Genomic DNA, 42,975 nt, shown 5'->3' with positions numbered 1-42,975 from the left:
AGATGTGTATAAGAGACAGGCCCAGGAACATGGCCTCCAGCAACGACAGACCCAGCGACGTCCAACGCGCGGTGTGCAGGTAGACCCGGCGGTGTGCCAGTTCCTTCATCAGCTGGTTGGTGCGCAGGTCCCCGTGGCCGGCGACACCTGCGCGCCGATGCGCCGGGTCGTTGAGGTCGTCGCTTCCGATCCCCCACACGTCGACCGGCACAGACTGCCCCAGCGCGCCCAGCAGGTCCGCGCCGACGGTGCGCCACCGCCGCAGCGGTTCGTTGATCAGGGCCCCGGCCGCCGCGATGTCCCCGGTGTACAGATGGCCAGGGTCGGCGATCCCATGGTCGATGACCATGGTCGGCGCCCGGCCGTTGTCCCACATCAGCTGGTTGAAGGCGGCGACGTGGATCAACGGGATGTCATCGCGGTCGGCGATCGGGTGCAGGCTCTCCACCACGAACGGCCGCGGCGTGTTGTGCTCGACGTACACGGCAGGAACATCGATCCCGGGCCGGCGGCCCAGCAGCCGCGCAGCCAATTCCAGCTCATGCGGTCGCTGCAGCACCACCAGATCGATCTCTTGGTCACGCAATGCCGTCAGCGGCACCTCTCGCGCCTGCGGCCAGTCGCGACCGCACAATCCGCGCCCGTCCGGATCGCCCGGGGCGTTGACCGGAATCAGGTAGCGGTGCCCGCCGGCGACGAAGGAGTCCATCCACGAGCCGTGCACGTGCCAGACGAGCACCGAACGCCGGTTGATCTGCGGAAATGCCACAATCGGTTGTTACCCCAGACGCCGGCGTCTAAACGTGGAAATGCCGCCCGAAACGTTTTGCTGCAAGGGAATTCGCGGACGGTAGGCAAATGCTTCGTTACCGAACCGTTGCACAGTGACGAGGATCGGCGTAGGTTCGTTAGCAGGTTGAGTTCACAGCCACCCGGAAAGACGCGTCACCCACGCTAGCCGGGGGCTTGCTCCCGGCATCTGGTCCGTGAAGGTGTAACTCGCATCGACGCGATCCACAGTACGAGTTTCGACTGATGGAGTAATTCAATGCCCGCTTTAAAGACCGCCGGATCAGTGTCCCCGGCGAGCCGAATAAATTCTCCCCCCTCCGATACCTGGGCGAGCCGCACCGCCCGTTCGGTCACCCGCTGGGGCCGCTCCGGTGCCGTGATCAGCGTTCGTGGCGAGCTGGACGCCTCCAACGCAGACCAGTTGGCCGACTACGCGCAACGGTGCGCGGGCTACTGCGAGTGGCTGGTGCTCGACCTGAACGAGCTGGAATTCGTTGGCACGGCTGCATTTTCGGCACTCAAGACGATCACCGACCGATGCGCCGAGGCCTTGGTCCACTGCACGACGGTTCCTGGCGTCGCGATGTCGCGGCTGCTGCGAATCTGCGACCCGGATAACGCCGTGCCGACCACCTCGTCTGTGGCCGACGCGCTGGCCGGAGTGGAGGGCTTCCAACGCGTCCACTAACCCTCACTGCCCCCGGCGAGTTGGCGTGCCCGCGCCTCACTCTCCACGGCCGGCCCTGAGCCGGGCAGTCGCCTTCCCGCGACTTCGGGGGTGAAGACCAGCGCGAGTGCTCCGATGGCTCCGGCGGCTACCAGCAGGTAGGCCGGGGCCATCGGATTACCGGTGCGGGCGACCAGTGTCTCGGCTATCAGCGGCGTGGTGCCGCCGAACGCCGAGACCGACAGGTTGAAGCCGATAGCCAGCGCCCCGTAGCGCACCCGGGTGGGAAACAGGGCGGGCAGCGTCCCCGGCAATGTCGCATCGAAGCACAGCAGCATCAGCCCGACCAGTAGAACCCCGGCGAATGCCGTTGGATAGTTGTGGGCGGAGCGGATCAGGCCGAATGCCGGAACCGAAAGAGCCAGCAGCATGGCACATCCCGTCCACAGCACCGGTTTGACCCCGACGCGATCGGACAACCGGGCCACCAAGACCACGGAGGCCATCAGAACCAACAGCGTCAGCACGATCAGCAACAGGCCGGCGGTGTCTGGAATCTTCGCGGTGGTCTGCAGGTAGGTGGGCAGATAGCCGGTGAGCAGGTAGTCGGTGACGTTGTAAGTCAAGACCAGTGCGACACACAGCAGCAGGGGCCGCCACTGCTTGGCGGTGCGCCGCAGCTGCCTCGCGGCGGAGTCGTCGGGCTCATCGCGCCGACCGCCCGCCTGCTGATAAGCCGGTGATTCGTCCAGATGCAACCGGAGGTAGAGAGCGGCCAGCCCGAGCGGAGCGCTGAGCAACAACGGAATTCGCCACCCCCAACTGACCATTGCCTCGTCACTCAGCCGACTCTGCAGTGCGGTGACCAGCAGACCCGCGACGACGTAGCCGGCCTGCGAACTCAGCGGAAGAAATCCGGCCATCATGCCGCGCTTGTTGTCGGGGGACTGTTCGCCGACGTAGACCATCGCGCCGACGTATTCACCGCCGGCGGAGAAGCCCTGCACCATTCGCGTCGCGACGAGCAGGACGGGGGCCGCGACGCCGATAGCGCCATAGCTCGGAAGCAGCCCGGTGGCGGTGGTGCCGAGCGTCATCAGCAGCAGGGTGGTGACCAGCACCCGTTTACGTCCGATCCGATCGCCGAGCGGGCCGAAGACCAATCCGCCGATGGGGCGCACCGCGAACGCTGCGGCCAGGGTGCCGAACGCGCCGATCAGGCCGCCGCCGCCCGGGTAGAACACCCGCGCGATGGTGGTGGCCAGGTAGCCGTAGACACCGAAGTCGTACCACTCCATGAAGTTGCCGATGGCGGTGCCGCGGATCGAGCGCCGGACTTGGTCGGGATCGGCGACCCGGATCTGCTCGCGCCGCCAGCGTCCTCGGCGGTTCCTGCGGCCGGCCAGTGGGCTATCCCGCGCGGCCCTGGAGCAGCTGACGAGCGGCGAAGTCGGCTCCCTGCTGAACCATGGTCGCGTCGTCGCCGGCGTAGCTGTCGTGCGCCGCGAAGTTCATGCCGTCGGAGCACACCGCGTCCTCTACCGCGCAGACCTGCAGGGTCTTTGCCTGATACAGGGGTCCGATCACAATAGTCGGCTCGTTGAGAAAATTCATCGCGCGCTCGTTGGGCATGGCGAACAACACCACCGCGGCGACGTGATCGGCGACGTCCGGATCGAGGGGTTTGGGTACCGTTGCCGGATCTACCCCGTCGGGTACCTGGGCAGAGGTGACGAAACCCATCACCGCGGCGCCTTGGGAGTAGCCACCCAGCACCATCTTTGTGTTGGGGCAATTGGTCGCGCGGGAGACGACGTGCGCCCCCGCGTCCCGTACGCCATCGACTCCGGTGTCCCACTGATCGGTGGCCGGGTAGTTGACCGCGTAGACGGCCGGGCTGTAGCCCAGGCGTGCGTTCAGCGCATTGAGGAACGCCTGCCCCGTCGGTCCTACGCCGGCCGGCTCACCGGTTCCGCGCGCGAAAACCACTTCGGTGTTGGGACAGGGCGCAGCCCGCGCGGCGGGAACAGCGGGGGCGAAAAGCATTGTGGCACCGGCGGCCGACGCAGCGATCGCCAGAGCGCCAAGGAAGGAGGTGGGGTCAAGCTCGGACATGTCGGTGTAGGTGCCCGCCGTGGCGCCGCCTCAAACAGCATGCAGGGAAATTTTTTTCGGTAGCGCTATGACGAACGCTCTGGACAACGTTCCCCCACTTTGTTAAGACAAGTAAGTCAGATATCTGTCTTCAGACTGCAGGGCAGCCATCCGCGGCATCTAGCAATGCCGACGGACGGACCCAAAGCCTCCGGGCCCTGTGTCGATCTCTCCCCTCTCGCACACCCGGCCGACGGGCCTTGGCGCTCTGGTCTGCGCGAAAGGGGAGAACAATGTGGAATGACCTAACGCGCCGGGTCGGCGTGGTCGCAACCGCGGCGGCGTTGCTGCCGGCATTGATCGGCTTAGGCGCATCGGTCCCGCCAGCCGGCGCCGCCGGGCCCGAGTTCCTGTCTGTGCCCTCGCCGAGCATGGGCCACAACATCACGGTGGAATTCCAGGGCGGCGGGGCGCCGGCTGTCTACCTGCTGGACGGGCTGCGGGCCCGTGACGATCGCAGCGGCTGGGACATCGAGACACCGGCGTTCAGTGAGTACGCCGGCTCCGGGATCTCGGTGGTGGCACCGGTCGGCGGACGCTCCAGCTTCTACACCGACTGGTATGGGTCGGCCAACGGGCAGACTTACAAATGGGAGACGTTTCTGACCAGTGAGCTGCCGAATTTCCTTGCCGGGAAGGGCGTGCGATCCACCCGAAACGCCGTGGTGGGCATCTCCATGTCCGGGTCGTCGGCCCTCATCCTGGCGGCCTACCATCCGCAGCAATTCGCTTATGCCGCATCTCTTTCGGCGTTGTTGACACCGTCCAGCGGCAACGGGCCCACGCTGATCGGAATGGCGATGAATGACGAGGGCGGTTTTAACCCCCAGGACATGTGGGGCCCCTCCGGGAGCGCCGGATGGCAGCGCAACGACCCCACGGTCCAAGCCGGGCGCCTGGCCGGCAACGGCACCCGGCTGTGGATCTACAGCGGCAACGGCACCCCGTCGGAGATCGGCGAGGGAAGCCTGCCCGGCCAGGTGATCGAGCAGGTCGTCATGCAGAGCAACGTCGCCTTCCGCGACGCCTACACCGGGGCGGGCGGTCACAATGCGACCTTCAACATCGACGCTGCCGGAGTGCACAGTTGGGGCTACTGGAACGCCCAGCTGGTGGCGATGAAGCCCGATATGCAGGGCACGCTGGGAGCGGGAGGCCGAGTCTGACCGTCTGACAGGCGACCTGGCTCAGGACGGCCCTGCCCGCAACGCCGCCTGCACCGCCGATGCCACGCCGTCGAGCCAGGGTTCGCCGTGGCCGGGAAGTACGGTTTTTGCGCCCGTGTCGGCCAGCGCGGTCAACGAGGCCAGCGCTTCGCTGCTGTCCGCCGTGGCGGCACCCGAGACGATCTGCGGACCCGCCACGCCGGTGTAGGGATCCAGGGTGACCAGCGCGTCCCCGGAGATGAGGGTGCTGCGATCTGCCAGGTGCAATCCGCAGTGCCCCAGCGTATGACCGGGACTGAACACCACCCGCGGCCGGCCGGGTACATCGAGCACGCTGCCCGCGCCATAGCAGGTGGTGTCGGTGATGCCACGCACCAACAGAGCGCCGGAAGCTGCCATCTTCGCCTGGTAGCGAATCGATCTCGGATAGCGCAGCGGATACATCAAGCGGCTGCGTTCGTGAGCATATCGATAGGGATGCGCGGCAAGGTACTGATCCGCAGCGTGCACCCACACCGGCACCTGCCACCGCTGACGCGCCCGTCGGGCCGAGCCGACATGGTCGAAATGCGCGTGGGTCAACACCACGGCTGCCACATCTTCGGCGGAGCGCCCGAGTTGACCCAGGGCCGATTCGATGTGCCTGAAGGTGGCCGGTAAACCGGTGTCGACAACGGTGACACCGCTGTCATCTTCGATCAGATAGACGTTGACCGCCGCATGTGCCAGCCGGTGGACTCCGTCGGCGACGTTGCGCTCAAACACGGCCGGCACGGTGGATCAGTACCAGTAGCGTCTGCCGCCAACCGGGCGCCCGACCGCTCCCAGCAGCCAGAACACCGCTCCGACGACCAGCAGGACGATCCCGATCGCCCACAGGACGTAGACGTTGAAGACCAGCCCCAGGATCAGCAGCAACAACCCGAGGCCGATCACGAGTCATACCCCAGGATCGCGTCACGGGCCCGGTCAATCATCGAGGCAAAGGGCCCCACCAGCGCATTGGCCAGCGCGCTTTCGACCCCCGCGTGCGGCCTGGTCGGCGCGATCGCCTCAGCGAGCTTGACCGCCCGCTGCAGCCGCTGCAGCTCGTCGTCGCTGAGTTCGGCCTGCAACTCGGAGAATTCCTCGTGTTCCTCGTGTTCGGCGTGGTCGATGACGTCGTCGCGCAGTTCCCGCAGCTTCTCGGTGAAGAACTCCGAATCGACGTCGACGTCCTCCAGCTGGGCCAGCATCGTCTTGGCCTGCTTCTCCTCTTCCAGCCGCGCGCTGATCACCTCACGGCCGTGGTCGATTTCGCGGGCGGCCCGGGGATGCACGATCCCCTCTTCGGCTGTTTCATGCACCGCCAACAGCCGGCGCAGCCGGATGAAGGACTCCTCGCGTTCGTCCCCGGCCGCCAACAATGTCTCGTCGAACAGCGTCTTGATGCGCTGGTGCTGCTCGGTGAGGAAATCGACTACGTCACTCCTGCTGTGCAATGTCGTCTGTGCCATGGCTTTGGGCTACCCCGACCAGATGGGGGCAAAACCCGCGCCGGGCCTCATGCCACCACCCGGATGTGTTCCAACGACGAATCGGCGGCGTCGGGCAATGCCATCCCGGCCGTCAGCCCGGACCGCAGATAGTCGATGACCGCGCTGTTGAGGCGCTCGCCGGGCACCACCGCCGGCACACCGGGCGGGTACGGCGTGATCTGTTCGGCCGCGATACGTCCGGCGGCCTGCGACGCGGCGACCATCTCGGTGCGGCCGAAGAACGCGTCGCGGGGTAGCTGCACGGTCTCCAGTTGAATCTCTTGCGGCGAAGGCAGACGGATCGGCGGCGGTGGTTCGAAAGCGGTTGCGGCGCTGCGCCAACCGGTGAGCGCATCAAGCAGCCGGTCGGCGGTTCCGCGGTCATCGGCAAAGGACAGGGTGGCCAGGATGCGCCGGTGATCGGCCAAACCCACATCGAGGCGGCGTTGTTCGCGCAGCCAGTCGCGGGCTTGATAGCCCGACGTCCCGGTCGCCGACACATCCACCAGCACCTGCAGCCGATCCAGATCGTGGGATGCCTCGGCGCCCAACAGGACGTCCTCGAGCACCTCGACATCGGGAATCTCCGCGATATGCCGACGCACGTCACGCGCCCGCTTGCACGCAGCGTCCAGCAGTTCGCGGCCGTGCCGCACCATCTGGCGCCGCCAACCGTCCAGCGCCGCGTAGATCGGCACACTGGGGCTGGTGGTCATCAACAGATCCGCGCATGCCGTCAGTCTTGCCCGATCGATGAGATCACCCTGGAGGTGGTAGACGGAGCCCTGCTCGAATCCGGCGCCCATCTTGTGCACGCTGACCACGCAAACGTCCGCACCGGCGTCCATCGCCCAGGTCGGCAGGTCCTCGTGGAAAGGCAGGTGCGCTCCCCAGGCTTCATCGACGATCAGCGGTTTGCCGCGCTGATGACAGATCTCGGCGATGGCAGCCAGGTCCGCGCAAGTGCCGTACGGCGAGGGACTGACGATCAGCGCGCCCGCGGCATCGGGATTCTCCTCCCAGGCACCGGCGACCCGATCGGGTGACGGCGGGTGGCACAGATGCCGTTCGGCGTCCCAGCGCGGCGTGATCCAGCGGGGCTGGATTCCGGAGAAGATCAGCCCGCCGACAATCGACTTGTGGCTGTCACGAGGAAGCAGCAGACCCCCGGAAGAGCCCCCGGCGACCGCCATCATGGCCGCGCGAACCGACAGTGAACTGCCGCAGGTGGAGAAGAACGCCGTTTCGGCACCGACCGCGTCGGCCATCAACTGCTCGGCGTCAGTCAGAACGTTCCCGTGCGCCTCCCAGTCGTCCAAACCGCCGCGGGCGAGCACGTCGGCGCGGAAGAGATCGCGCCCCAACGTGTCGCGCACGGATTGGTCGGCACCACGGCCCTGGCGGTGTCCCGGCGGGCTGAAGCCGTACCGATCCTTGCGTTGGTAATCGGCCAGGGCTTCCAGCACAGGTGCTCGGCGCTGATCCATCGGCGAGCCGCCTGCCCGTCAGCGCCTAAAGGCGATCACCAGCGCCAACAGATCGATCCCCAAAAGCGCCCACCCGGCCACCGGCACCAGGAACCCGCGCCGGCGGCCCGCCGTGACGAACGAAGCCAGGATGGTCAGTGCGGCGATGGCCGGAGCGCCGTAGTACAGCAGGCCGAAGACCACGCCGCTGGGCCCCAGGTCGGGACAGTCGGCGGTGCTGCAGGCGGCGGTACTCATCACCGCACCCATTGCGACCACCATCACCAACGCGGCTCCCGCGGCGGTCAAGAGCGCCGACACCCAGTTGACCCAGAGCCGCGCACGACGGTTGTCGGTCTTGACCGGCACCGGCATCGGCTCTGCCATCACAGCGTCGCCCCGCGTACCGCGAGCTCCTCCACCAGGGCATCGCAAAAGGCCGGCAGGTCATCGGGTTTACGGCTCGACAACAGGATCGACGGCCCGCAGTCGCAGCGCACCAACTCCTCATCGACCCAATCGCCGCCCGCATTGATGATGTCGGTACGCACACTCGGCCACGAGGTGATGCGCCGGCCGGCAACAACACCGGCTTCCACCAGCGTCCACGGACCGTGGCAGATAACAGCGACCGGTTTACCGGCCTCGAAAAATTCCCGGACGAACGACACCGCGCGTTCATCGGTGCGCAACTGGTCAGGGTTGGCCACCCCGCCCGGCAGGACCAGCGCATCGAAGTCGTCCGCCGAGACATCCTTGACTTGTCGATCGACGCCGAATTTGTCGGCAGGATCCAGATGGTTGAAGGCCTGAACGGGCCCCTCGGCTGTCGACACCAGCATGGGATGTGCACCGGCTTCTGCCGTGGCACGCCACGGTTCAGTCAGCTCTACCTGTTCGACACCCTCGGGCGCCACCAGAAACGCGACCCGTCGTCCTTCCAGCGATCCGGACATGACCTCTCCTTTCCATGCTGCGGACAGCGCGCCCAACACCGACCGGCATACCCGGCCCCCCTGGCCCACAAACGAAGCGGTGTAGGAGTGCGCGTGTGGGGGTACCCGGCGGTCATGAATTGGCGGGCCGAGTTCGGGACGGCAGTGGTCGGCATGCTGGCGTGTGCCGGCTGCGCAGCACCGGGCTCGCAGAGCGCACCGCCAGCCGTTTCAGTGCAGGTGCAGATACCGCTACACGCACCGGTGTGGTCCTATGCGACTGGGGCGCTGCTCGCCCTCACCGACGACGGGCGAGTGGCGGCAGTCGATCACCCCGCCAGCCCCGACACGGTGGCCACCCGGTGGTCGGAGCCACTGGACGCCGGACGGAACATGCAAATCAGTCGCGCCGATGATCGGACCGTGTTCGTGCCGCAGCCGGCGCGCAACCGAGTAGCAGAGGTCGAGTTGACCGGCCTGCGCCAAGTCGGCGAAATCGACGCCGGGCCCGCTCCCGCCTACCTGTCCGAAGATGCCGGGATGCGGGTGCTGCTCGCGTTGTCCGCCGACGGCGCGACGGTGACCCCGGTGGACGAGTTGAGCCTACGGAAGCTGCCGAGCGCGCAGGTGTCGGCGGGCGGTACCGGTGTGATCGACGGCGCCAATCGCGGCCGCGCGATCGAATTCCACGTTTACGGCCCCGACGGCGTCTCCTACTTCAAGGGGCCGTCCTCACCACCGGAGCCGCGCGGCCACTACGACACAACCGTTTTCGCCACCGCGGGTGACGGTACCGCGGCCGGCCGGGTATATCTGACCGACGCCCGGCGCGACACGCTGTACGCCGTCGAGGCCGCACGCGGCGGGGACGGCTTGGAACAGATCGGCCGGACTCCGGTCTCCTCGCCGATCCGCTACCTCGGCTCCGACGACACCCGGGTGTATGCCGCCACCGACACCGGGGTAACGGTCTTCGAGTCGGCAGCCTTCACCGGCTATCCCCACGCCAGCATCCCGGTGCTGCGCGTCATTGACTACCGGGCCGGTCTACCGTCCGGGCCGGCCCGGTCCGCCCCTCTGTCCGGCATGGCGATCGGCCCTGACCGGATATATCTGACCCTGCGGGGCCAGCCGGTCGTGGCAAGCGTCGCCAAACCGCGGCTATGAGCACCATCGACATCGACGATGACGTCGCGGTGCTCACCGAGCAGCTGCGCGCGCTTCAGGATCTGGGGCAGCACAGCGAAATCGAGGACGAACAGGTCTACGACCTGAGCATCCGATGGGGCACCGCGATGGCCGGGCGGCTTCGCCGACTGGTGTATTACCACAGCCGTGGTCTGCTCGACGACGACGCCGAGCGCCGCCTTGCGCTGGTCTGCGAGGAGCTACGCGATGTGGCGGATCTGGTGAAGCGATTCGATCTGGCCCGCCCCGACCTACCCCGCTGAATGACTTTGCGCCCACGGCGCAGGAGTGCGACTTCACCCCGCCGTGGGCGCAGGGCCGACGCCGGGCAGCTAGCCGAGGAATTCCCGGTATCGCAGCCGAATCGCGGCTCGCGGTTGCGGGCAGGAGGGGTTACGGCAGGTCAGCGCAATGAGGTAGGCGTCATGCTCTTCATCGAGGAACAGGAAACCCAGGTACAGCGCGCGCCCCACCGTGAAGTCGGTTCCACCACAGCCCGCACAGTGCCCGCCACGCACCATGACCAGTTCCGATACCCGATCACGGGCGGCCTGGCCCACCTCGATCAGTTCCGGGCGGGCCTCTTCCAGTGCTGTCATGTCAGATCTCCCCGTCCATGCCGTAGTAGACGTTGTCCTCGCGCCAGCCACCGCGTCCCTTCCCGATGTGGGCGTAGTCGTCGACGAACTCGATCTGATTGATCCACTTGACCATTTTGAAGCCGACCTGGGTCTCGGCTCGTAGCCGCAACGGCGCACCGTGCTTGATCGGCAGCGGCTTTCCGTTCATCGTGTACGCCAGCAGCATCTGCGGCTTATGGGCCAGTTGGAGATCGAAGACCTCGTAGAACTGGCCCCCGCCCTCCGCGCTCGGCTCGTCGGTGCTGTTGTCCTGCATGCTCATAAAGCAGATGTAGCGGGCCTGCGGCATCGGCCGCACCAGATCGACCAGGGCGCCCAGCGGAAGACCGGTCCATTCGCCGATGGATGTCCAGCCCTGCACACAATTGTGCAGCACCCGCTGGGTCTGCGGCTCCGCCAGGGCGCGCAGTGCGGTCAGATCCAGTGTCACCGGTCGCTCTACCAATCCCCCGACCCGCAGGCGCCAGTCGACGAAGTTGTGCACCGCCAACACCTTGTAGTGCTCGGAGGTCGGCGGCTTGCCGTTGACCCGGTGCTCCGCGGACATCATTCGCGCCGGGTAGTTCTGCCGGGAGTCCAAGCGGCGCAACAGGCCCTTGCGCGGCACGGCGATCAGGGCCCCGAGCACGCGGCGCACCGACGGCGGGTTGCGCCGACTCCACACCGTCGCCGCGACGTGGATGGCGACGATCGCCGCCACGATGAGCAACGACAGCGCGGTCGCCAGATACACGTTGCGGACCGACCCGAAGATCATCAAGGCGGTCAGTCGGCCCCAGCCCCAGAAGAACAGCATCGACAGGTGGATCGCGATGAACACCATAAACGCCGCCAGGCCGAGGAAATGCAGGCTGCGGGCGGCCTGCCGGCCGCCGAACATCCGCACGTATCGCGGGAACCGTGCCTCGATGGCCGGTGACTGCGCGGCACCGGTGAGTATCTGAAATGGCGCCAGGCCGAAGATCACACCGGCGTAGGTCAGCTTCTGAATGGCGTCCAGCGGTTCGCCCGGCAACAGCGGCGGCAGGTTGAAACTGGCGTAGGTGACGATGTCGTTCCACGCCTCGGAGAAGATCGACCAGGAATACGGCCAGTACCGGTGCCACTGCCCGGTCACGAAAAGCAGGATGTAATAAGACACTCCGACCAGAATCCAGCCGATGACCGCGGCGAAGTGCCAGTGCCGGCCCATCCCCAGCTCTTTGTGGCCGGGCAGTGCGATCAGCGGGTGGTAGTCCTCCTCCTCGTCCAGGGTGTCGTAAAGCCGGTCGGTGGGCATCGTCTTGCGGGTGAACCGGGCCCATTCCGTTCCGGGCGCGCTGTCGGCGTGCCAGTACAGCTTCGGATGGGTGGACAGAATCTCGATGCCGCTACGCAACAGCAGCGTCAGGAATAAGACGTTGAGCCAGTGGTCGATTCGTAACCAGGCCGGGAAGTCGAGCGTCATCAGTCGTACCAGTCTGTGCGCTGCCCGAACGCCACGTTGACCCCGGACAGCACCGTCAGATACAGCCCCAGGAAGCCCCCGGCGCATGCCAACGCGAGGTTTCCTGGGGCCAGGTCCCAGCGCCCTGTCAGCGCCGGCAGGCCCGGCAGGCTCACCAGGCGGCTGATCGGATAGCCGATCACGAATGCGGTGCACAGGGCGCCGCCGGCCCACCATCCCACGGTCGGCACGATGTCGTTGATGTCGATCCAGGTGAGGCCGGTGGTGACGAGGCAGCCGGCGATCAGCGCGACGCAGTAGGCCTGGAAATAGCCGGGAGCACCGATGGCGGTGGCCAACAGGTAGGCGTGTACACTCGCCATGCCCAGCAGCGCGGCGTCAGCGGCCAGCGTGACAGTGCGCGGCAGGTTGAACGCGATGCTTCTCATTGCGGGTCTACCCTGCAAACTTCGATCCGGCCGCCGACTTCCCGGCATTGCAGGGCCGGCTGGCGTCCGGTGGCCGGCCCGCGCAGCAGCGCACCGTCGCAGACGTCGAAGCGTGAGCCATCGCACGCGCCACCCACATGTCCAGGCAGAACGGGCAGGTCAACAGCTCCCCCAGGCTGTGACGCCACCCGCTGGAGTGTCTGGTCTGCTCCATCACCTCGGCGGGGCCGCCGGTGCCGGTGTACTCGGTGAAGGGCGCGCGTAGCGGGCTGGTCACCGCATCCTTAGCCAACGTGCGAGACAGCTTGTGGGTCCCCAGCGTCACCGTCAGCAGGTCGGCGGCCGACCAGCCCGGCGGCAGGCGGCGGCCGGTGGCCGCGGCGGCCACGGTTACCGCCGCGACCAACCCGCCATAGACCAGCAGCACCACCACGTATCCCCCCAGCGGACGCGGGTTGTCGCCGCGGTACGCGTCGGCCTCCCGCTTGGCCGCGTCCGCAAGGGTGCTGCCGGCCCCGGTCGATTGAGTCACCGCTCAGTACTTGTCACAAGTCTTGGCGATGGGCCCGACGAGGTTGACGTACTGCGCCGCCTCCGGCACCGCCTGGGCCTGCTCAAGCATCTGCTCACGCTGCGGCGGCGGTGAGGCGAGGAAGTTCTGCAGAAACGACTGCGCCATCGGTGCCGCATTGAATTGTGCTGCGGCATCAGGTGATTGAGCATTCATTGCCGCTACCACCTGGGAATAGCTGCATGTCGTGTTCACCGCAGGGTTCTGCGACCATTGGCTTGGCTGGCCCGGTTGGCCCGGTTGGACCGGCTGTCCGGGTTGGGCCGGTTGAGTCGGCTGCCCCGGCTGGGCCGGCTGGGTCGGCTGGGTCGGCGCGGCGTTTGCCAGTCCGGTGCCGCTCGCCAACGCCAGCGCCATGCCGCCGGCGGCGGCAAGCCTGGTCAAAGACGTTGTGATCATTGGATTCTCCCCTTCAATCCTGCAATTCATGTTTGCCACATGTTCCGTCGACGACGGCACCGAACTAGGCTTGCCGTTTTCGCCCGGGCTAAACCACGGTTTGCCCCTCGGTTGTATTGGGTATCGAACGAATTGCTGTGATCACTCGGATTCTCACCGTGGCGATGCTGTCTGGCTGGACGCTGTTGTCTTCGCCGGCCGGCGGCGAAGCGGTCGCCGCCGGCTGCCCGGACGTCCAGGTGGTGTTCGCGCGCGGCACCGGCGAACCGCCTGGCGTCGGATGGATAGGCCAGCAGTTCATCGACGCACTGCGGTGGCGCACCTGGGGTCGCCAAGTCGACGTCTACCCGGTCAACTTTCCGGCCGTACCCGATTTCGGCCCGTCCGCCGCCGGAGTCACCGACGCGGCCGGCCACATCCGCGACATGGCAGCGGGTTGTCCGAGTACCCAGCTGGTCCTTGGCGGGTACTCGCGTGGCGCTGCGCTGATCGGGTACGTCACCGAAACGACGGCCGGTGGGCTCGCGGATCCACTGCCGCCCGAGGCGGCTGACCACGTCGCCGCCGTGGCGCTGCTGGGAAGGCCGTCGGAGGCCTTCCTGAACTCCATCGGTGCGCCACCGGTGACGGTGGGGCCGGGCTACGCGGCCAAGACGATCGATCTGTGCGCGCTCGGCGATCCGGTCTGCTCGGCGGGCGGCGATGGCGCGGCCCACGCGGCATACGCGGCTAACGGCATGACAGCGCAAGCGGCCGACTTCGTCGTCGAGCACCTGGTGCAGCCGGGAAGCAATCCAGGTCAGTCGCTTTGACCGTCAAGCCGGGCCGCGCGGCGCGCCGGCCCTGGCGGGCACCGCAACCTGCATGACCATCGGTGACTAGCCGCCCCCGGCAGCGGGTATGCCCCGGCCATGGACGAGGGATCTCCGCTGCTCGAACATTTCCCGCCGCAGGTATTGCGCCAGTATGCGTTGATCGCAGACGGTGAGCGCGGGATCCTGGTCGGGCCACGAGGCGACTTCTGCTGGATGTGCCTGCCCCGATGGGACAGTCCGGCCGTGTTCAGTTCGCTCCTCGGTGGGCCGGGGGTCTATGCCGTCACCCCGGAGTTGCGCTACGTCTGGGGCGGCCGATACGAGGAGCGATCGCTGATCTGGCGTTCTCGCTGGGTCACCACCGATGGGATCGTGGAATGCCGCGAGGCCCTGGCCTTCCCCGGGGACATGCACACGGCCGTGGTGTTACGCCGCATCCAGGCACTCGACCGGCCGATGCGAATGCAGGTCGCGCTCGACGTTCGCGCCGAGTTCGGCGCCACCGCGATGTCGGAACTGTCCTGCGAAGGGGGGCTCTGGACCGGGCGGTCGGGGCCGCACCGTTTCCGGTGGACGGGCGGCGCCGAGGCCCGTCGCGCCGCCGACGGGTCGCTGCGCATGGTGCTCGACGTCGCGCCCGGACGCGATCACGACCTGGTGCTGGAGTTGTCCGATCGCGAACTGCCGGCGCAACCGGTGAGCGCAGACCTGGCCTGGGACGGCACCGAAAACGCCTGGCAACAAGCTGTTCCGGAGATCACCGGCACCCTGGCCGACGTCGATGCGCAACTCTCCTATGCGGTATTGCGGGGCTTGACCAGCACTGGCGGCGGAATGGTCGCGGCCGCCACGATGTCGCTGCCGGAGCGGGCCAGTGAAGGGCGCAACTACGACTATCGCTACTGCTGGATTCGCGACCAGTGTTACACCGGACAGGCGATCGCCGCCGCGGGCCCGCACCCGCTGCTCGACGACGCCGTCCGGTTCGTCACCGAGCGCGTCCTGGACGACGGACCTGACCTGCGACCGGCCTACTGCGTCGACGCCACGATGGCGCCGCCGGAACACGATCTGCCACTGCCCGGCTACCCGGGCGCGGCCGTCAAAACCGGCAATTGGGTCGGCGACCAGTTCCAGCTCGACAACTTCGGCGAGGCACTGCTGCTGCTGGCCGCCGCAGGACGCCTGGACCGGCTCGACAGCACCCATTGGCGTGCGGTGCAGGTCTTGGTGGACGCAATCGAAAAGCGTTGCGCCGAGCCAGACGCCGGAATCTGGGAACTGGACGACCAACGCTGGGCCCACTCCCGGCTGATGTGCGCCGCCGGACTGCGCCGAATAGCCGGCGTGGCGTCATTGGCCGAAGGTGCCCGCTGGCAGCAGCTGGCCGACAAGCTGGTCAGCGATACCAGCACGGACTGCCTACACCGCGACGGCAGGTGGCAACGCGCGCCGCAGGATTCCGGAGTCGACGCGGCCCTGCTGCTTCCGGCCCTACGCGGAGCCGTCCCTGCCGATGATGCCCGCACCCTGGCGACGCTGGCCGCGGTGCGCGACGAGCTCACCCAGGATGGCTTCGTCTACCGCTACCGACCCGACCAGCGCGGCCTCGGGGAGGCCGAAGGGGCGTTCCTGTTGTGCAACTTCGTGATGGCGCTGGCAGATCATCAGCAGGGCAACAACCTTGCCGCACTGCAGTGGTTCGAACGGGGCCGTACCGCGTGCGGCCCGTCCGGACTGCTCGCCGAGGAGTATGACGTCGGGCAACGTCAGTTGCGCGGCAACCTGCCGCAGGCGTTCGCGCACGCCTTGCTGTTCGAGTCCGCGCACGTGTTGGGCAACTCCATCACGACTCATCTCATGGCTTGAGCACGACCTTCACCGCGCCGTCGCGTTTCTCCTGAAACATCTGGTAAGCCTGTGGCGCCTGCTCCAGTGGCAGTTCGTGGGTAGCGAAGGTGTCGACACCCAACGGGTCGTCGTCGGTCAACAGCGGCATCAGCGCGTCCACGCGCGGCTTGACGTTGGCCTGCCCCATCCGCACCGTGATCTGCTTGTCGAACAAGGTGAACATCGGCAACGGGTCGAGTTTGCCGCCATACACACCGACGATCGAGAGGGTGCCGCCGCGGCGCACAATATCGATCGCGGCGTACAGCGCGGCGAGCCGGTCGATACCGGCCTTGTTGATCAACGGTCCGGCCACGGCGTCCGGCAGCAGCGAGCTGAGCTGCTGCACGGCCTTGGCGCCGGCGGAGCCGTGCGCCTCCATACCGACAGCATCGATCACCGCATCGGTGCCGCGGCCGTCCGTGCGGTCACGAATCACTCACCGATATCGGATACCTCACTCAGGTCGACGATTTCGATCCCCCGCCTTGCCAGCCGGCCCAGCCGCTCAGGCACCAGATCCACGCCGATCACCCGGGCCCCCTGATGGGTGGCGATGCGGGCCGCCATGTCGCCGATCGGTCCGAGTCCCAGCACCGTCACCGAGCCGCCGTCGGGTATCGCCGCGTAGTCAACCGCCTGCATCGCGGTCGGCAGCACATCGGACAGATACACGAAACGCGAATCCGGCGGCCCGTCGGGAACTTTGATGTGGGTGTATTGCGCCTGCGGCACGCGCAGGTACTGTGCCTGCGCGCCCGGAACCTGCCCGTAGAGCTTGGAGTAACCGAACAGGGCAGCGCCGGTGTCCTGCTCGCGGACCCGGGTGGTGTCGCATTGGGTCGGCAGACCGCGTTTGCACATGCAGCAATGCCCACAGGCGATCTGAAACGGGATGACCACCCGGTCACCGGGTTTGAGATTGCTGACCTCACCACCGACCTCGGTCACGATGCCGATCGGCTCATGGCCCAGGATGTCGCCGGGATCCATGAACGGACCGAGCACCTCATAGAGATGCAGATCCGACCCGCAGATGTTGGTCGTCGTCACTTCGATGACGGCGTCGGTCGGCTTCTCGATCACCGGGTCGGGGACCGTGTCGACCTGTACTTTGCGCTTGCCCTGCCATGTGACTGCCCGCATCGGGTCGCCTCCGTCGTATCGCGCGAACACCACCGGGCTACCCGCCCGCAGCGCGGCGCAAACACGCGTCGACTGGGTCCGAGTCGCACGTTTAGCCGGGGTGCCCACGGGTACGCAGCCGTCATCGATTCAGCACCGCTCTTAGGGAGCCAACATGTTCGTGCACAACAAGGAGATGCAGTTCGAGGTCCGGGTCGAACGGCCCGATCCACGGTTCGCCAACCTGTTGCAGGAGCAGTTCGGTGGTGAGAACGGTGAGCTCAAGGCGGCGATGCAGTACTTCACCCAGGCGTTCCTGCTGCGTCGCAAAAACCCGAAGATGTATGACCTGTTCATGGATATCGCCACCGAGGAGCTCAGCCACCTTGAGATGGTCGGCTCGCTGATCACCATGCTGCTCGACGGCCTCAACGACGATCTGAAGAACGCCAACGAGCGCTGCGATTGGATGCCCGCGGTGGCCGGCCGCGACGGTCGCGAGCAGATCATCCACCAGGTTGCGCTCAATCCGCTGCACTTCGTGGAGACCGGCGGCGGCCCGCACGTCAGCAATGCAATGGGCACACCCTTCACCGGGGCGTACATCAACGCCAATGGCGACCCGTCGGTGGACCTGCGCAGCAACCTCGGGGCCGAATCACGGGCCAAGGTGGTCTACGAATACCTCAAGCAGTTCACCGATGACCCCGGCGTTCAGGACACTCTGACCTTCCTGATGACCCGTGAGGTCACCCACTTCCAGCAATTCACCGCCGCGCTCAACGAGCTGCCGGTCAACTTCCCGCCCGGCCAGGCGCCCGGCGACGAGCGCTTTCAGAACGTGGCATTCAACATGTCCGAAGGCGAGACCAGCCGGGGACCGTGGAACCAAGGCCAGGGCCCGTGGCCCAATGGCATGGAGTGGGACTACGTCAAGCGCCCGTCCCGGGATTGGCTCGGTGGTTCTGTACGGAAAAACCTTGGGCCGCAGGACAACCCGGAGGGCAGTCCCGCTGTGCACGCCGACAAGCCGTTCGCGCACCAACAGCACACCGCCACCGCGTAGCCCAGCCTGCCGGCGTCGCGGCCGCACATGGGAGCCACATCTATGACACACCGTCCTGACGAACAGCCCAAGAACAAGACGTCCTCGGAGAGCACCGTCGACCGCCTCGAGAAGAAGGTCGCCGAAGAATACGGAACCGAATCCAGGGCACGCGAAACGCCCAAACGTGGCGTCCCGGACGAGCCGCCCGATTAGGCGCCCTCGTCAGCTCTTAGGCGTCAGCTCTTAGGCGCATCGGGCGGATTGTCCGCCGCGCGCCCGCTCAACTGGTCGCGCAGATGGTCGACTATGGCAGCGGCCATTCCCACGGTGTTCTGGGCCAAGCCGCCCGATGGGGCATTGGGATGTGGCCGGGTCGGCGCGATCTTCTTGGCGGTTTGCAGCTGGTCACCCAGTTGCTCAAGATCGTCTGCACTGACCGCCCCTTTGAACCGCGGCCACACCACATTCTCTTCGTAACTGATGTGCTCCCTTGCCACCGTGACGAATTCGCCCAGCGCCCGGTGATACTCGAGTTCACCCGGGTGACCGTCCTCAAGCTCCTGCAGCAGCACCTTGCCCGCTTCCTCTTGAGCGATCGCGTGGTCCGCAAGATCATCGCCATCTTCGAGGGCCGCGCGGACCGCCGGCCAGAACAGCTGTTCCTCGACAGACTCGTGCTGGGACTCGGCGATCACCAAGTTGGTGACCATGGTCGCCAAGCCGCTCTGCTGCGCCCCGTCGCCCTGCGGCGCGCCGTCGAGTACCTGCAACATGCCCAACACGCTCTCGTGGTCGGCGCGAAGAAAGCTCAATGCGTCCACGGGTTTCCTCCCCTCGCTGGCGGGTCCGGATCCGACCCCGCTTGGTCGCATACCCGCCGGGATAGGACCGAAACCCGCGCTCCTTGGCACCCGCACGTTTCACCACCGCCTCGCGGGGTACTGATCGACCATGACCTCGTTGTGGCTCGCCGACCGGATCGAGACCTCACCGGCTTCGGCCGCCGAAGATGTGCCCGGTGTCGCCGACGTGGTGGTGGCGGGCGCCGGCATCACTGGTTTGATGACCGCGGTGCTGCTGGCGCGCGCCGACCGGCACGTGCTGGTGCTGGAGGCCAGGACGGTCGGAGCCTGCGCGACCGGGAACACCACCGCCAAGATCAGCCTGCTGCAGGGCACCCAGCTGTCGACGATCTCGGCGAAGCAGGGCAAAAGCCTGGCCGCTGCCTACCTGGACGGCAACCGCGCCGGCCAGGACTGGCTGCTGTCGTTCTGCGCGGCTGCCGGAGTGCCGATCCAGCGGGAGGACGCCTACAGTTTCGCCCAGTCCGAGCGTGGGGTGGCGGCGGCGCGGGCCGAGTTCGAAGCCTGCCGCGCATTGGGTCTGCCGGCGACGTGGGAGGCGCACGCTGACGTACCGTTCGACTACCACGGCGGTGTCCGGCTGATCGAACAGGCACAGTTCGACCCCATGCCGTTCCTCGACGCGCTGCGCGCCGAGCTGCTCGGCCGCGGTGGCCAACTTCTGGAACACACCCGGGTAAAGCTGGCTTCCAGCAACCGGCACGGAGTTCGACTGGAAGTCGGCGGCCCGCACAGGCAGGCCGAAGTGCAGGCCACTCAACTGGTGCTGGCCACCGGAATCCCGATCCTGGACCGCGGCGGATACTTTGCCCGCGTCAAACCCAGCCGGTCCTACTGCATGGCGTTCGACGTGCCCGGCGAAGTCACCCGGCCCATGATGATCTCCACCGATTCGCCGACGCGGTCGCTGCGCTACGCCCCGGTCAACGGCTCGGAACTGCTCCTGGTCGGCGGGGCGGGCCACACCGTCGGCCGCGAAAAGCACCCGACGGATGCGCTGGCCGAACTCGAGTCGTGGGCGGTCCGGCATTACCCGGGCGCCATCCGCACGCACCTGTGGTCCGCGCAGGACTACGCACCCGTCGATGAGCTGCCCTACGTCGGCCCCATTCTTCCGGAGAACGAAACCATCTACGTGGCAACCGGGTTCAACAAATGGGGCATGACCAACGGGGCGGCCGCCGCGCTGGCGTTGTCGGGCCGACTGCTCGGCAAACGACCGAAGTGGGACCGAGCGTTCGCCAGCTGGAGAACCAGCGAGCTACGCGGCCTGCCGACGGCCCTGGCAGCCAATCTCTCGGTCGGCCTCAATCTGGCGAAGGGCTGGATCACGCCGACGGCCCACATCGGCCAGCAATGCCTGGGCACCGACTCGGGCGTGGTCAGCGGACCCCCGTGGCGACTGCAGGCCAAGTGCCGGGTGGACGGCGTTGAACACCGCCTCTCGCCGGTCTGCCCCCACCTGGGTGGCATCGTCACCTGGAACGACGCCGACCGGGCCTGGGAGTGCCCGCTGCACGGGTCGCGCTTCGCTCCCGACGGGACCCTGCTGGAAGGCCCGGCCACCCGCGGCCTGACCGCCGGCAGCTGAGCAGCCGCCGACGAGCAGGCCTATTGCAGCTGATCGCGCAGCTTAGCCAGCGATTTGGCCAGCAGGCGCGACACGTGCATCTGCGAAATGCCGACCCGCTCGGCGATCTGGGTCTGGGTCATCGATTCGAAGAACCGCAGCACCAGCACCGTGCGTTCGCGCTCCGGCAGGGCATCCAGCAAGGGCCGCAACGCCTCCCGATCCTCGATGCGGTCCATCCGGGCGTCGACGTCGCCGAGGGTGTCGGCGATCGAGCGGACGTCGTCCTCGTCCGAGCTGCCGCCGCCGTCGATCGACAGCGTGTTGTACGAGCTGCCCGCGACCAGTCCTTCGACCACCTCGTCGCGGCTCAACTCAAGCTCGCCCGCCAGCTCGGAGGGGGTCGGCGCCCGCCCCAGGCGTTGCGACAGCTCAGCTGTGGCGACGCCCAACCGAAGATGCAGCTCTTTGAGCCGGCGGGGCACTTTGACCGACCAGCTGTTGTCGCGGAAGTGCCGGCGGACCTCGCCCATGATCGTCGGAACCGCGAACGAGACGAAATCCGAGCCGGTTTCGACGTCGAAGCGCGTCACGGCGTTGACCAGACCCACCCGCGCTACTTGAACCAGGTCGTCCCGCAGCTCTCCGCGCCCCTCGAACCGGCGAGCGATGTGGTCCGCCAGCGGCAGACACCGTTCCACGATCTTGTCTTTGCGGTTCCGGAAGTCGGGCGAGTCGGCATCATATTGGGCGAGCTCGCGAAACATGTCGCCGACGTCGGCGTATTCCGATCCGGACTGTGAGCCGCTGCCGGCGGCACGCGGGCTCACCGCCCGGAGTCCGCCCGGCGGGTTGTCAACGTGACACCGAATACCTCACCCGCACCGTTGGAGTCGTGCCCGTCCCGGAATGCCTCGACGTCATCGACCAGCGAGGTGAGCACGTGCCAGCTGAAGCTTCCCGGGGTCAGTACGCCGGCCCCGTCACCGGCTGCCGACGCCTGGACCGTCACATGGTCGTCGTGTGGGTCGATGACGACAGACAGCATCGCGCCGGGGGCGGCGCTCCGGATCAGCTGGGTGCACAGCTCGTCGATCGCCAGCCGCAGATCAGCGACGGTGTCGACGTCAAGATCCTCGTAGGTGGCGATCGCACCGACCAGCATGCGCACCACCGCCAGACTTTCCAGCCTGGGCTTTACCCGCAGTTCGACGGCCCGCTCACTGCAAGAACGCTGAGCCCGGTCACTGTCAATGTCGGTCATGAGGCCTCCCGGCGAAATCGGACCGAGACTACTGCTGCGTGTCAATCGACTGCTCACCACCCTCGCCTGCAGGCACCCTCGCGTATTCCGCCTTCAGCCGACATCGTCAGCACCCAACGCCGGCTGCCCGGAGATCAGTCATGGGATCTCTGTACCCGATCACCGGGGAACTCAATCATCGATTTCGCACATCGGCCACAGCGCGGCCCGGCCGGAATACCGGCCGGGCCGACTTGACCCCTCGGGTTAACTCGTGGAGGGCTGCTGACGCAGCTCGGCGTGCGCCAAGTGCCACTGATGGTTCACCCTGCCGATCCGGCGATGCTCGAGCAGCAGCCACACCGTGCCCAGGGCGGCGGCGAGCACCGCGATGACCGCGACCTCCACACCCTGCCGGTCGTGTCCGGTCCCGAATGCGGCGAGGCAACCGATACCGGCCACCATGCCCACCACCAGCAGGGAGTAGCCCGGCCAACCCAAGACGTCGATCATGGCGCGGCCCGCGTGGGGCCGCGTCGTCCGGACATGGTCGACGGGGTCATGAAACGTGTCGCCCATTGCAATTCCTCCTCCTGGACAGCAACCCGGAGCCGCCCCAGAAGTCAACCCGTGTGACGTGACCCGTCCGCGACCCGAAACTATCGTATGCCGATACATTGGGCGGGCGTCCGGTTTGCAGGATGTTCACAGTCATACAACAGCGATGCCGATGCCAATGCTCGGATCACTCCACCCCCATGATCGGCACCGCGCTGACCAGCAAGACGACCAGCATCAACGTCAATAGGAACCATCCGGCGCCCTGCCAGCCCCACCAGGTACCCCGCGCGCGCCAAACCCGGTAGGTGCGCACAAACGCACGCAACCCACCGGCGGCCAGGATCACCGGGGCGCCGACGGCGAGAACGGTCCGGTAGGGCCGTCCGCACCCCGCCGTGACCGAGTGCGGTTCGCAGGTGCCCACCCACAGCACCGCTATCACGACAAACGCCAGCGCGGTGGCGGTGATCATTCCGGCGAATCGAGCGGCCGCGCGGACCTCCTGGTCCTCCTGGCCCAGTCGGTCGCCACCGGGCGTGGAGCGCGGCGGTGTGCGCGGTGTCACATCTCCTACCGTCCGCGCTGATCAGCTCTGCGTCAAGGCGATTCATCCGCCTGGGTCCACGTTTGGGCGCACGGTTACCCGGGAAGCCTTGCCGTTGTGGCGGGCCTCTACACCGCGGGGGCTGTCACAGAATACGAAGGGAGCACCTATGTCGGACGACAAGAACAGCGCTACCGAGGACGGCATCCGCGGCGCCGTGGAGGGCGTCAAGGGCAAGGCCAAGGAAGCACTAGGGGCCGTGACCGGCAACGACGAGCTGGCCCGCGAGGGCCGGGCGCAGCAGGATAAGGGCGAAGCGCAGCGCGACGCCGCCAAACACCAAGCCGAGGCCGAATCGGCCCGGGCGGGTGCCAAGGCAGCCGAGGCGCGCGAGCAGTCGCACCAGTAGCCCGAGGGGAAGGCAGGCCCGGTCCGCCTGGCGGGCCGGGCCTGTCGCCGCGTGAAGGGGTTACTTCTTGGGTGCAGCGGGTAGTAAAAGCCTTGAGGCTGCATAGCATCCATGGGTTGGAGCCAGGCGATGGAGATCGTGTTACTGACCGACCGCGACGAATTCGCGGGGTCACTGTCGGGGTTGGCTGTCTTCGGGCATTCGATCGTCCGCAGGCCGCTGACCGTCACCGCGCGAGCCGACTGCCGTGACGCGAAAGCCGTACTGGTGGACGGCTGTGTTGATGTGACGGCAGCGCGGGAGAGCTGTCGCAAACTCGGAGCCTGGGCGCCGTCGGCCGCCGTCTTGGCCGTCGTCGCCGCCGACGACTTCCCGTCAGTCGGCCTCGACTGGCACGTCGACGATGTCCTGATCGCGACCGCGGGTTCAGCCGAGGCGAGCGCGCGGCTGCGCCTGGCATTGGCCCGTCGGCGCGAACCCGCCTCTAACGCGGTGCATTTCGGCGCCTTGGTCATCCACCCGGACAGTTTCAACGCGTCACTGTCGAATCGCGATCTCGACCTCACGCTCACCGAATTCAAACTGCTCAGCTACCTGGTACAGCACGCCGGCCAAGCATTCACCCGGGCCCGGCTGCTGCGCGAGATATGGGGCGGCGAGGGCGGCCGTCGCAAAGTCGACGTTCACGTGCAGCGGTTGCGCGCCAAGCTCGGCGCCGACCACGAGTCGATCATCGACACGGTCCGTGGCGTCGGATACATGGCGCCGGAACTGCCCCAGCCGCAATGGGCCATCGCCAACTGAGAGAGCCAGACACCATGACAGAGCAACCCGATTCCGATTCAGCGGCCACCGACACCACCGGCGACGACACGCTGCCGCCGAGCGAGGCCACCGACTCCGACGAGCTGCGCAACGACGACGGCGACGCAACCGTCGGTCCACCGGACGCCTGGCAAGCCGCCGACAGCGAGACCGCGCACGAGTCGTTGGACGCCAAACTGGCTGCCGAGCAACCCGATGTGGCCGGTCCTGACCACGATCCCGACGAAGCTGACGAAGCGGTAGGGGGCGGTCGACACCGAGCGCAGGTGTCCGGCACCCCCGAAGACGGCGACTCGTTCTTCACCGTCGAGGAGTGAACTCGGTAGTGGTTTTCGCAGGCCGGATCCGTCAGAACATCACAACCAAAGCGGCCAAGTCGGCCAGCAACAGCGTCCACCCGCACGCCCAGACCACCATCCCGCGGGGATGCGTCGCCAGGAAGAAGGCGAGGAACAGCGTCAGCGCCGCTACGCCGGCCGCTCCGTGATACAGCACGCCGAACAGCGAGCCGTTCACCTTCAGGTCCGGGCACGCCGCCCTGTTACACAGCGCGGTGCCGGACACCCTGGCCAGCGCGAACGCCATCAGCAGTGCGGCGGCCGGTGCGGTCAGCAGCGACAGCGCCCAGTTCGCCCACGTCCAATCGCGGGGTGGCGCCTCGGGCGGCGCGGCGCCTGCCGCGCGCGGGTGTGCATCGGCGAAGATCGGCCGGACCGCCGTCGCACCGTCATCCAGAATGATCATCCGCGCCTCCGATCACCGAAATCACCGAGTCCGGATACCCCGCGGCGACGAGCCCAAAACCGCAGCGCGGGAGCATTCCGGCCGCGAACTTGGCACCATGGCTGGGTGAGCCCACAAGACCGAGGAACCCCGGCGTCGCTGGCTCGGTTCTCGGCGCTGACCCGGGACTGGTTCACCGGCACCTTCACCGCGCCGACGCCCGCGCAAGAGCAGGCCTGGGCGGCGATCGCCGACGGCCACAACACCCTCGTGGTCGCCCCAACCGGGTCCGGTAAGACGCTGGCGGCTTTCCTGTGGGCACTGGATCAACTGACCACGCAGCCCGGTCAGAGCACCCGGGTGCTCTACATCTCGCCGCTCAAAGCGCTGGCCGTCGACGTCGAGCGAAACCTGCGCACTCCGTTGGCCGGCATCGCCCGGATGGCCGCCCGCCGCGAGCTGCCCGCTCCCGGCATCACAGTGGGTGTGCGTTCCGGCGATACCTCACCGGCGCGGCGCCGCGAGTTGGTCGCCAAGCCGCCCGACATTCTGATCACCACCCCGGAGTCGCTGTTTCTGATGCTGACGTCGGCGGCTCGGGAGACGTTGACCGGCGTGCGCACGGTGATCGTCGACGAGGTACACGCGGTGGCGGGGACCAAACGTGGTGCGCACCTGGCACTGTCCCTGGAACGCCTCGACGCGATGCTCGAGCATCCCGCTCAGCGAATCGGGCTGAGCGCCACGGTACGCCCGCCCGAAGAGGTCGCCCGGTTCCTGTCCGGGCAGTCCCCCACCACGATCGTGACTCCCCCCGCCGCCAAGACGTTCGATCTGACGGTGCAGGTCCCGGTGCCCGACATGGCCAATCCGGCCGAGGGCACCGTCTGGCCCGAGGTCGAAGAACGCATCGTCGACCTGATCGAGGCCCACCGGTCCTCGATCGTGTTCACCAACTCGCGGCGGCTCGCCGAGCGACTGACCGCTCGGCTCAACGAAATTCACGCAGAACGTTACGCCGACTCCACGGAGCCGACCGCACCCCTGGCACGAGCTCACCACGGCTCGGTATCACTGCAGACCCGAGCCGACGTCGAGGAGGACCTCAAGAGCGGCCGGTTGCGCGCGGTGGTGGCGACCTCGAGCCTGGAGCTGGGTATCGATATGGGCGCGGTCGACCTGGTCATCCAGATCGAGGCGCCGCCGTCGGTGGCCAGTGGCCTGCAGCGCGTCGGCCGGGCCGGACACCAGGTCGGCGAGATCTCCTCGGGCGTACTGATTCCCAAGCACCGGACCGATCTGATCGGCTGCGCGGTCGCGGTACACCGGATGCTCGCAGGCCAGATCGAGACCCTGACGGTACCGGCCAATCCCCTGGACATCCTGGCCCAGCACACGGTGGCCGCGGCCGCGCTGGAGCCACTGGATGCCGAATTCTGGTTCGACACCGTGCGCCGTAGCGCCCCGTTCGCCACTCTGTCGCGCGGTGTCTTCGAGGCAACGTTGGATCTGCTCTCCGGTAAATACCCCTCGACCGAATTCGCGGAACTGCGGCCACGTTTGGTATATGACCGCGACACCGGCACCCTGACTGGCCGGCCCGGCGCGCAACGGCTGGCCGTCACCTCCGGTGGCGCCATCCCGGACCGCGGACTGTTCGCGGTGTACCTGGCGGGCGCGGAAAAGCCCTCCCGGGTCGGCGAACTCGATGAGGAGATGGTCTACGAGTCGCGTCCCGGCGATGTCATCTCGCTGGGCGCCACCACCTGGCGGATCACCGAGATCACGCACGACCGGGTGCTGGTAGCGCCCGCGCCCGGCCAGCCAGGCCGACTGCCGTTCTGGCATGGCGACGGTGTCGGGCGGCCCGCCGAGCTGGGTGCGGCGCTCGGCGCGCTCACCGGCGAGCTGGCCGGGCTTGACCCAGAGTCGTTCGACAAGCGCTGCGCGGGCTTGGGTTTCGACGATTACGCGGTCGACAATCTGAGGCGGCTACTCGACGATCAACGTGCCGCTACCGGGACGGTACCCACCGACACCACGCTGCTAGTGGAACGGTTCCGCGACGAGCTCGGTGACTGGCGGGTGGTCCTGCACTCGCCGTACGGGCTGCGCGTGCACGGGCCGTTGGCATTGGCGGTGGGCCGGCGACTGCACGAGCGCTACGGCATCGACGAGAAGCCGACGGCCTCCGACGACGGTATCGTGGTCCGGCTGCCCGATACCGACTCCGGTGCAGAAGCCCCCGGCGCTGAACTCTTCGTGTTCGACGCGGACGAGATCGAGCCGGTCGTCACCGCCGAGGTGGGCGGCTCCGCCTTGTTCGCCTCCCGGTTCCGGGAATGCGCGGCCCGGGCATTGCTGTTGCCCCGCCGGCACCCCGGCCGGCGCACACCGCTGTGGCAGCAACGCCAGCGGGCCGCCCAACTGCTCGACGTGGCCCGCCGATATCCAACCTTCCCGATCGTGCTGGAGACGGTGCGCGAATGCCTGCAAGACGTCTACGACGTCCCCGCGCTGACGGCGCTGATGGCGCAGATCGCCCAACGCCGGGTGCGGGTGTCCCAAGTCGAGACCGCCACCCCGTCCCCATTCGCGGCGTCACTGCTGTTCGGCTATGTCGGGGCGTTCATGTACGAAGGCGACAGTCCGCTGGCGGAGCGCCGCGCGGCGGCCTTGTCCCTGGACCCCACGCTGCTGGCACAGTTGTTGGGCCGAGTCGAGCTGCGCGAACTGCTCGACCCCGAAGTGATGAAGGGCCTCACCGAACAACTACAGCACTTGACGCCGGAGAAGGCCGCCCGCGACGCCGAAGGGGTGGCCGATCTGCTGCGACTGCTCGGTCCGCTGACCACCGAAGAGGTGAGTGCCCGCGCCGCGGGCGCAGCGGTGGGCGGTTGGCTGGAACACCTGTTGGCCACCCGGCGGGTGCTCACGGTGGCATTCGGCGGGCACCGCTGGTGGGTGGCGATCGAGGACATCGGGCGGCTGCGCGACGGCCTCGGGGTAGCGGTGCCGCCCGGGGTGCCGACCGGCTTCACCGACCCGGTTGCCGATCCGCTGGGCGACCTGCTGGGCCGATTCGCCCGCACCAGGGGGCCGTTCACCACCGGGCAGGCCGCAGACCGATTCGGGCTGGGTGTGCGGGTGGCGGCCGATGCGCTCGGTCGACTGGCCGCCGACACCCGGGTGGTGCGCGGCGAGTTCGCCGATTTCCCGGACTCCCCCGGCGAACAGTGGTGCGACAGCGAGGTGCTGCGGATCCTGCGGCGCCGGTCACTGGCCGCGCTGCGCTCGGCCATCGAACCGGTGTCACCGGCCGCCTACGGACGTTTCCTGCCGGCCTGGCAGCAGATCGGCACCCCCGACGCCACCGCCAGCGGTGTCGACGGGCTGGCCGGGGTGATCGAGCAACTGGCCGGCGTGGCTCTGCCGGCGTCGGCGGTCGAGCCGTTGATCTTCGGCCCGCGGGTGCGCGACTACTCACCGGCCATGCTCGACGAACTGCTGGCTTCCGGGGAAGTGCTGTGGTCCGGCGCCGGCGCCCCAGCCGGCAGCGCCCCGGCCACCGACGGCTGGATCAGCTTTCACACCGCGGATTCGGCGCCGCTGACGTTGACACCGGGGACACCGATCGAATTCGGCGACGCGCACCGGGCGATTCTGGACGCCCTGGGCGGCGGCGGCGCCTTCTTCTTCCGCCAACTGTGCGGTGACGCCAGCGAGGCGGAACGCAAAGCGGCACTGTGGGAACTGATCTGGGCTGGATGGATCACCGGCGATACCTTCGCTCCGGTGCGCGCGGTGCTGGCCGGCACCCGACGCGCCACCCCGGCGCACCGCAGCAGACGCCCACCCCGGCTCAGTCGTTACAGCGTCGCCCACGCCACGGCCCGCGCCGCCGACCCGGCAGTGGCCGGACGCTGGTCGCTATTGCCTGCCCCACAGGAGGCTTCGACTCTGCGGGCGCATCACACCGCTGAGATGCTGCTGCACCGCTACGGCGTGCTGACCCGCGGGGCGGTCGCCGCCGAGGCCATACCCGGCGGTTTCGCCAACGTCTACAAGGTGCTGACCGCGTTCGAGGATGCCGGGCGTTGCCAGCGGGGCTATTTCATCGAGTCATTGGGCGCAGCGCAATTCGCGCTGGCCTCCACCGTGGACCGGCTGCGCGGCTATCTCGACAGTGTCGACCCGACCCGGCCCGACTACCACGCGGTGGCGCTGGCCGCCGCCGACCCGGCCAACCCGTACGGCGCGGCGCTGAGCTGGCCGGCGCACCCGGGGGCGGCCCGGCCGGGTCGCAAGGCGGGTGCGCTGGTGGTCCTGGTCGACGGGGAGCTGGCATGGTTCGTGGAGCGCGGCGGCCGGACGCTGTTGAACTTCGCCGGCACCGCCGAGGCGCAGCGTGCGGCCGCCGGGGCGCTGACGCGGCTGATCAGCGACCGGCGGGTCGACGGGATTCTCATCGAGCGGGTCGACGGCGTGCCGGTCCTGGAGTTGCCCGACTCGCCGACACTGGAGGCGTTGACCGAGGCCGGGTTCTCCCGTACCCCGCGCGGATTGCGGATGCGCTGATGCCCGAGGGGGATACCGTTTTTCATACCGCCACGGTGCTGGCCGCCGCGTTGACGGGAAAGACCTTGACCCGCTGCGATATCCGGGTTCCGCGGTACGCCGGTGTCGATCTGAGCGGTCGGCGCGTCGACGAGGTGATCAGCCGCGGCAAGCATCTGTTCGTCCGGGTCGGACCGGCCAGCATCCATTCGCATCTGAAAATGGAGGGCAGCTGGCGGGTGGGGCGACGTCCTGCCCGACCCGGCCCGTTCGATCATCGGGTACGAATCATCTTGGAGGCGGGCCCTGTTCGTGCCACCGGTATCGACCTTGGTGTGCTCGAGGTGCTGGACCGCCACCAGGACGACGACGCCGTCGCGCACCTGGGGCCGGATCTGCTCGGCGCCGACTGGGATCCGGCGGCGGCCGCCGCACGGCTGGTCGCCGATCCGCAGCGTCCGCTGGCCTCGGCGCTGTTGGATCAGACGGTGATGGCCGGGATCGGCAATGTCTACTGCAACGAGTTGTGCTTCGTCGTCGGCTGGTTGCCGATGACACCGGTCGCCGAACTGAAGGATCCGCGTCGGCTGGTGTCGCGGGCACGCGAGATGTTGTGGGCGAACCGGTTGCGCTGGTCGCGCTGTACCACCGGCGACACCCGACCGGGCCGACAGCTGTGGGTGTACGGCCGAGCCGGCCTGCCGTGTCGGCGATGCGGTACCGGTGTGGTGTCCGACCGCAACGGCGAGCGGATTCAGTTCTGGTGCCCGTCCTGTCAGCGCTGACGCCGAGAACTTCGGGCCGCTGACAGAACCGAAGCCGGCCAGCTGTCTTGCTGGCCGGCTTCCGGCTGTGCTGTGAGGACTACCCGAGGGCGCGGTCGATCACGGCCACCCTCCGCAGCCCACACCGGGCACGCAGCCCCCGCCGCCGCCGGGACCACCCCAACCGGTGGGGCCGCCCGGGATCTGGCCGCCGCCACCGCCAGGACCGCCGCTACCGGTCGGGCCGCCGGGAATCTCGCCGCCACCTCCGCCGGGGCCACCGCCGCCGGTGGGGCCACCCGGAATCTGGCCGCCACCGCCACCGGGTCCGCCACCACCGGTCGGGCCACCGGGCTCGCCCGGGTTTTCGGGGCCCGGCCCGCCGGGTACCGGCTCAGGTGGGGTCTCAGTCGTGGTGGTCGTCGTGGTGCTGGTCGTGGTCGTGGTGGTGCTGGGTCCTTCTTCGTTGGTGCCGCTGCAGCCGGCTGCGACCAGCGCGACTGCACTGCCGAGCACCGCGATCGTCATCTTGCTGTGTGCCTTCATCAGAATTGGACTCCCCTCTGCTCCGGTCGTGCCTTCCTGTACCCAGGACTGCCGCCGCCGAAACCCGGCGCCCAGCGTCAGTTCGTGTCGAGGTCTCGTTCGCTCACGAAGGCGCGGGGCCGGCCGCTGAATGGATCGTCGAACTCCAGCCGGTGGGCCAGCAGCCGCAAAGGCTGCGAGAAGTCGTCCGGTGCAACATCGATGACCTGCGGATACAGCGGGTCGCCGTCGATCGGGAGACCGAGTGAGTCCAGGTGAACGCGCAACTGGTGGGTGCGCCCGGTGCGCGGGGTAAGCCGGTAGCGGCCATCACCCACCGACTCGACCCAAGTCTCGGCGTTCGGCTCACCGGGTTCCTCACGCGCCTGCAGCCGACCGCGTTCCTTGATGATCCGACTGCGCACCAGCTGCGGGAACGCGACGGTCGGCTCGGCGGAGGACCGCGCCAGGTATTGCTTGCGTACCGCGCCGCGGGCGAACAGGGTCTGGTAGGGCCCGCGCAGCTCTCGGCGGGTGGTGAACAGCAGCACCCCGGCGGTGAGTCGATCCAGCCGGTGCGCCGGGCTCAGCTCCGGAAGGTCCAGTTCGCGCCGCAGCCGTACCAGCGCGGTCTGGGCCACATGGCGGCCACGCGGCATGGTGGCCAGGAAGTGCGGCTTGTCGACCACCACCAGGTCGGCGTCGCGGTGCAGCACCGGAAGGTCGAACGGTACCGGCACCTCGTCCGGCAAGTCGCGATACAGGTACACGTGCGACCCGGCCGGCAGTGCCGTCGTGTCGTCGATCACTACCCCATCTGCGGTAACCACTTCGCCCGCAGCCACTTTCGCCGCCGCAGCTGCACCGAACCGGGAATGCAGCTCGGCGGCGACCGGGCCGCCGTGCAGGCGCAGACGTGCCGGCCCCAAGCCGTCGCGTACCGGCAGCGGGGCGGCCCGGCGACGCGTCATCGCCGTTGCAGATCGAAGGACGGCGCGCTGTCGGCGAGTCGACTCGCGCCGGCCGACGATCCGCGGCCGAAGAGCGGGGGGCGACCAGACGTCAAGGGAGAACCTTTGATTCGGTGACGGAGAGCCAGGGGCACGGGCCTCGACGCTGAATGACGGTCTCGTTCAGCGGTACGCCGGCGGGCAGCCGACCTGCCCACCATACCGGGGCCGACAGCCATTCCGCCAAGTCAGCGGGGCCCGGGTGCAGAACGGCACATCGGCCACAACCGTCGGGGGTTGTGGCCGATGTGTCTAATTCGGCGCGGACTACTCCGGCTCAGCTGAGGCCGAGCATGCTGAAGAGGCCCAGGTCACCCAGGAAGTCCGTCAGCGTGGTGGCATCGGTCACCGCGGTCGCCCCGGTGCCTAGCAGGGCGGTCAGCAGGGCTCCCAGCGTCTGGTCGCCCAGAACTCCGCTGCCGTCCGGGTCGGCGAGTGTCCCGCCGACCACCATGCTGTCGATGAACTGATCCCAACCGGCGCCGAGCTGGGTGGAGGTAATACCCAGCAGGCTCGCGATGGTGGCGTCGGTCATCCCGTTGGCGTCGAGCATGTCGTTGATCGAGGTCGTGGCGTCGATCCCCAACATGCTGTCGAGCAGGCTTGCCAGGGTGTCGGTCGGCGACAGGTTAAGGAACGGTAGGTCCAGCAGGCCGGCGTATTGGCCGAGACCGAAGTAGCCCAGCAGCGTGCCGATTTCCGTGGCAGCCCCGTCACCACCGATGAAGCCACCGATCAAGCTGTCGATCGGAATCGAGCCCAGGGGGTGCCCACTTAACTCCACATCGTTGAGCAGCGCGGTGAGGTCGGTGGAGAGCAGGCCCAAGGTGGCGTCGTCCAGCGTCATGCCGTCCGGGTTCAGCGCAGCCAGCAGGGTGGCGAGGCTCGAGGTGGTGGAGATGCCGTCGCCGAAGATCCCCAGCACCTGGCCCATGTTGCCGAAGTCGATGGCGTTCAGCAGGCTCTGCAGGCTCTCGGTGAACGTCGGGAAGGTGTCGGCGGTGAGCACGTAGTCGTGTTGCACGGAAGCGGTGAGGCCGGCGGTAATCGTCGGCGCCGCGGCGGCGCCGCCGAATAGAGCCGCACCAGCTAATGCGGTTCCAGCCGCGAGCGCGCCGGCTTTAGCCACAAAGCCGCGCCCCTCTATCGGCGCGACAACAGTGGAGCAAGTAGACATGAATGGGTCCCCCTTCTGGGATCGAGCATTAAGACGATGCGATTACCACATCGGCATTAACTTATTATGAGCTCAGTCTTGTGTCAACGGTTTTATGGGCCGTTCTTCCGGATCCAGCAACGCCTACCCACAGCAAACTTCCAGTTCATCCCGACAACTGCGAAAACTGGGCAACGACCTTTGACGATGCTCGGCAGGGCGTAAGGCCGCCCGCGAGCGGCAAGAAGCTCAGCGTTTTCTCGGCCTTTTCATCCCAGCCGGTCACGCCCTACGTCAGATCGATGGCGAATGGCCCTTAACATAGCTTCATAACAGTCAATCGGTATGAAATTTACGGGGCAAAAATACTTGAGCTATTTTGCGACATGGAACGAAATTCCTGCACAACGCGCCCTATTTTATAGACAGCAAATTCACAGTGCGTTTATCGCGCATTCAGTACAGACAAAAGCCACGCCCGGCCTGCGGGGACAGACCGGGCGTGGCGAGAGGGGTCGAGCCGCTAGGGGGTCAGCAGGCCGAACGCTTCCAACAAGTCGGTGACCAGTGTGTCGCCGGTGATCGCCAGGGTGCTGCCGTCGGGCAGAAAGCTGGCCAGGAAGGTGCCCAGGCTCTGCTCACCCCAGGTTTCGCCGGAGGGATCGAGCAGCGTCCCGCCGAACGGGAGGCCGTCGAGGTACTTGTCCCAGGTCTGCGCGGGATTCAAGCTGAACAACAGCGCCAGCGTCGCGTTGTCCATGGTGGTGCTGTTGGTGGAGCTGACCGGCAGGATGTGCAGGTACTCCCCCAGCGTGTAGGCGCTGCCGGCTTGCACCGACGTGGTCGTCGGGCCGAACAAATGTGCCGTGTAGGTGGTGACGTCGGCAGTGGGCTTCTCGACGATCCCGCTCAGCCAGTCGACCAGCGAACTGCTCACGGTCAGGTCCGCATTACCACAGATCGCCAGCGCGGAGCAGTTGATGACGTTCAGGTTCTCCAGACCCAGCGCGTTGATCATGCCGGCGAACTGACCGAGCAGGGTTCCCAAGCCCACCGCGTTGGCCAGGTCGGTCAGCGAATGCGTACCGGCACCGTCGCCCAGAACGACATCCACCAGCTCACCGAGGTCCACATCGCCGATCGGCACGCCGTCCACCAGGAACAGACTGCCGGTGCCCAGCAGCGACTGCACCGCGGCGTTCGAGCTGTAGAGCGGCTCGGTGAGCGAGATCCCGAAGAGGTCGGCGATGCCGGCCAGGGTGGTGGAGTCGGGATTGAACGAGGCCAGCAGGGCCGATACATCCGCGCTGACACTCAGCGGCGTGCTGGTCCCGGGGACATTGCCCAGCGCGGCCAGCACCTGATTGAGATCCCCCAGCGACATGGTGTCCAGCAGGGCCTGCAGGCTCTGCGTGAATGTCGGGTACGCCGTCAGCACCACCTGGTGCTGCGTCGAGGCGGTCGACGGGCCGGGGAGCTGCGGGCCGACCGCACCGGCACCGAGCAGGCCGGTCCCGGCGACCACGGCGACGGCTAGCGCGCCCCCCAGTACGGACAGCTGGCGAGAGCGCCACACCCCGATTCCACCCGCCATGACCCGCCCCTTCCCCGCGCCCGGATCCCGCCAGTGATCCAGCTCATGGCAGAAAGTAGCCCTGTCCGAAATGTGTGTCAAACAGATGTGAATGCTGATATCAGCCTAAAAGGCCGGAATAATTCCTAGAATCGTACCCACAGTAATGACATCCTGTTCAGGTAAGCGGAATCGGCTCCAGAATTTCGGCCCGCGCCTCGGGGGCGCTGACGCGCAGCGCATCCGCCGACGCGTCGTCGGGCTGTTCCTGCGACAGGATCTCGGCCTCCACCCGCGCGGTGTAGTTGGCCACCTCCCGCTCGACGGCCGCATCGTCCCAGCCGAGCACCGCCGCCATCACTTCGGCGACCTCGCGCGCACAGTTCACCCCACGGTGGGCGTACTCGATGGAGATCCGGGTCCGCCGGGCCAACACGTCTTCCAGATGCAAGGCACCCTCGGCGGCGACCGCGTAAGCGACTTCCACCTTCAGGTAGGTGGGCGCCTCGGCGATCGGGTCCAGCAGATCCGGTTGTCCGTCGGCCAACGCCAGCACGTCATGGATCAGCGAGCCGTAGCGATCCAGCAGATGCCGCACCCGGTAGGGGTGCAGGCCCTGGTGGGCACCCACGTGTTCGGCCTGGTTGACCAGCGCGAAATAGCCGTCGGCGCCCAGCAGCGGCACCTTCTCGGTGATCGAGGGCGCCACCCGCGTCGGGATGTACTCGGCGGCGGCGTCGATCGCATCAGCGGCCATCACCCGGTAGGTGGTGTACTTGCCGCCGGCGATCGCCACCAGGCCCGGCGCCGGAACCGCGACCGCGTGCTCGCGCGACAGCTTCGAGGTGTCGTCGTTCTCCCCCGCCAGCAGCGGCCGCAGCCCGGCGTACACACCTTCGATGTCGGCGTGGGTCAACGGCGTGGCCAGGGCGGTGTTGACGTGGGTCAGGATGTAGTCGATGTCGGCCTTGGTGGCCGCCGGATGGGCCAGATCCAGGTTCCAGTCGGTGTCGGTGGTGCCGATGATCCAGTGGGTGCCCCACGGGATGACGAACAGCACCGACTTCTCGGTCCGCAGGATGATCGCCGCTTCCGAAACGATCCGGTCCCGCGGCACCACGATGTGCACGCCCTTGGAAGCCCGGACGTGGAACCGACCGCGCTGGCGCGACAGCGCCTGGATCTCATCGGTCCACACCCCGGTGGCGTTGACCACGACGTGGCCGTGGACTTCGGTAACTGCACCGTCCTCGGAGTCGCGGACCCGCACGCCGGTCACCCGGTCACCTTCGCGCAGTAGCGCGACGACCTGGCTGGAGGTACGGATCACCGCCCCGTAGTGCCCCGCGGTGCGCGCGACGGTGAGGGTGTGGCGGGCGTCGTCGACGACCGTGTCGTAGTAGCGAATCCCGCCGATCAACGCACTGCGCTTCAGTCCCGGGCACAGGCGCAGTGCGCCCGCGCGCGTCAGATGCCGTTGCGCGGGAACAGATTTCGCCCCACCCAGTTGGTCGTAGAGGAAGATCCCGCTGGCCACATACGGGCGTTCCCACCACCGCCGGGTCAGGGGGTACAGAAACGGCAGTGGCTTGACCAGGTGCGGCGCCAGCGTGGTCAGCGACAGCTCGCGTTCGTGCAGTGCCTCGCGCACCAGCCCGAACTCCAACTGCTCGAGGTAGCGCAGTCCACCGTGGAACATCTTCGAACTTCGGCTCGACGTCCCGGCGGCGAAGTCACGCGCCTCGACCAGTGCCACCTTGAGGCCACGGGTGGCGGCGTCGAGTGCGCAGCCGGCGCCCACCACCCCGGCGCCGATCACCACTACGTCGAACTGCTCACTGCCCAGTCGTTCCCAGGCTCGTGCTCGTTGGTCCGGTCCCAGCGTGCTCACGTGTGCCAGGCTACGTGGCCGCCCGCCCCGACACGCTGTGACGCTCGGTTCAGCACTGCTGCTCAGTCGAGGTCGTCGTGCGTCATCAGCCGGCGGGCCGCTTCGGTGAGCGAGCCCGACAGCGACGGATAGACCGCCAGCGTCTGGGCCAGGTCGGCCACCGTGATCCGGTTCTGCACCGCCAGCGCGATCGGCAGGATCAGCTCGGAGGCGATCGGGGCCACCACCACCCCGCCGATCACCGTGCCGGTGGCCGGCCGGCAGAACAGCTTGAGGAAGCCGTAGCGCATCCGGCTCATCTTCGCCCGAGCGTTGGTCTGCAACGGCAGCATGACGGTCCGGGCCGGAACCGTGCCGTCGTCGATCTGGGACTGCGGCACCCCGACCGCGGCGATCTCTGGCCGGGTGAACACCGCGGCCGCCACCGTACGCAGCCGGATCGGAGCCACCGCGTCGCCCAGCGCGTGATACATCGCGATCCGGCCCTGCATGGCCGCGACCGACGCCAACGGCAGCAGGCCGGTGCAGTCACCGGCCGCGTAGATCCCGGGTACCGACGTCCGCGATACCCGGTCCACCTGCAGGTAGTTGCCCGGCGCGAGCTTGATCCCGACCCGCTCCAGGCCCAGTCCGGACGTGTTGGGCACGGAGCCGACCGTCATCAGCGCATGGCTGCCCGCCACGGTGCGGCCATCGGTCATGGTGACCAGCACCCCGTCGCCCTCGCGGGTCACGGAGGCGGCCCGGGCGTTCTTGACCAGGGTCACGCCGCGTTCGGCGAAAACAGTCTCGAGCACCCGAGCGGCGTCGGGATCCTCGTGCGGCAGCACCCGGTCACGGCTGGCCACCACCGTCACCTTGACGCCGAGTTCGGTGTAGGCGTTGGCGAACTCCGCGCCGGTGACCCCCGAACCCACCACGACGAGGTGCTCGGGCAACGTGTGCAGGTCATAAAGCTGGCGCCAGGTCAGGATGCGTTCGCCGTCCGGCTCGGCGCTGGGCAAGGTGCGCGGGCTGGCCCCGGTGGCGATCAACACCACATCGGCGTCGAGCACACGCTGCCCTCCTCCGTCGTGCTCGGCGACCAGAATCCGATGATGAGCCAGGCCGGATTCGGCGTCGATCAGTTCCCCGCGGCCGGCGATGACCTGGACTCCGGAGTTGATCAGCTGCGTGCGGATGTCATCGGACTGCGCCGCGGCCAGGGACTTCACCCGCTCATGGATCTGATTCAGCTCGATCTGGGCGTCGGTGAAGTGGATGTCGAAACCCAGGTGCGGGGCACGCCGTAGCTCGGTGCGCACCCCCGACGAGGCGATGAAGGTCTTGGACGGCACGCAGTCCCACAACACGCAGGCACCACCGAGACCGTCGGCGTCGACCACCGTCACCGATACCGCTTCGGGACCCTTGGCCGCCGCGACCAGCGCCGCCTCATAGCCGGCCGGGCCGCCGCCGACGATCACGATGCGCGTCGAGGGAGAAGTCACAGCGACTAACCTATCCGGAGCGTGGCGTTTAAGATTTCTGCCGTGCCGCTCTACGCCGCCTACGGGTCGAACATGCATCCAGAACAGATGCTGCAACGAGCGCCGCATTCCCCGATGACCGGCACCGGCTGGTTGCGCGGCTGGCGGTTGACGTTCGCGGGCGAGGACATCGGCTGGGAGGGCGCCCTGGCGACCGTCGTCGAGGACCCAGACTCGAGTGTTTTCGTCGTTCTCTACGACGTGACTCCCGAGGACGAGAAGAACATGGACAGCTGGGAAGGCTCGGAATTCGGCATCCACAAGAAGATCCGGCTGCGGGTGGACCGGGTAGACGGAATCACCTCGGGCCCGGCCGACAGCGATCCCGTGCCAGTGTTGGCGTGGCTGTACGTCGTCGACGCCTGGGAGCGCGGGCTGCCGTCGGCGAGATACCTGGGTGTGGTGGCCGAGGCAGCCCAGATCGCCGGTGCCCCAGAAGAATACGTGCGCAACCTGCGGACCCGCCCGGCCCGCAACATCGGCCCCGGCAGCTAGCTTTTTTGCGCGAGGGTGCGTGTTTGAACGGCGACACGCCAGCGTGGATGTACAACTGCGCACCCTCGCGCAGGGTGGCACGGTCAGGCGGCCGCACGTCCTAGCTGAGTTTCGATCCGGCGGAGGGTCTCCCACGGCCGGCGCCGCACATCATCGGCGATGATCGAGATCACCACCCAGCCCATCTCCTGCAACGCGGCGCGCCGCTGACGCTCGTAGACGAACGCGTCCGGCCCCTCATGCCAGATGACGCCGTCGTATTCGACCGCGACCCGCTGCTCCGGCCAGGCGAAATCGACGCGCCAGATCCGGTTGTCGCGGTCCACAATCTGATGCTGCAGGACCGGGGTCGGCACGCCACCGTCGACCATCATCAGCCGGGACTCGCTCTCCATCGCTGATTCGGCCAGCGGGTCGGCAAGCTGTAGCAGCTCGCGCACGGCCACGATGCCGCGCCGGCCCGCCTGGCGGATCGCGGCGCGTTGCAGCGTGCGGCGGGTACAGTCCCGCTGCGCAGCGCGGCATCCAGTGTCGCCAACGCCCGTGGGCGACGAAGCGTGCGGGCCACCTCGATCGCAGTCCACTCCGGCGTGGTCGCCGGTCGGCCCGCGACTTCGCTCAGTGGTGCGCCCTCGCGCCGGTGCACCACCAGTCCGTCGGCCGACCGCAGTTGCTGGTCCGGTGGGTTGAGTACGTGCAGATCGACAGGCTCCTCGGTGTCAAAGCCGTATGCCGCGGCCGCGGTCCCCAGACAGACCGCGACGGAGGTTCCTGTCGCCAGGTCCAGCCCGCGCAGCCGCAGCTCGGTCGTGATTCGTCCGTAGCCGTAGATTCCGTACCAGATCTTCTGCAGTGGTCCATGTTTCAGCTCTGCTTCAAGTCCGCGGCGGGTCAGGTAGGTCAGCACCTGGGCGGACGTAACCACGCCGCCTTGGCGATCGAGTAGCCGCTGCAGTCGTTGATCCATGCGCCCGATCGTCGACGTCGGCGATGAAAGCCGATTCCCTCATCCGGCCCGACCGGCCCCAACTGTGGACAACGGCCGGATTGTGAATGGCCCCGGAGCCGCGAGGGAGCCGCGAGGGTGCATCGTTGTACGGAATCTGCGGCGTGTCGGCGTGCAAACGCGCACGCTCGCGCCAGACGGGGTCAGAGCAGACCGGCTTGGTCAACAACGCCGGCCATCACCCGCACCCCGACGGCCAGCGCCCGCTCGTCGAGATCGAACGTCGGCTGGTGCAGGTCCAACTGCGGCCCGCTGCCCGGCCACACCCCGAGCCGGCCCATGGCACCGGGCACCTGCTCCAGATACCAGGAGAAGTCCTCCCCGCCGCCGGACTGCCGGGTCTCGGCCAGCACCTCGGGGCCGATGGCCTCGATCGCGTGGGTCAGCATCCGCGTCGACACCGCTTCGTTGACCACCGGCGGCACTCCGCGGTGGTAGTTCAGCGTGTGTTCGATGTTCAGCGGCTCCAGCAGGGACGCCACCGCCTCCTCGACGATGCTTTCCATCGCCACCCAGGTGTCCCGGCTGGCGGTGCGCACCGTGCCGGCCAGCCGCCCCGACTGTGGTATGGCGTTGGCCGCAACACCGGAATTCACTGCGCCCCAGACCATCACGGTGCTGTTGCGCGGATCGATGCGGCGGGACAGCACCCCGGGCAGCCCGGTGATCAGCGTGCCCAGCCCATAGACCAGGTCGGCGGTCAGGTGCGGCCGCGAGGTGTGTCCGCCCGGACCGCTGACCGTGATCTCGATGGTGTCGGCCGCCGAGGTGATCGGTCCCGCAATGGTGGCCACCCGGCCGACCTCAAGCCGGGGATCGCAGTGCAGGGCGAAGATCCGGCTGACCCCGCTCAACACCCCCGCGGCGATCGCGTCGATCGCGCCACCCGGCATCAGTTCTTCAGCGGCCTGGAACACCAGCCGCACACCGACCGGCAACTCCGCCGCGGATGCCAGCGCCAGCGCCGCACCCAACAGGATCGCGGTATGCGCGTCGTGACCGCACGCGTGCGTCACCCCCGGCACCAGCGACGCGTACGGCGCCCCGGTCTGTTCGGTCATCGGCAAGGCATCGATATCGGCCCGCAACGCGATACGCGGCCCATCCTCGGGACCGAAATCGCAGGTAAGACCGGTTCCGCTGGGCAAGGCCTTGGGATTGAGCCCGGCGCTGGCGAGGCGCTCGGCGATGAATTGGGTGGTGGCGAATTCCTGCCGGCTCAACTCCGGGTGGCGGTGCAGATGCCGTCGCCACGCCACCAATTCCTCGGCATGGGCCGCCAGCCACGCCTCGACGGCGTGCGACACGGGAGTTGGAGACATTCAGGCAGTATCCCATCGCGGCGCACTACTAAACTCAGTGCCTGTGACGGTACCGCTGGCAACTCAGGCGGCCGCGGTCGTAGCCCGGCGCACCGGCGTCCAGACGCATGACGTGGCGGTCGTGCTCGGTTCCGGTTGGGCGCCCGCGGTGGCGGCCCTCGGCACCGCGACCGCGAGCCTGCCGATGGCCGACTTGCCCGGGTTCAGCACGCCGACGGCGGCGGGCCACACCGGCGAGCTGGTGTCCATGCAGATCGGCGCCCACCGGGTGCTGGTGCTGGTCGGCCGGATCCACGCCTATGAGGGCCATCAGCTCGTCGACGTCGTCCGCCCGGTACGCACCGCCGTCGCGGCCGGGGCCAACACCGTGGTGCTGACCAACGCGGCCGGCGGCCTGCGGACCGGCTACCACGTCGGTCAACCGGTGCTGATCAGCGATCATCTGAACATGACCGGGCGCTCTCCCCTTGAGGGGGCGCACTTCGTCGACATGGTCGATGCCTACACGCCGTCGCTGCGGGCGCTGGCTCACCAGGTCGACCCCAGCCTCGCCGAGGGCGTCTATGCCGGGATGGCCGGCCCACAGTACGAGACCCCCGCCGAAATCCGGATGCTGCGCACCCTGGGCGCCGACCTGGTCGGCATGTCGACCGTGCACGAAGCGATCGCCGCCCGGGCAGCCGGCGCCCAGGTCTTGGGGCTGTCCCTGGTGACCAACCTGGCGGCCGGGATCACCGGTGAGCCGCTCAGCCATACCGAGGTGCTGGCCGCAGGCCGGGAATCGGCGGCCCGCATGGGCGCACTGCTGGCCGACGTCATCGCGCGGCTGCCGGCGCCCTCAGGTCAGTAGCTCACTCCCGAGCTGTGCCGCATCCGCGGCCACATCGATGCCCAGCTGCCCACCGGCTGCTCGCACAGATAGATCTTGGCGGCACTCTCCCCGTTGCGCACGCCGGCGGGGAACCGGATCGAGTCCAGGTAGGTCACATGCCGCCAGTATTGGGTCAACTTCACGACCGGGAACCGCCCGACGCACAGCACGGTGTCGGCGCTGCCGGCCGGCGGGCCCCACTGGGCGTAGCTGCTGTCGCCGCTGACCACCGGACGGTTGATGCCGGCCGCCGGCCCGAGGATCCGCAGCGCCGAGGCTTCGCCGTAGTTGCTGGTGAAGATCGGCGCGTCGTCGGGCAGCGACTCAGCGGCAGCCGCGACCCCCTCGACGAACTGTGGCCAACCATAGGTCTCCATCGGAATGGGATTGAACCGGCGCAGCATGGTCTGGTTCGCCGGCGGCAGTACTGGCAGACAGAACACCACCGCGCCGGCAAACAGCGCGACCAGCGCAATCGCCCAGCCTCGCGGCGGCCGGTCGGGATTCTCGCGCTCGATCCAAACCGCCCCGGCGGCGAACAACGCGACCAGCGCCGGGCCCGCGTAATAACAGCGACCGCCGGTGACGACGCACAGCACCAACGCGACCACCGGCACGGCCAGCATCCAGCGGTGCTCGCGGGCATCATCGGACGCTAGCCACCGTGCTCCGATCACCCATAGCAGCACCAGCAACGGGCCGGCGTACAAGAGGAGCAGCAGTGGAACCTGGGTCAGCGATCCCGCCGGGCCGCCCATCCGTACCGACATCGCTTGCGCGAACGTCCGACTCGGCCAGCCATGTGCGGCGTTCCAGATCAGATTGGGGACCGCCAGCGTGATCGCCGCGGCAGCGCCCAGCCAGGGCCCCGGCGAGCGCAGCGCATCACGCCGGAACATGACGAAGCCGACCCCGATGCCGATCAGCAGCAACGCGACGGTCTGCTTGGCCTCCAGCCCGATACCGGCCACCACGCCGGCCGGCAGCCAGGCCAGCACCGTTCCGATCCGCAGCGCCCGCGCCACCAGCAGCAGCACCGCGATCCAGATCAGCTGGTCCACCAGGGTGGTCCCGAAGAACATCGCGGCACCCATGAACAATGGGCTGGCCGCCACCGCGGCCGCGCTGATGACCTGGGCAACGCGCCGCCCGCCCAGTTCGGCGGCCAACAGCGCCGCCAGCACGATGCAGCCCAGGTGTATCGCGATGGCCAACAGCCGAAGCCCCAGCAAGCCGCCCAGGGCAGCCACCCGGGCCATCAGCGGCACCAGCGGCGGGTGGTCGAAGTA

General features: G+C 67.8%; 43 protein-coding genes and 3 pseudogenes. 16 read left to right on the top strand and 30 right to left on the bottom strand.

The annotated features are described in order from the left end of the window. A partial coding sequence (locus LI94_RS05250) for a hypothetical protein (protein WP_046300523.1) occupies positions 1 to 709 on the bottom strand: 709 nt, incomplete at its 3' end. A gap of 459 nt (positions 710 to 1,168) precedes the next feature. Between LI94_RS05250 and LI94_RS05245 the strand changes: the two genes are divergently transcribed. Further along, entirely contained in the window at positions 1,169 to 1,480 is a 312-nt protein-coding gene (locus tag LI94_RS05245) for an STAS domain-containing protein (RefSeq protein WP_052739868.1), read from the top strand. Here the strand turns inward: LI94_RS05245 and LI94_RS05240 are convergent. Both LI94_RS05240 and LI94_RS05235 read right to left on the bottom strand, forming a co-directional pair. Further along, on the bottom strand, positions 1,477 to 2,784 hold the full coding sequence (locus LI94_RS05240; protein ID WP_255351881.1) for an MFS transporter: 1,308 nt from the start codon (positions 2,782 to 2,784) through the stop codon (positions 1,477 to 1,479). The two genes, LI94_RS05245 and LI94_RS05240, sit on opposite strands and share 4 nt — an antisense overlap. 85 nt (positions 2,785 to 2,869) lie before the next feature. Beyond that, the gene (locus LI94_RS05235; protein ID WP_052739867.1) at positions 2,870 to 3,574 is read right to left on the bottom strand and encodes a cutinase family protein; all 705 of its coding nucleotides are present in this window, start codon (positions 3,572 to 3,574) and stop codon (positions 2,870 to 2,872) included. A gap of 272 nt (positions 3,575 to 3,846) precedes the next feature. Here LI94_RS05235 and LI94_RS05230 point away from each other — a divergent pair, with 272 nt between their 5' ends. Next, entirely contained in the window at positions 3,847 to 4,779 is a 933-nt protein-coding gene (locus tag LI94_RS05230) for an alpha/beta hydrolase family protein (RefSeq protein WP_046300512.1), read from the top strand. A gap of 21 nt (positions 4,780 to 4,800) precedes the next feature. Here LI94_RS05230 and LI94_RS05225 read toward each other — a convergent pair whose 3' ends face one another. Genes LI94_RS05225 through LI94_RS05205 form a run of 6 tightly spaced genes read right to left on the bottom strand, consistent with a single transcriptional unit; the run spans position 4,801 to position 8,718 of the window. After that, positions 4,801 to 5,544, bottom strand: a complete 744-nt coding sequence (locus tag LI94_RS05225; RefSeq protein WP_046300521.1) for an MBL fold metallo-hydrolase — start codon at positions 5,542 to 5,544, stop codon at positions 4,801 to 4,803. Positions 5,545 to 5,559: 15 nt separating this feature from the next. Continuing rightward, positions 5,560 to 5,715 carry a hypothetical protein gene (locus LI94_RS23685; protein ID WP_164517841.1) on the bottom strand — a complete coding sequence of 52 codons (156 nt, stop codon included), beginning with the start codon at positions 5,713 to 5,715 and terminating at the stop codon, positions 5,560 to 5,562. After that, positions 5,712 to 6,275, bottom strand: coding sequence for a hemerythrin domain-containing protein (locus tag LI94_RS05220; RefSeq protein ID WP_046300511.1), 564 nt, complete (start codon positions 6,273 to 6,275; stop codon positions 5,712 to 5,714). Before LI94_RS05220 ends, LI94_RS23685 begins: the two co-directional genes overlap by 4 nt. A gap of 47 nt (positions 6,276 to 6,322) precedes the next feature. Next, the gene (locus LI94_RS05215; protein WP_046300510.1) at positions 6,323 to 7,783 is read right to left on the bottom strand and encodes an ornithine decarboxylase; all 1,461 of its coding nucleotides are present in this window, start codon (positions 7,781 to 7,783) and stop codon (positions 6,323 to 6,325) included. Between the two features lie 18 nt (positions 7,784 to 7,801). After that, positions 7,802 to 8,149, bottom strand: a complete 348-nt coding sequence (locus LI94_RS05210) for a hypothetical protein (protein ID WP_046300520.1) — start codon at positions 8,147 to 8,149, stop codon at positions 7,802 to 7,804. Continuing rightward, entirely contained in the window at positions 8,149 to 8,718 is a 570-nt protein-coding gene (locus tag LI94_RS05205; protein WP_024441531.1) for a type 1 glutamine amidotransferase domain-containing protein, read from the bottom strand. Before LI94_RS05205 ends, LI94_RS05210 begins: the two co-directional genes overlap by 1 nt. Positions 8,719 to 8,811: 93 nt before the next feature. On the opposite strand from LI94_RS05205, the gene LI94_RS05200 reads away from it, so the two are divergent. After that, positions 8,812 to 9,864, top strand: coding sequence for a hypothetical protein (locus LI94_RS05200; RefSeq protein ID WP_239651154.1), 1,053 nt, complete (start codon positions 8,812 to 8,814; stop codon positions 9,862 to 9,864). Next, the gene (locus LI94_RS05195) at positions 9,861 to 10,148 is read left to right on the top strand and encodes a hypothetical protein (RefSeq protein WP_046300508.1); all 288 of its coding nucleotides are present in this window, start codon (positions 9,861 to 9,863) and stop codon (positions 10,146 to 10,148) included. The genes LI94_RS05200 and LI94_RS05195 overlap by 4 nt, the downstream gene beginning before the upstream one ends. A 69-nt stretch (positions 10,149 to 10,217) precedes the next feature. Here LI94_RS05195 and LI94_RS05190 read toward each other — a convergent pair whose 3' ends face one another. From LI94_RS05190 to LI94_RS24265, 5 genes and pseudogenes are all read right to left on the bottom strand, one after another. After that, the gene (locus LI94_RS05190; protein WP_046300507.1) at positions 10,218 to 10,484 is read right to left on the bottom strand and encodes a hypothetical protein; all 267 of its coding nucleotides are present in this window, start codon (positions 10,482 to 10,484) and stop codon (positions 10,218 to 10,220) included. Position 10,485: 1 nt separating this feature from the next. Then, the gene (locus LI94_RS05185; RefSeq protein ID WP_046300519.1) at positions 10,486 to 11,976 is read right to left on the bottom strand and encodes a molybdopterin-dependent oxidoreductase; all 1,491 of its coding nucleotides are present in this window, start codon (positions 11,974 to 11,976) and stop codon (positions 10,486 to 10,488) included. Beyond that, positions 11,973 to 12,401: a hypothetical protein gene (locus LI94_RS05180; protein ID WP_052739866.1), complete on the bottom strand. Its 429-nt coding sequence runs from the start codon at positions 12,399 to 12,401 to the stop codon at positions 11,973 to 11,975. Before LI94_RS05180 ends, LI94_RS05185 begins: the two co-directional genes overlap by 4 nt. Before the next feature lie 7 nt (positions 12,402 to 12,408). Next, the gene (locus tag LI94_RS05175) at positions 12,409 to 12,933 is read right to left on the bottom strand and encodes a DUF1360 domain-containing protein (RefSeq protein WP_082105659.1); all 525 of its coding nucleotides are present in this window, start codon (positions 12,931 to 12,933) and stop codon (positions 12,409 to 12,411) included. A gap of 3 nt (positions 12,934 to 12,936) precedes the next feature. After that, positions 12,937 to 13,167 (bottom strand): annotated as a pseudogene (locus tag LI94_RS24265) (hemophore-related protein); the annotation flags it as partial. A 341-nt stretch (positions 13,168 to 13,508) separates the two neighbouring features. Here LI94_RS24265 and LI94_RS05165 point away from each other — a divergent pair. Both LI94_RS05165 and LI94_RS05160 read left to right on the top strand, forming a co-directional pair. After that, positions 13,509 to 14,183 carry a cutinase family protein gene (locus LI94_RS05165; protein WP_275451594.1) on the top strand — a complete coding sequence of 225 codons (675 nt, stop codon included), beginning with the start codon at positions 13,509 to 13,511 and terminating at the stop codon, positions 14,181 to 14,183. A 99-nt stretch (positions 14,184 to 14,282) separates the two neighbouring features. Further along, positions 14,283 to 16,055 carry a glycoside hydrolase family 15 protein gene (locus tag LI94_RS05160; protein WP_046300505.1) on the top strand — a complete coding sequence of 591 codons (1,773 nt, stop codon included), beginning with the start codon at positions 14,283 to 14,285 and terminating at the stop codon, positions 16,053 to 16,055. Here LI94_RS05160 and LI94_RS05155 read toward each other — a convergent pair. Further along, a pseudogene (locus LI94_RS05155) lies at positions 16,045 to 17,222 on the bottom strand (alcohol dehydrogenase catalytic domain-containing protein). The gene LI94_RS05160 and the pseudogene LI94_RS05155 overlap by 11 nt on opposite strands. Before the next feature lie 154 nt (positions 17,223 to 17,376). Here LI94_RS05155 and LI94_RS05150 point away from each other — a divergent pair. Further along, complete coding sequence (locus LI94_RS05150; protein WP_024441542.1) at positions 17,377 to 18,267, top strand: manganese catalase family protein; 891 nt, start codon at positions 17,377 to 17,379, stop codon at positions 18,265 to 18,267. A 42-nt stretch (positions 18,268 to 18,309) separates the two neighbouring features. Next, a complete protein-coding gene (locus LI94_RS23680) occupies positions 18,310 to 18,462 on the top strand; it encodes a hypothetical protein (RefSeq protein WP_192830910.1) in 153 nt (50 codons plus the stop codon). A 23-nt stretch (positions 18,463 to 18,485) separates the two neighbouring features. Here LI94_RS23680 and LI94_RS05145 read toward each other — a convergent pair whose 3' ends face one another. Then, complete coding sequence (locus tag LI94_RS05145) at positions 18,486 to 19,070, bottom strand: hemerythrin domain-containing protein (protein WP_046300504.1); 585 nt, start codon at positions 19,068 to 19,070, stop codon at positions 18,486 to 18,488. Positions 19,071 to 19,200: 130 nt separating this feature from the next. Between LI94_RS05145 and LI94_RS05140 the strand changes: the two genes are divergently transcribed. Next, positions 19,201 to 20,703, top strand: a complete 1,503-nt coding sequence (locus tag LI94_RS05140) for an FAD-dependent oxidoreductase (protein WP_046300503.1) — start codon at positions 19,201 to 19,203, stop codon at positions 20,701 to 20,703. A 20-nt stretch (positions 20,704 to 20,723) separates the two neighbouring features. Here the strand turns inward: LI94_RS05140 and LI94_RS05135 are convergent, their stop codons facing one another. The 4 genes from LI94_RS05135 to LI94_RS05120 all read right to left on the bottom strand — a co-directional run bounded on the left by LI94_RS05135 (position 20,724) and on the right by LI94_RS05120 (position 23,051). Beyond that, complete coding sequence (locus LI94_RS05135; RefSeq protein ID WP_024441545.1) at positions 20,724 to 21,512, bottom strand: RNA polymerase sigma factor SigF; 789 nt, start codon at positions 21,510 to 21,512, stop codon at positions 20,724 to 20,726. Then, positions 21,509 to 21,946, bottom strand: coding sequence for an anti-sigma factor (locus LI94_RS05130; RefSeq protein WP_046300502.1), 438 nt, complete (start codon positions 21,944 to 21,946; stop codon positions 21,509 to 21,511). Before LI94_RS05130 ends, LI94_RS05135 begins: the two co-directional genes overlap by 4 nt. A 246-nt stretch (positions 21,947 to 22,192) precedes the next feature. Next, on the bottom strand, positions 22,193 to 22,504 hold the full coding sequence (gene usfY / locus LI94_RS05125) for a protein UsfY (RefSeq protein WP_024441547.1): 312 nt from the start codon (positions 22,502 to 22,504) through the stop codon (positions 22,193 to 22,195). A 166-nt stretch (positions 22,505 to 22,670) separates the two neighbouring features. Beyond that, positions 22,671 to 23,051 carry a hypothetical protein gene (locus tag LI94_RS05120; RefSeq protein WP_046300501.1) on the bottom strand — a complete coding sequence of 127 codons (381 nt, stop codon included), beginning with the start codon at positions 23,049 to 23,051 and terminating at the stop codon, positions 22,671 to 22,673. Between the two features lie 148 nt (positions 23,052 to 23,199). Here LI94_RS05120 and LI94_RS05115 point away from each other — a divergent pair, with 148 nt between their 5' ends. From LI94_RS05115 to LI94_RS05105, 3 genes are all read left to right on the top strand, one after another. Beyond that, a complete protein-coding gene (locus LI94_RS05115) occupies positions 23,200 to 23,439 on the top strand; it encodes a CsbD family protein (RefSeq protein ID WP_024441549.1) in 240 nt (79 codons plus the stop codon). Between the two features lie 129 nt (positions 23,440 to 23,568). Continuing rightward, positions 23,569 to 24,243: a winged helix-turn-helix domain-containing protein gene (locus LI94_RS05110; RefSeq protein WP_024441550.1), complete on the top strand. Its 675-nt coding sequence runs from the start codon at positions 23,569 to 23,571 to the stop codon at positions 24,241 to 24,243. 14 nt (positions 24,244 to 24,257) lie between these two features. Next, complete coding sequence (locus LI94_RS05105; protein ID WP_046300500.1) at positions 24,258 to 24,581, top strand: hypothetical protein; 324 nt, start codon at positions 24,258 to 24,260, stop codon at positions 24,579 to 24,581. A 31-nt stretch (positions 24,582 to 24,612) separates the two neighbouring features. Here LI94_RS05105 and LI94_RS05100 read toward each other — a convergent pair whose 3' ends face one another. Beyond that, complete coding sequence (locus LI94_RS05100) at positions 24,613 to 25,008, bottom strand: hypothetical protein (protein ID WP_052739865.1); 396 nt, start codon at positions 25,006 to 25,008, stop codon at positions 24,613 to 24,615. Positions 25,009 to 25,113: 105 nt separating this feature from the next. Here LI94_RS05100 and LI94_RS05095 point away from each other — a divergent pair, with 105 nt between their 5' ends. Further along, positions 25,114 to 29,565, top strand: coding sequence for an ATP-dependent helicase (locus tag LI94_RS05095; protein ID WP_046300499.1), 4,452 nt, complete (start codon positions 25,114 to 25,116; stop codon positions 29,563 to 29,565). Then, complete coding sequence (gene nei2 / locus LI94_RS05090; protein ID WP_024441554.1) at positions 29,565 to 30,329, top strand: endonuclease VIII Nei2; 765 nt, start codon at positions 29,565 to 29,567, stop codon at positions 30,327 to 30,329. The genes LI94_RS05095 and nei2 overlap by 1 nt, the downstream gene beginning before the upstream one ends. 99 nt (positions 30,330 to 30,428) lie before the next feature. Here the strand turns inward: nei2 and LI94_RS23675 are convergent, their stop codons facing one another. The 6 genes from LI94_RS23675 to LI94_RS05060 all read right to left on the bottom strand — a co-directional run bounded on the left by LI94_RS23675 (position 30,429) and on the right by LI94_RS05060 (position 37,953). Then, positions 30,429 to 30,854 (bottom strand): hypothetical protein, encoded by a 426-nt coding sequence (locus LI94_RS23675; RefSeq protein ID WP_024441555.1) that lies wholly within the window; start codon positions 30,852 to 30,854, stop codon positions 30,429 to 30,431. A gap of 77 nt (positions 30,855 to 30,931) precedes the next feature. Beyond that, on the bottom strand, positions 30,932 to 31,804 hold the full coding sequence (locus LI94_RS05080) for a pseudouridine synthase (RefSeq protein ID WP_046300498.1): 873 nt from the start codon (positions 31,802 to 31,804) through the stop codon (positions 30,932 to 30,934). 316 nt (positions 31,805 to 32,120) lie between these two features. Beyond that, positions 32,121 to 32,972 (bottom strand): hypothetical protein, encoded by an 852-nt coding sequence (locus LI94_RS05075; protein ID WP_152664754.1) that lies wholly within the window; start codon positions 32,970 to 32,972, stop codon positions 32,121 to 32,123. A gap of 550 nt (positions 32,973 to 33,522) precedes the next feature. Further along, complete coding sequence (locus LI94_RS05070) at positions 33,523 to 34,593, bottom strand: hypothetical protein (RefSeq protein ID WP_046300496.1); 1,071 nt, start codon at positions 34,591 to 34,593, stop codon at positions 33,523 to 33,525. Between the two features lie 157 nt (positions 34,594 to 34,750). Further along, on the bottom strand, positions 34,751 to 36,463 hold the full coding sequence (locus LI94_RS05065) for a glycerol-3-phosphate dehydrogenase/oxidase (RefSeq protein WP_024441559.1): 1,713 nt from the start codon (positions 36,461 to 36,463) through the stop codon (positions 34,751 to 34,753). Between the two features lie 62 nt (positions 36,464 to 36,525). After that, a complete protein-coding gene (locus tag LI94_RS05060) occupies positions 36,526 to 37,953 on the bottom strand; it encodes an NAD(P)H-quinone dehydrogenase (RefSeq protein WP_081654496.1) in 1,428 nt (475 codons plus the stop codon). Between the two features lie 42 nt (positions 37,954 to 37,995). On the opposite strand from LI94_RS05060, the gene LI94_RS05055 reads away from it, so the two are divergent. Beyond that, the gene (locus LI94_RS05055) at positions 37,996 to 38,487 is read left to right on the top strand and encodes a gamma-glutamylcyclotransferase (protein WP_046300515.1); all 492 of its coding nucleotides are present in this window, start codon (positions 37,996 to 37,998) and stop codon (positions 38,485 to 38,487) included. Positions 38,488 to 38,570: 83 nt separating this feature from the next. On the opposite strand, the pseudogene LI94_RS05050 reads toward LI94_RS05055, so the two are convergent. Next, positions 38,571 to 39,454: pseudogene (locus LI94_RS05050) on the bottom strand (DUF559 domain-containing protein). 182 nt (positions 39,455 to 39,636) lie between these two features. Continuing rightward, entirely contained in the window at positions 39,637 to 40,815 is a 1,179-nt protein-coding gene (locus LI94_RS05045; RefSeq protein WP_046300495.1) for an amidohydrolase, read from the bottom strand. Positions 40,816 to 40,858: 43 nt separating this feature from the next. Between LI94_RS05045 and LI94_RS05040 the strand changes: the two genes are divergently transcribed. Continuing rightward, positions 40,859 to 41,665: a purine-nucleoside phosphorylase gene (locus LI94_RS05040; RefSeq protein WP_046300494.1), complete on the top strand. Its 807-nt coding sequence runs from the start codon at positions 40,859 to 40,861 to the stop codon at positions 41,663 to 41,665. On the opposite strand, the gene LI94_RS05035 is transcribed toward LI94_RS05040, so the two are convergent. Then, the coding region (locus LI94_RS05035; protein ID WP_046300493.1) for a glycosyltransferase family 39 protein at positions 41,659 to 42,975 on the bottom strand (1,317 nt) is incomplete at its 5' end. The genes LI94_RS05040 and LI94_RS05035 overlap by 7 nt on opposite strands.

Origin of the sequence: Mycobacterium sp. UM_Kg27 (assembly GCF_000972905.1) — a bacterium.
Taxonomy (GTDB): Bacteria; Actinomycetota; Actinomycetes; order Mycobacteriales; family Mycobacteriaceae; genus Mycobacterium.
Note: the sequence above shows the minus strand (reverse complement) of the source record. Positions and strands in the feature narration are given on the sequence as shown.

Coding starts and splice junctions, on each gene's coding strand:
- LI94_RS05105 (WP_046300500.1), top strand. CDS start 24,258: ATGACAGAGCAACCCGATTCCGATTCAGCGGCCACCGACACCACCGGC.
- LI94_RS05045 (WP_046300495.1), bottom strand. CDS start 40,815: ATGTCTCCAACTCCCGTGTCGCACGCCGTCGAGGCGTGGCTGGCGGCC.
- LI94_RS05190 (WP_046300507.1), bottom strand. CDS start 10,484: ATGACAGCACTGGAAGAGGCCCGCCCGGAACTGATCGAGGTGGGCCAG.
- LI94_RS05220 (WP_046300511.1), bottom strand. CDS start 6,275: ATGGCACAGACGACATTGCACAGCAGGAGTGACGTAGTCGATTTCCTC.
- LI94_RS05100 (WP_052739865.1), bottom strand. CDS start 25,008: ATGATCATTCTGGATGACGGTGCGACGGCGGTCCGGCCGATCTTCGCC.
- LI94_RS05180 (WP_052739866.1), bottom strand. CDS start 12,401: ATGAGAAGCATCGCGTTCAACCTGCCGCGCACTGTCACGCTGGCCGCT.
- nei2 (WP_024441554.1), top strand. CDS start 29,565: ATGCCCGAGGGGGATACCGTTTTTCATACCGCCACGGTGCTGGCCGCC.
- LI94_RS05140 (WP_046300503.1), top strand. CDS start 19,201: ATGACCTCGTTGTGGCTCGCCGACCGGATCGAGACCTCACCGGCTTCG.
- LI94_RS05235 (WP_052739867.1), bottom strand. CDS start 3,574: ATGTCCGAGCTTGACCCCACCTCCTTCCTTGGCGCTCTGGCGATCGCT.
- LI94_RS05195 (WP_046300508.1), top strand. CDS start 9,861: ATGAGCACCATCGACATCGACGATGACGTCGCGGTGCTCACCGAGCAG.
- LI94_RS23680 (WP_192830910.1), top strand. CDS start 18,310: ATGACACACCGTCCTGACGAACAGCCCAAGAACAAGACGTCCTCGGAG.
- LI94_RS05215 (WP_046300510.1), bottom strand. CDS start 7,783: ATGGATCAGCGCCGAGCACCTGTGCTGGAAGCCCTGGCCGATTACCAA.
- LI94_RS05160 (WP_046300505.1), top strand. CDS start 14,283: ATGGACGAGGGATCTCCGCTGCTCGAACATTTCCCGCCGCAGGTATTG.
- LI94_RS05210 (WP_046300520.1), bottom strand. CDS start 8,149: ATGGCAGAGCCGATGCCGGTGCCGGTCAAGACCGACAACCGTCGTGCG.
- LI94_RS05150 (WP_024441542.1), top strand. CDS start 17,377: ATGTTCGTGCACAACAAGGAGATGCAGTTCGAGGTCCGGGTCGAACGG.
- LI94_RS05115 (WP_024441549.1), top strand. CDS start 23,200: ATGTCGGACGACAAGAACAGCGCTACCGAGGACGGCATCCGCGGCGCC.
- LI94_RS05130 (WP_046300502.1), bottom strand. CDS start 21,946: ATGACCGACATTGACAGTGACCGGGCTCAGCGTTCTTGCAGTGAGCGG.
- LI94_RS05205 (WP_024441531.1), bottom strand. CDS start 8,718: ATGTCCGGATCGCTGGAAGGACGACGGGTCGCGTTTCTGGTGGCGCCC.
- LI94_RS05230 (WP_046300512.1), top strand. CDS start 3,847: ATGTGGAATGACCTAACGCGCCGGGTCGGCGTGGTCGCAACCGCGGCG.
- LI94_RS05110 (WP_024441550.1), top strand. CDS start 23,569: ATGGAGATCGTGTTACTGACCGACCGCGACGAATTCGCGGGGTCACTG.
- LI94_RS23675 (WP_024441555.1), bottom strand. CDS start 30,854: ATGAAGGCACACAGCAAGATGACGATCGCGGTGCTCGGCAGTGCAGTC.
- LI94_RS05080 (WP_046300498.1), bottom strand. CDS start 31,804: ATGACGCGTCGCCGGGCCGCCCCGCTGCCGGTACGCGACGGCTTGGGG.
- usfY (WP_024441547.1), bottom strand. CDS start 22,504: ATGGGCGACACGTTTCATGACCCCGTCGACCATGTCCGGACGACGCGG.
- LI94_RS05070 (WP_046300496.1), bottom strand. CDS start 34,593: ATGGCGGGTGGAATCGGGGTGTGGCGCTCTCGCCAGCTGTCCGTACTG.